General features: G+C 69.9%; 58 protein-coding genes (2 of these 58 only partly in view). 27 read left to right on the top strand and 31 right to left on the bottom strand.

Annotation, left to right across the window (positions count from 1 at the left end; translation table 11 throughout):
- The 4 genes in view from flgJ to flgG are tightly spaced (at most 38 nt apart) and all read right to left on the bottom strand, a layout consistent with a single transcriptional unit that may run on beyond the window.
- Positions 1–161, bottom strand: the beginning of a protein-coding gene (gene flgJ, locus ACWH49_RS17910; protein WP_448172690.1) for a flagellar assembly peptidoglycan hydrolase FlgJ. The gene continues 727 nt to the left of window position 1, outside the view; the window shows 161 of its 888 coding nt (coding positions 1–161); the start codon lies at positions 159–161; its stop codon lies beyond the left edge, outside the window.
- A gap of 2 nt (positions 162–163) precedes the next feature.
- On the bottom strand, positions 164–1294 hold the full coding sequence (locus ACWH49_RS17905; RefSeq protein ID WP_448172689.1) for a flagellar basal body P-ring protein FlgI: 1131 nt from the start codon (positions 1292–1294) through the stop codon (positions 164–166).
- 38 nt (positions 1295–1332) lie between these two features.
- On the bottom strand, positions 1333–2028 hold the full coding sequence (locus ACWH49_RS17900; protein ID WP_448172688.1) for a flagellar basal body L-ring protein FlgH: 696 nt from the start codon (positions 2026–2028) through the stop codon (positions 1333–1335).
- An 8-nt stretch (positions 2029–2036) separates the two neighbouring features.
- Positions 2037–2819, bottom strand: coding sequence for a flagellar basal-body rod protein FlgG (gene flgG / locus ACWH49_RS17895; protein WP_056462633.1), 783 nt, complete (start codon positions 2817–2819; stop codon positions 2037–2039).
- Positions 2820–3001: 182 nt separating this feature from the next.
- Between flgG and ACWH49_RS17890 the strand changes: the two genes are divergently transcribed.
- Entirely contained in the window at positions 3002–4210 is a 1209-nt protein-coding gene (locus tag ACWH49_RS17890; RefSeq protein ID WP_448172687.1) for an MFS transporter, read from the top strand.
- 6 nt (positions 4211–4216) lie between these two features.
- Here the strand turns inward: ACWH49_RS17890 and ACWH49_RS17885 are convergent, their stop codons facing one another.
- From ACWH49_RS17885 to flgB, 7 genes are all read right to left on the bottom strand, one after another.
- Positions 4217–5467, bottom strand: a complete 1251-nt coding sequence (locus ACWH49_RS17885; protein WP_448172686.1) for an MFS transporter — start codon at positions 5465–5467, stop codon at positions 4217–4219.
- A gap of 4 nt (positions 5468–5471) precedes the next feature.
- Positions 5472–6068 (bottom strand): ATP-dependent Clp protease proteolytic subunit, encoded by a 597-nt coding sequence (locus ACWH49_RS17880; RefSeq protein WP_448172685.1) that lies wholly within the window; start codon positions 6066–6068, stop codon positions 5472–5474.
- 73 nt (positions 6069–6141) lie between these two features.
- A complete protein-coding gene (gene flgF / locus ACWH49_RS17875; RefSeq protein WP_056462624.1) occupies positions 6142–6870 on the bottom strand; it encodes a flagellar basal-body rod protein FlgF in 729 nt (242 codons plus the stop codon).
- A gap of 25 nt (positions 6871–6895) precedes the next feature.
- Positions 6896–8149 (bottom strand): flagellar hook protein FlgE, encoded by a 1254-nt coding sequence (flgE, locus tag ACWH49_RS17870; RefSeq protein ID WP_448172684.1) that lies wholly within the window; start codon positions 8147–8149, stop codon positions 6896–6898.
- Between the two features lie 46 nt (positions 8150–8195).
- Positions 8196–8846, bottom strand: coding sequence for a flagellar hook assembly protein FlgD (locus ACWH49_RS17865; protein WP_448172683.1), 651 nt, complete (start codon positions 8844–8846; stop codon positions 8196–8198).
- A 23-nt stretch (positions 8847–8869) separates the two neighbouring features.
- Positions 8870–9286, bottom strand: a complete 417-nt coding sequence (flgC, locus tag ACWH49_RS17860) for a flagellar basal body rod protein FlgC (RefSeq protein ID WP_448172682.1) — start codon at positions 9284–9286, stop codon at positions 8870–8872.
- Between the two features lie 11 nt (positions 9287–9297).
- Complete coding sequence (flgB, locus tag ACWH49_RS17855; RefSeq protein ID WP_448172681.1) at positions 9298–9702, bottom strand: flagellar basal body rod protein FlgB; 405 nt, start codon at positions 9700–9702, stop codon at positions 9298–9300.
- Between the two features lie 153 nt (positions 9703–9855).
- Between flgB and flgA the strand changes: the two genes are divergently transcribed.
- The 3 genes from flgA (at position 9856) to ACWH49_RS17840 (ending at position 11563) form a co-directional block, all read left to right on the top strand.
- Entirely contained in the window at positions 9856–10620 is a 765-nt protein-coding gene (gene flgA / locus ACWH49_RS17850) for a flagellar basal body P-ring formation chaperone FlgA (RefSeq protein ID WP_448172680.1), read from the top strand.
- Between the two features lie 108 nt (positions 10621–10728).
- Entirely contained in the window at positions 10729–11112 is a 384-nt protein-coding gene (flgM, locus tag ACWH49_RS17845; protein WP_448172679.1) for a flagellar biosynthesis anti-sigma factor FlgM, read from the top strand.
- A gap of 61 nt (positions 11113–11173) precedes the next feature.
- On the top strand, positions 11174–11563 hold the full coding sequence (locus ACWH49_RS17840; RefSeq protein WP_056462612.1) for a hypothetical protein: 390 nt from the start codon (positions 11174–11176) through the stop codon (positions 11561–11563).
- A 16-nt stretch (positions 11564–11579) separates the two neighbouring features.
- On the opposite strand, the gene ACWH49_RS17835 is transcribed toward ACWH49_RS17840, so the two are convergent.
- Genes ACWH49_RS17835 through ACWH49_RS17825 form a run of 3 tightly spaced genes read right to left on the bottom strand, consistent with a single transcriptional unit; the run spans position 11580 to position 13168 of the window.
- The gene (locus ACWH49_RS17835) at positions 11580–12050 is read right to left on the bottom strand and encodes a GNAT family N-acetyltransferase (protein ID WP_448172678.1); all 471 of its coding nucleotides are present in this window, start codon (positions 12048–12050) and stop codon (positions 11580–11582) included.
- An 8-nt stretch (positions 12051–12058) separates the two neighbouring features.
- Positions 12059–12520 carry a protease inhibitor I42 family protein gene (locus ACWH49_RS17830; RefSeq protein WP_448172677.1) on the bottom strand — a complete coding sequence of 154 codons (462 nt, stop codon included), beginning with the start codon at positions 12518–12520 and terminating at the stop codon, positions 12059–12061.
- 18 nt (positions 12521–12538) lie between these two features.
- Entirely contained in the window at positions 12539–13168 is a 630-nt protein-coding gene (locus tag ACWH49_RS17825; protein ID WP_448172676.1) for a pyridoxamine 5'-phosphate oxidase family protein, read from the bottom strand.
- A 62-nt stretch (positions 13169–13230) separates the two neighbouring features.
- On the opposite strand from ACWH49_RS17825, the gene ACWH49_RS17820 reads away from it, so the two are divergent.
- A complete protein-coding gene (locus ACWH49_RS17820; RefSeq protein WP_448172675.1) occupies positions 13231–13689 on the top strand; it encodes a DUF3717 domain-containing protein in 459 nt (152 codons plus the stop codon).
- Here ACWH49_RS17820 and ACWH49_RS17815 read toward each other — a convergent pair.
- From ACWH49_RS17815 to ACWH49_RS17800, 4 genes are all read right to left on the bottom strand, one after another.
- On the bottom strand, positions 13673–14989 hold the full coding sequence (locus ACWH49_RS17815; protein WP_448172674.1) for a saccharopine dehydrogenase family protein: 1317 nt from the start codon (positions 14987–14989) through the stop codon (positions 13673–13675). The two genes, ACWH49_RS17820 and ACWH49_RS17815, sit on opposite strands and share 17 nt — an antisense overlap.
- Before the next feature lie 46 nt (positions 14990–15035).
- On the bottom strand, positions 15036–16406 hold the full coding sequence (locus ACWH49_RS17810) for a HAMP domain-containing sensor histidine kinase (protein WP_448172673.1): 1371 nt from the start codon (positions 16404–16406) through the stop codon (positions 15036–15038).
- A gap of 49 nt (positions 16407–16455) precedes the next feature.
- A complete protein-coding gene (locus tag ACWH49_RS17805; protein WP_056463194.1) occupies positions 16456–17175 on the bottom strand; it encodes a response regulator in 720 nt (239 codons plus the stop codon).
- 101 nt (positions 17176–17276) lie between these two features.
- Entirely contained in the window at positions 17277–17876 is a 600-nt protein-coding gene (locus tag ACWH49_RS17800; RefSeq protein ID WP_448172672.1) for a Spy/CpxP family protein refolding chaperone, read from the bottom strand.
- 181 nt (positions 17877–18057) lie between these two features.
- On the opposite strand from ACWH49_RS17800, the gene ACWH49_RS17795 reads away from it, so the two are divergent.
- Genes ACWH49_RS17795 through ACWH49_RS17785 form a run of 3 tightly spaced genes read left to right on the top strand, consistent with a single transcriptional unit; the run spans position 18058 to position 21406 of the window.
- Positions 18058–18426 (top strand): hypothetical protein, encoded by a 369-nt coding sequence (locus ACWH49_RS17795; RefSeq protein WP_056462576.1) that lies wholly within the window; start codon positions 18058–18060, stop codon positions 18424–18426.
- A 40-nt stretch (positions 18427–18466) separates the two neighbouring features.
- Entirely contained in the window at positions 18467–20167 is a 1701-nt protein-coding gene (locus ACWH49_RS17790; RefSeq protein WP_448172671.1) for a DUF418 domain-containing protein, read from the top strand.
- Positions 20168–20194: 27 nt separating this feature from the next.
- Positions 20195–21406 (top strand): MFS transporter, encoded by a 1212-nt coding sequence (locus ACWH49_RS17785; RefSeq protein WP_448172670.1) that lies wholly within the window; start codon positions 20195–20197, stop codon positions 21404–21406.
- Positions 21407–21425: 19 nt separating this feature from the next.
- On the opposite strand, the gene ACWH49_RS17780 is transcribed toward ACWH49_RS17785, so the two are convergent.
- Positions 21426–22052, bottom strand: a complete 627-nt coding sequence (locus ACWH49_RS17780) for a hypothetical protein (protein WP_448172669.1) — start codon at positions 22050–22052, stop codon at positions 21426–21428.
- A 268-nt stretch (positions 22053–22320) separates the two neighbouring features.
- Here ACWH49_RS17780 and ACWH49_RS17775 point away from each other — a divergent pair, with 268 nt between their 5' ends.
- From ACWH49_RS17775 to ACWH49_RS17760, 4 genes are all read left to right on the top strand, one after another.
- Complete coding sequence (locus tag ACWH49_RS17775) at positions 22321–22689, top strand: PRC-barrel domain-containing protein (RefSeq protein ID WP_448172668.1); 369 nt, start codon at positions 22321–22323, stop codon at positions 22687–22689.
- 105 nt (positions 22690–22794) lie between these two features.
- Positions 22795–23556: an endonuclease/exonuclease/phosphatase family protein gene (locus ACWH49_RS17770; protein WP_448172667.1), complete on the top strand. Its 762-nt coding sequence runs from the start codon at positions 22795–22797 to the stop codon at positions 23554–23556.
- Positions 23553–24755 (top strand): cardiolipin synthase ClsB, encoded by a 1203-nt coding sequence (gene clsB / locus ACWH49_RS17765; RefSeq protein WP_448172666.1) that lies wholly within the window; start codon positions 23553–23555, stop codon positions 24753–24755. The genes ACWH49_RS17770 and clsB overlap by 4 nt, the downstream gene beginning before the upstream one ends.
- Before the next feature lie 85 nt (positions 24756–24840).
- Positions 24841–25749, top strand: a complete 909-nt coding sequence (locus ACWH49_RS17760; RefSeq protein ID WP_448172665.1) for a lysylphosphatidylglycerol synthase domain-containing protein — start codon at positions 24841–24843, stop codon at positions 25747–25749.
- A 13-nt stretch (positions 25750–25762) separates the two neighbouring features.
- On the opposite strand, the gene ACWH49_RS17755 is transcribed toward ACWH49_RS17760, so the two are convergent.
- The 5 genes from ACWH49_RS17755 to pedF all read right to left on the bottom strand — a co-directional run bounded on the left by ACWH49_RS17755 (position 25763) and on the right by pedF (position 30844).
- On the bottom strand, positions 25763–26719 hold the full coding sequence (locus ACWH49_RS17755; protein WP_448172664.1) for a beta-propeller fold lactonase family protein: 957 nt from the start codon (positions 26717–26719) through the stop codon (positions 25763–25765).
- Positions 26716–27309, bottom strand: a complete 594-nt coding sequence (locus tag ACWH49_RS17750) for a cytochrome b (RefSeq protein WP_448172663.1) — start codon at positions 27307–27309, stop codon at positions 26716–26718. Before ACWH49_RS17750 ends, ACWH49_RS17755 begins: the two co-directional genes overlap by 4 nt.
- A gap of 13 nt (positions 27310–27322) precedes the next feature.
- A complete protein-coding gene (locus tag ACWH49_RS17745) occupies positions 27323–29470 on the bottom strand; it encodes a TonB-dependent receptor family protein (RefSeq protein WP_448172662.1) in 2148 nt (715 codons plus the stop codon).
- A gap of 76 nt (positions 29471–29546) precedes the next feature.
- Positions 29547–30407: a substrate-binding periplasmic protein gene (locus ACWH49_RS17740; protein WP_448172661.1), complete on the bottom strand. Its 861-nt coding sequence runs from the start codon at positions 30405–30407 to the stop codon at positions 29547–29549.
- On the bottom strand, positions 30404–30844 hold the full coding sequence (gene pedF / locus ACWH49_RS17735) for a cytochrome c-550 PedF (protein ID WP_448174363.1): 441 nt from the start codon (positions 30842–30844) through the stop codon (positions 30404–30406). Before pedF ends, ACWH49_RS17740 begins: the two co-directional genes overlap by 4 nt.
- Positions 30845–31165: 321 nt before the next feature.
- Between pedF and ACWH49_RS17730 the strand changes: the two genes are divergently transcribed.
- On the top strand, positions 31166–33304 hold the full coding sequence (locus ACWH49_RS17730) for a sigma-54-dependent Fis family transcriptional regulator (protein WP_448172660.1): 2139 nt from the start codon (positions 31166–31168) through the stop codon (positions 33302–33304).
- 12 nt (positions 33305–33316) lie between these two features.
- Here ACWH49_RS17730 and ACWH49_RS17725 read toward each other — a convergent pair whose 3' ends face one another.
- A complete protein-coding gene (locus tag ACWH49_RS17725; RefSeq protein WP_448172659.1) occupies positions 33317–34267 on the bottom strand; it encodes a hypothetical protein in 951 nt (316 codons plus the stop codon).
- 261 nt (positions 34268–34528) lie between these two features.
- Here ACWH49_RS17725 and pqqB point away from each other — a divergent pair, with 261 nt between their 5' ends.
- The 5 genes from pqqB to ACWH49_RS17700 are packed head-to-tail and all read left to right on the top strand — an operon-like array spanning position 34529 to position 37986.
- Entirely contained in the window at positions 34529–35464 is a 936-nt protein-coding gene (gene pqqB, locus ACWH49_RS17720; RefSeq protein WP_448172658.1) for a pyrroloquinoline quinone biosynthesis protein PqqB, read from the top strand.
- Positions 35461–36159 carry a hypothetical protein gene (locus ACWH49_RS17715; RefSeq protein ID WP_448172657.1) on the top strand — a complete coding sequence of 233 codons (699 nt, stop codon included), beginning with the start codon at positions 35461–35463 and terminating at the stop codon, positions 36157–36159. Before pqqB ends, ACWH49_RS17715 begins: the two co-directional genes overlap by 4 nt.
- Positions 36156–36767 carry a hypothetical protein gene (locus ACWH49_RS17710; RefSeq protein ID WP_448172656.1) on the top strand — a complete coding sequence of 204 codons (612 nt, stop codon included), beginning with the start codon at positions 36156–36158 and terminating at the stop codon, positions 36765–36767. Before ACWH49_RS17715 ends, ACWH49_RS17710 begins: the two co-directional genes overlap by 4 nt.
- Positions 36764–37258, top strand: coding sequence for a hypothetical protein (locus ACWH49_RS17705; protein WP_448172655.1), 495 nt, complete (start codon positions 36764–36766; stop codon positions 37256–37258). Before ACWH49_RS17710 ends, ACWH49_RS17705 begins: the two co-directional genes overlap by 4 nt.
- Positions 37258–37986: a hypothetical protein gene (locus tag ACWH49_RS17700; protein WP_448172654.1), complete on the top strand. Its 729-nt coding sequence runs from the start codon at positions 37258–37260 to the stop codon at positions 37984–37986. Before ACWH49_RS17705 ends, ACWH49_RS17700 begins: the two co-directional genes overlap by 1 nt.
- Before the next feature lie 864 nt (positions 37987–38850).
- Here the strand turns inward: ACWH49_RS17700 and ACWH49_RS17695 are convergent.
- The 5 genes from ACWH49_RS17695 to ACWH49_RS17675 form a co-directional block, all read right to left on the bottom strand.
- Positions 38851–39549, bottom strand: coding sequence for a hypothetical protein (locus ACWH49_RS17695; protein ID WP_448172653.1), 699 nt, complete (start codon positions 39547–39549; stop codon positions 38851–38853).
- Positions 39550–39966: 417 nt separating this feature from the next.
- Positions 39967–40281, bottom strand: coding sequence for a high-potential iron-sulfur protein (locus ACWH49_RS17690; protein ID WP_448172652.1), 315 nt, complete (start codon positions 40279–40281; stop codon positions 39967–39969).
- Positions 40282–40371: 90 nt separating this feature from the next.
- Positions 40372–42180, bottom strand: a complete 1809-nt coding sequence (locus ACWH49_RS17685) for a PQQ-dependent methanol/ethanol family dehydrogenase (protein ID WP_448172651.1) — start codon at positions 42178–42180, stop codon at positions 40372–40374.
- 217 nt (positions 42181–42397) lie between these two features.
- Positions 42398–43387 carry a quinoprotein relay system zinc metallohydrolase 1 gene (locus ACWH49_RS17680; protein WP_448172650.1) on the bottom strand — a complete coding sequence of 330 codons (990 nt, stop codon included), beginning with the start codon at positions 43385–43387 and terminating at the stop codon, positions 42398–42400.
- Complete coding sequence (locus ACWH49_RS17675; RefSeq protein WP_448172649.1) at positions 43384–44172, bottom strand: quinoprotein dehydrogenase-associated SoxYZ-like carrier; 789 nt, start codon at positions 44170–44172, stop codon at positions 43384–43386. The genes ACWH49_RS17680 and ACWH49_RS17675 overlap by 4 nt, the downstream gene beginning before the upstream one ends.
- Positions 44173–44426: 254 nt before the next feature.
- Between ACWH49_RS17675 and adh the strand changes: the two genes are divergently transcribed.
- Together adh and ACWH49_RS17665 are read left to right on the top strand one after the other, a co-directional pair.
- Positions 44427–45947, top strand: a complete 1521-nt coding sequence (adh, locus tag ACWH49_RS17670) for an aldehyde dehydrogenase (protein ID WP_448172648.1) — start codon at positions 44427–44429, stop codon at positions 45945–45947.
- Positions 45947–46315 (top strand): DUF779 domain-containing protein, encoded by a 369-nt coding sequence (locus ACWH49_RS17665; RefSeq protein ID WP_448172647.1) that lies wholly within the window; start codon positions 45947–45949, stop codon positions 46313–46315. Before adh ends, ACWH49_RS17665 begins: the two co-directional genes overlap by 1 nt.
- Before the next feature lies 1 nt (position 46316).
- Here the strand turns inward: ACWH49_RS17665 and pepA are convergent, their stop codons facing one another.
- Positions 46317–47129, bottom strand: a complete 813-nt coding sequence (pepA, locus tag ACWH49_RS17660) for a flocculation-associated PEP-CTERM protein PepA (RefSeq protein WP_448172646.1) — start codon at positions 47127–47129, stop codon at positions 46317–46319.
- 139 nt (positions 47130–47268) lie between these two features.
- On the opposite strand from pepA, the gene ACWH49_RS17655 reads away from it, so the two are divergent.
- The 7 genes from ACWH49_RS17655 to ACWH49_RS17625 form a co-directional block, all read left to right on the top strand.
- The gene (locus ACWH49_RS17655; protein WP_448172645.1) at positions 47269–47502 is read left to right on the top strand and encodes a hypothetical protein; all 234 of its coding nucleotides are present in this window, start codon (positions 47269–47271) and stop codon (positions 47500–47502) included.
- A gap of 298 nt (positions 47503–47800) precedes the next feature.
- A complete protein-coding gene (ku, locus tag ACWH49_RS17650; protein ID WP_448172644.1) occupies positions 47801–48730 on the top strand; it encodes a non-homologous end joining protein Ku in 930 nt (309 codons plus the stop codon).
- Positions 48727–49590, top strand: a complete 864-nt coding sequence (locus tag ACWH49_RS17645) for a tetratricopeptide repeat protein (protein ID WP_448172643.1) — start codon at positions 48727–48729, stop codon at positions 49588–49590. Before ku ends, ACWH49_RS17645 begins: the two co-directional genes overlap by 4 nt.
- A gap of 3 nt (positions 49591–49593) precedes the next feature.
- Positions 49594–52164, top strand: coding sequence for a DNA ligase D (gene ligD, locus ACWH49_RS17640; RefSeq protein ID WP_448172642.1), 2571 nt, complete (start codon positions 49594–49596; stop codon positions 52162–52164).
- A 14-nt stretch (positions 52165–52178) separates the two neighbouring features.
- On the top strand, positions 52179–52598 hold the full coding sequence (locus ACWH49_RS17635; RefSeq protein WP_448172641.1) for a VOC family protein: 420 nt from the start codon (positions 52179–52181) through the stop codon (positions 52596–52598).
- A complete protein-coding gene (locus tag ACWH49_RS17630) occupies positions 52589–52972 on the top strand; it encodes a cupin (protein WP_448172640.1) in 384 nt (127 codons plus the stop codon). Before ACWH49_RS17635 ends, ACWH49_RS17630 begins: the two co-directional genes overlap by 10 nt.
- Before the next feature lie 123 nt (positions 52973–53095).
- Positions 53096–54275, top strand: partial view of an alkaline phosphatase D family protein gene (locus ACWH49_RS17625; protein WP_448172639.1) — the 5' portion only. Its footprint extends 506 nt past the window's final position; only the first 1180 of its 1686 coding nucleotides appear in the window; its start codon is at positions 53096–53098; its stop codon lies beyond the right edge, outside the window.

The raw sequence follows: 54275 nt of genomic DNA, 5'->3' as shown, positions 1-54275 counted from the left end.
ATGCTCTTCATCAGCTGCTGCATGAACATCGCCTCGAACTGCTTGGCGGCCATGCGGATGGCGGCCTTGGGGTCGCTCGCCGCCCGCGCCCGCAAGGCGCTGCCGGTCGGATCCAGTGCGCCGGCGTCGCCGGTCGTCGCGGAAAGGCCGGAGATCGCCATGGTCAGATCACCTCGATTTCCGCGTTCAGTGCCCCGGCGGTCTTCATCGCCTGCAGGATCGCGAGCAGATCCTGCGGCGTCGCGCCGAGCGAGTTCAGCGCCTTGACGACGTCGGCCAGCTTGGTGCCCGCCGGCAGCTGGATCAGCGAGCCGGGCTCCTGCTTGATCGTGATGTCGGCCTTGTCGCGCGAAACCGTCGTGCCGTTCGACAGCGGGCCGGGCTGGCTCACCATCGGCGTCGAGTTGATCGTGACCGACAGGCTGCCGTGCGCGACCGCACAGGCGTTCAGCGTGACGGTCTGGTTGACGACGACCGAGCCGGTGCGCGCGTTGATCACCACCTTGGCGGCCGGTGCGGCCAGCTCGAGCGGCAGGTTCTCGATGTCGGCCATGAAGGCGACGCGCGCATCGGTGCTGACCGGCATGCGCACGCGCACGACGCGGCCGTCCAGTGCCTGCGCGACGCCGGCACCCATCTTGGCGTTGACGGCACGGGCCACTTCGCGGGCGGTGTTGTAGTCGTTGGCGTTCAGGTCGAGCTGCAGGTACTCGCCCTGGTTCAGCGGCGTCGGCACAGCGCGCTCGACGGTCGCGCCTTCGGGCACGCGGCCGGCGCTCAGGTGGTTGATCTGGACCTTGGAGCCGGCCGCCGAGGCGCCGGCGCCGCCGACCACCAGGTTGCCCTGGGCCAGCGCGTAGATCTGGCCGTCGGCGCCCTTCAGCGGCGTGGCGATCAGCGTGCCGCCGCGCAGCGACTTGGCGTTGCCGAGCGACGAGACCGTCACGTCGACCTGCTGGCCCGGCTGCGCGAACGGCGGCAGTTGCGCCGTCACCATCACCGCGGCGACGTTCTTCAGCTGCATGCTGGTGCCGGCCGGCACCGTGACGCCCATCTGCTGCAGCAGCGCGTTGATGCTCTGCGTGGTGAACGGGGTGGAGGTGGTCTGGTCACCGGTGCCGTCGAGGCCGACGACCAGGCCGTAGCCGACCAGCTGGTTGGTGCGGACCCCCTGCACCGAGGCGACTTCCTTCAGGCGCATCGCCTGGGCCGGGGCGGGCCACCAGACGGCGGCCGAGGCCAGCACCGCGGTCAGGGCGATCAGTCGGCGAACGATTTTGTCGGTGTTGATCATGGCGGGCCATCGGTTGATGAACCCGATTCTGAAGAACGCTAGATCGGGAGAACGTTCAAAAAGAAGCGTCCCAACCAGCCTATTCCCTGCGCATCGGCCTGCTGGCCCTTGCCGCGCTGCTCGATGCGCACGTTGGCGATCTGCGCCGAGGCCACGCTGTTGCCGGCCTGGATCGCGCGCGGGTCGACCTGGCCGGAGAAGCGCAGCACGTCGACGTTGTGGTTGACACCGATCTGCTTCTCGCCCGAGATCAAGAGGTGGCCGTTGGGCAGCACCTCGAGCACGGTCGCGGTGATGGTGCCGGAGAAATCGTTGCTGTTCTCGGTGCTGCCCTTGCCGGCGAAGGTGTTGCTCGACGTGGCGCCGAGCGTCGCGCGCGCCGGCGTGAACGAATTGGCGGCGAAGCCCGGGATCGCGGTCACGCCGGCCGCGAGGCCACCGGACTTGTCGATCGAGCTGGTGCTCTTCTGCGTGGCGCTGACCTTCTCGACGATCTGCACCGTCAAGGTGTCGCCGACCAGCCGCGCGCGGTGGTCCTCGAACAGCGGCCGGTACTGGCCGGCCTGGAAGATCGAGCCGTTGCTGATCGGCGTGACGACGACAGGCTCGGGACGAACCGCCTCGGTCTTCAGCACGTCGACCGGCGGGCGCTTGTTCAGACGCTCGCTGGCGGTCTCGCAGCCGGCAAAGGCGAGCGTGGCGACGGCCAGCGCGACCAGCGAAAGACGGATCATGGGCGCGCTCACAGCTGCGTCAGTCGGGCGAGCATCTCGTCCGAGGTCTTGATCGCCTTCGAGTTCAGCTCGTAGGCGCGCTGGGTCTGGATCATGCCGACCAATTCCTCGACGACGTTCACGTTCGAGGTCTCGACGAATCCCTGCTGCAGGATGCCCAGGCCGTTCTGCCCCGGCGTGCCGGGGTTCGGCGTGCCCGAGGCCGCGGTCTCGGCGTAGATGTTCTGGCCCAGCGGGTCGAGACCGGCCGGGTTGATGAAGGTCGCCGTCTGGATCTTGCCGACCGCCTGCGGCGTGGTCTGCGCGGGCAGCACCACGCTGACGGTGCCGTCGTTGCCGATCGTCACGCTGGTCGCGTTGGCCGGGATCGTGATGCCGGGCTGCACGGTATGGCCGTTGTTCGTCACCAGCTGGCCGGTGGCGTTGACCTGGAAAGAGCCGTCGCGGGTGTAGCCGGTGGTGCCGTCGGGCATCTGCACCTGGAAGAAGCCCTGGCCGCTGACGGCGACGTCGAGCGGGTTGCTGCTCTGCTGCAGGTTGCCCTGCGTGAAGCTGCGCGAGGTCGCGACCGCCCGCGTGCCCAGGCCGAGCTGCAGCCCGGTCGGCAGGGTCGACTGGTCGGTGCTGTTGGCCCCGGCCTGGCGCAGGTTCTGGTACATCAGGTCCTCGAACACCGCGTGCGACTTCTTGTAGCCGTTGGTCGAGGCGTTGGCCAGGTTGTGCGAGATGGTGTCCAGCTGGGTCTGCTGGGCCTCCATGCCGGTCTTCGAAATCCACAGGGAACGCATCATGGCGGTGCTCCGGTAATGCTGGCGATCATGGGCCGCCGCCGCAGAGCCGGATGAGCGGATAAGCGGGCGGTTTTCCGGTCACTTCCCGCCCGCCGGCGAATCGCCGCAATGGCCCTGGGACAACGGATCGGCCGGCGCGCATCGACAATCCGGGCGCCATCGCCATGCCTCGCAGTACGCCCATGAACGCCAAGACCTCGACCTCCGCACCCGACGGCCTGTCCGCGGGACTGACCTGGCTCTTCGCCATCGGCTGCGGGCTGTGCGTGGCAAACATCTATTTCGCGCAGCCGCTGATCGAGCCGATCTCGACCGCGCTCGACCTCCACGCCGGGCTCGCCGGCCTGGTGATGACGCTGACCCAGCTGGGCTACGGCGCGGGTCTGATCCTGCTCGTCCCGCTGGCCGATGTGATCGAGAACCGGCGCCTGATCCTGCTCGCAATGGGCGGCGCGGTGGCCGGGCTGGTCGGCGCGGCCGCATCCATGTCGGCCCTGACCTTCCTCGCGGCATCGTTCGTCGTCGGGACCTGCGCCGTCGCCGCGCAGGTGCTGGTGCCGTTCGCGTCGCACCTGGCGCCCGACGCGACGCGCGGCACGGTGGTCGGCAACGTGATGGCCGGGTTGCTCGCCGGCATCATGCTTGCGCGGCCGTTCTCGAGCCTGGTGGCGGCGGCGTTCGGCTGGCGTGCGGTGTTCGCCGTCTCGGCGGCCCTGATGGCCGTGCTGATGGTGGTGATCGCGCGTGCGTTGCCCGAGCGCGTGCCGCACGGGTCGGTCGGCTATGCGCGCACGCTGCAGTCCCTGCCCGGCATCCTGTGGCGCACGCCGCTGCTGCGCCGTCGGGCGCTCTATCAGGGCCTGATGTTCGCGACCTTCCAGGCCTTCTGGACGGCCGTGCCGCTCGTGCTCGCCCACCAGTACGGGCTCGGCCAGGCCGGCATTGCGCTGTTCGCGCTGGCCGGCGCGGCCGGCGCGCTCGCCGCACCCTGGGCGGGACGGCTGGCCGACCGCGGCCTGACGCGGGTGGCAACCGGCGTCGCGATGGCCACCGTGGCCGTGTCGTTCGCGATCGGCGCGGTGGCGGTGCACCTGCATTCGCTCGCCGGTCTGGTGGTCGCGGCGCTGCTGGTCGACGCCGCCGTGCAGGTCTGCCAGGTCCTGAGCATCCGCAGCCTCTACATGCTCGCGCCGGAACTGCGCGGCCGCCTCAACGCGCTGTTCATGACCTTCGTGTTCCTGTGCGCGGCGATCGCGTCGGGCTCCGCCGCGGCGATCTATGCATTCCACGGCTGGGACGGTCTGAGCCTGCTCGGCGGCGTGCTGGCGCTGCTCGCGCTCGCCGCCTACGCGACCGAGTTTCGGCGGCCCCGGGCGCTCGCGCCGACCTGACCGGCACTACGCCGCCGCCGGCGCGCCGCGGCGTGCCAGGGCCCGCACCCGGCTCAGCAGGAACACCGCGATCGTCAGGTTCAGCAGGTTCCAGCCGATGCCGTTCAGGAACGCGGCATGGTACGAACCGGTCAGGTCGAAGACCTTGCCCGACATCCATCCGCCCAGCGCCATGCCGAACAGCGTCGCCATGATCACGGTGCCGACGCGTGCGCCGGCCTCGGCGGCGGGGAAGTGCTCGCGCACGATGATCGCGTAGCTCGGCACGATGCCGCCCTGGAACAGCCCGAACAGCGCCGAGATCACGTAGAGCGACACGAGCCCGTCGAACGGCAGGAACAGCAGCAGCGCCACGCCCTGCAGCACCGAGCCGAGCAGCAGCGTGCGCAGCCCGCCGATGCGGTCGCAGATCAGGCCCGAGACGAGCCGGCTGACGATGCCGGCAGCGAGCATCAGCGACAGCATCTGCGCGCCGCGCGCGGCGCCGAAGCCGAGGTCGCTGCAGTACGCGACGATGTGGACCTGCGGCATTGCCATCGCGACGCAGCAGGCGACACCGGCGATGCACAGCAGCGTCTGGGCGTGGCCCATCGACAGGCCGAACGGGCGCGTCGACGGCACGACGCCGGTCTGGCGGGCCGCGGCGGTGGCCACCGCGATCGGCGGGCGGGGCCGCATCAGCACGGCCAGCGCCGCCATCGTGACGCCGCTGAAGATCCCGAGGCCGATGTAGGTGGCGCGCCAGCCGCTCGTCTCGACGAAATGCTGCACGATCGGCGGCCAGAGCGCGCCGCCGAGGTAATTGCCGCTGGCACAGATCGCCACCGCGATGCCGCGCCGGCGCACGAACCAGAGCGAGGTGTCCGCCACCAGCGGCGCAAAGGTCGTCGAGCTGCCGACCGCGCCGAGCAGCACGCCGTGCGCCAGCGCGAAGCCCGTCAGGCTGCCCGACAGCCCGGCGGCGACGAAGCCGGAGCCGATGCCGAACGCGCCGATCAGCACCACCCACATCACGCCGAACCGATCGGCCAGCTTGCCCATCGCCACGCCGCCGAGCCCGAAGCCGACCATCATCAAGGTGTAGGGCAGTGACGCGTCGGCGCGCGCGACACCGAACTCGGCCTGCACCGCCGGCAACACGACCGCGACGACGTACATCGCGCCGCTGCCCAGAGTCATCAGCGCCAGCGTGACCGCCAGGCGCGTCCAGGCGTAGCGCGAATCTGCCGCGTGAGTGGCGGTGCCCTCCCCCGTCACAGGATCAGGCCAGGTCTTTTTGCCGCTCGATCGTGCGCGCGACGATGCCGTAGGCGATCGCCTCGTCCGCACTCATCCAGTAGTCGCGCTCCATGTCCGCGGCGACCTTCTCGTAGGACTGACCGGTCTGCTTGGAGACCACGCGCGCCAGGCGCTCGCGGGCCTTGATGATTTCCTTGGCCTGGATGGCGATGTCGGTGGCCTGGCCACCGGCGCCGCCGGCCGGCTGGTGGATCATGAAGCGCGTGTTGGGCAGGCACAGGCGACGCTCTTTCGGCGGCGCCAGGAAGATGTGCGCGCCGGCGCTGGCGACCCAGCCGCTGCCGACGGTGGTGACCGGCGCGCGCACGAAGCGGATCAGGTCGAAGATCGCGTCGCCCGACTCGACATGCCCGCCCGGCGACGAGATCAGCATCGTGATCGGCGCTTCCGATTCCTCGGACAGGGCCAGCAGCCGGCGGCAGGTGGCGTACGCGACCTTGTCGTCGATCTCGCCGAACACGAGCACGAAGCGGGACTTGAACGCGAGCTGGTCTTCCAGCTTGTCGACCTTGGCGTCGGCCTTGGGCTGCTTGTCGTCGGCAGCGTTGATGAACGTCATGACTGGCTCCTGGAGAGGTCTGTGAAGACGAGTTTAAGCCGCCTCGAGAGGCGGCTCTTCCAGGAGGGTGGCGTCAGGTCGTGGACAGGAGCTGGGCCGCGGCCTTCTCGTCGGCCTCGGCCGTCTGGATCATCTTCATCTGGGCCTCGAACTGGCGCGCCGCCGCGATCATCGAGACCATCGACTCGACCGCGCTGACGTTCGAGCCTTCGAGCGCGCCATCCTGCACGCGCGCGGTGTCGTCGGCGGCGAGCGAGCCGCCGTCCGCGCCGCGGAACAGGCCGTCGTCACCGCGCTTCAGCGCGGTCTCGGGCGTGACCAGCTTCAGTTTGCCGATCGCCGTGTTCTTGCCGTCCGTGCCCTTGGCGCTGACGGTGCCGTCGGCGCCGATGCTGACCGCGGCGTTCGGCGGCACCTGCAGCGGGCCGCCGTCGCCGAGCACGGGCAGGCCGCTGCGCGTCGTCAGCGTGCCGTCGTTCGAGACTTCGAGCGAGCCGCCGCGGGTGTAGGCCTCGGTGCCGTCGAGCGCCTGCACCGTGAGCCAGCTGTTGCCCTTGACGGCGACGTCGAGGTTGCGTCCGGTCGCAGTGACCGGGCCGGCGCTGGCGTCGTAGCCGGTGGTCGTCTCGAGCGCGTAGACCCGGGTGCTCGCACCGCTGCCCTCCACCGGCACCGCGCGGAAGGCCTGCAGCTCGGCGCGGAAGCCTGGCGTCGAGACGTTCGCGATGTTGTTGGCGAGCGTGTCCTGGCGCTGCATCGTCGCCTTCGCGCCCGACATCGACAGATAGATCATGCGGTCCATCGCGAGCCCTCAGTCGATTGATCGATCAGCGCAGGTTGACCAGCGTCTGCAGCACCTGGTCCTGGGTCTTGATCGTCTGTGCATTCGCCTGGTAGACGCGCTGCGCGGTGATCATGTCGACGAGCTCGCCGGTCAGGTCGGTGTTCGATTCCTCGAGCGCGCCGGCCTGCAGCGCGCCGATGTTGCCGGTGCTCGGCGCGCCGACCGTCGGGTCGCCGGAGGCGTAGCTGCGCGCCCACATGTTGCCGCCGAGCGGGGTCAGGCCCTGCGGGTTGCGAAAGGTCGCGAGCTCGAGCTGGCCCGCGGCCTTGGCCTGGCCGTTCGAGTAAGTAGCCATCACGATGCCGCTCTTCTCCACGGTCACGCCCGTCAGCAGGCCGGCGGCGTAGCCGTCCTGGGTCATGTTGGTGACGCCGAAGCCGGAACCGAACTGGGTCGCGCCGGTCAGGTTCAGCGCGATGCCGGTGATCGGGAGCGTCGCGGCGCCGGCGGCATTGGTGGTCGACGGCACGTCGAACGCGACGGTGCCCACCGGCGAGGTCGGCGTGCCGCCGTCCGGCGGGAAGCTGATGGTCGTGATCGGCAGCGGGTTGCCCGCGCCGTCGACGTTGACCGACGCACCGTTCGCGGTCGCGTAGACGTTCCAGGTGTCGGTGGCGGACTTCTGGAAATAGTAGGTCAGCGCCACGTCCTGGCCCTTGGCGTCGAACACGGTGACCGAGGTCGCGTCGTTGTAGGTCTTGGCGTTCGTGAAGTCGATCTGCGGCGCGGTCGCGGGCAGCGTGGTCGCCTTGCGCGAATCGAGGTTCATCTCGACCGTGATGCCGCTGGTGGGGTTCGGATCGACGCCGCCGGTGGGCAGCTGCAGCGGCACGGCCGCGCCGGGCTGGATCGTGCCGTCCTTCGAGGCCGGGTAGCCGACCAGCTTCAGGCCGGTGTTGGTGGTCAGGTAGCCGTCCTTGTCGGCCTGGAACTGGCCGTTGCGGGTGTAGAGCGTCTGCGAGCCGTTGCTGACCTCGAAGAAGCCGTTGCCGTTGATCGCCAGGTCGAGCGGGCTGTCGGTCGTGGTGATGTTGCCCTGCGTGAACTGCTGCGTCACCGCCTGCAGGTTCACGCCGATGCCGATGCTGGTGCCGTTGATCGCACTGGCGTACATGTCGCCGAACTCGGCCCGCGACGACTTGGCGCCGATCGTGTTGGCGTTGGCGACGTTGTTGCCGATCACCTCGAGGTTCTTGCTCGATGCGTTCAGACCGGAAAGACCTTGCTGGAAGCTCATGGGATGTTCCTCGGGACAGGATGTGAAACGGTGGCGCGGCGCGCGCTCAGTTGATCGCCTTGACGGTGCTGTAGTCGATCGTGCCGTTGCGCGCCAGCTCGAGCTGCAGGCTGCTGCCCGAGGCACTGACGGCATTGACGGTGTCGCGCATCAGCGGCGTCGCGGTCAGCGACGTCGCGCCGCTGGTCGCGGTGACGCGGAAGCTCAGGTTGCTGCTGTTGTCGTAGGTGCCGGGCGCCCAGGCGAAGCCGTGCACGCCGCTGCTCTGCGCGCCGATGTTCATGGTGTCGATCACCTTGCCGGCCGGGCTCAGCACCTCGACCTTGACCGCGTCGGCCGGCGTCGTCAGCTCGAAGCCGCCCTGTGCGACGCCGTCGGCGATGTCGAGCTTGTTGCCGGGAACGATCACGTTCTTGCCGACCAGCGAGGCGCCCTGCAGCGTCTGCATCTGCAGGAACTGGCTGGACAGGCCCTGCACGCTGGTGTTGAGCGTCGCGATGCCGGTGACGGTGTTGATCTGCGCGATCTGGCTCGTCAGCTGCGCGTTGTCCATCGGGCTGAGCGGGTCCTGGTTCTGCAGCTGCGTGACCAGCAGCTTCAGGAAGCGGTCCTGGCTGCCGGGATCGTCGACGCCGCCGGCCTTGGCCGTGGTGTCGGTGCCGTTGATGTTGCTCAGGGTCGCGGAGGAGATGGCCATGGGGGCTACCGGTTGTCAGCGGCTCACTGGCCGATCTGCAAGGTCTTGAGCAGCAGGCTCTTCGCCGTGTTCATGACCTCGATGTTGTTCTGGTAGGAACGCGACGCGGAGATCATGTTGACCATCTCCTCGACCGCGTTGACGTTGCTGTAGGTCACGTAGCCGTCGGCATCGGCACTCGGGTGCTTCGGGTCGTGGACGCGGCGGCCGAGCGTCTGGTCCTCGCTGATCGTGCTGACCTTCACGCCGGCGGCCGTCGGGTCGTTCGCGTTCGCGCCCATCAACTGGGTCTGAAACATGACCTGCCGCGCCTTGTAGGCCTGGCCGTCGGGGCCGGCGACCGTGTCGGCGTTCGCAAGGTTGCTCGCGACGACGTTCAGGCGCTGGCTCTGGGCGCTCGCCGCCGAACCGGACACATTGAAGATGTTCATCATCGACATGACGTGCTCCCTTACTGGCCGGTGATCGCCGACAGCGTGGTCTTCACCTGGCCGCTGATGAAGCGCAGCGTGGCTTCGTACTTCACCGTGTTGTCGGCGAAGCTGGCGCGCTCGCGGTCCATGTCGACGGTGTTGCGGTCGAGGTTGGTCTGGCTCGGCGCCGCGTAGGCCAGCGTGCTGTAGGTGCCGCCGCTCGCGCCGGCCGCGATGTGGCCGGGTTGGCTCGCGGCCAGTCGGGCGGCGGGCTGGCCGGCGCCGGTGGCTTCTTTCAGCGCCTGCGCGAAGTTCATCTCGCGGGCCACGTAGCCGGGCGTGTCGGCGTTCGCGATGTTGCTGGCGATCAGGCGCTGGCGCTCCGAGCGCAGGCTGAGGGCCTGGGCCTGGAAGTCGAGCGAGTCGGTGAGTCGGTTCAGCATGGCGGCCTCTCGGCGGTGGTCTGCGGTGGTCGCACGGCGGCGATGTGAGCGGATTGTCAGAGCCGGTCCGCCACGACATAAGCGCGAATAAGCGCCGGTTGACCCTTCATTTCGCGGCCCTGTCGCCGACCGTGCGCCCCTAGAGTTCAGCCCATGCAATTCCGGCCCACCCTCGCCTTCGCCCTGCGCCACGCCCTGCGGCGCGTCGCCGCGCTGCTGGCCATGGGCGCCTGCGCCACGCTCGCGCTGGCCCAACCCCCTGCGCCGGTCGAGCCGAACGCCAGCGGGCTCGCCGGCGGCCTCGAACAGCAGGTGCGCCAGCTCGCGCTCGCCGGCAGCCAGACGGCCCAGCCCGGCGCCCCGCGCATCGAGGTGCAGGTCGGCCAGCTCGACCCGCGACTGCGCCTGGCGCCCTGTCAGCAGGTGCAACCTTATGTACCCGAAGGCACGCGCCTGTGGGGCAAGAGCCGGATCGGCCTGCGCTGCCTGCAGGGAACGACCAAGTGGAACGTCTATCTGCCGATCACCGTGAAGGTGTTCGGCACCGCGTTGACCGCGACCAGCGGCGTCGCGGCCGGCAGCGTGCTGACCGCTGCGGACCTGGTGACCGCGGAAATCGACCTGGCCGAGGACAACGCCGCGCCGATCACCCGCACCGAACTCGCCGTGGGCCGCACGCTGGCCCGCTCGCTCCAGCCCGGCCAGGGCCTGCGCCAGTCCCATCTGAAGGCGCGCCAGTGGTTCGCCGCCGGGGAGACGGTCACGGTGCTGGCGCAGGGCGACGGCTTCAGCGTCGCCGGGGAGGCGCAGGCGCTGAACCCCGGCATCGAAGGCCAGCCGGTCCGGGTACGCACCGAAAGTGGGCGCGTTCTGACGGGTCAGCCGGTGGGCGAGCGCCGGGTGGAACTCGGTCTGTGAACTCACTTTTCCGCGGATTCTCAGAAAACTCTAAAGTCGCCCTCGACCCGGGCCGATACAAGGTGCACATTGAACGGCCCGGCATCCACCCGGCCCCTGGAGAGCACCATGAAGATCGGCAATCCCGCAGACAAGCCCGCCCAGACGAATGCCACCCACGGCGTTCCGAACAGCCACGCGTCGGCAAACGGCATCGCCCATGCCCGCGGGACCCGGGGCACGGCAGCACCGGTGGCGACCGAGCCTTCGGCCACGACGCCCGTGACGACGCCGGTGACGGCGCCGGTGGCACCCGAGCCGAGCACGACGCTGGCCCTGTCGAACACCGCATCGACGCTGCTCACCACCGGTTCGACCCCCGAGTTCGACGCCGAGAAGGTCGCCCGCATCTCCAAGGCGATCGAGGACGGCACGTTCCAGATCAACCCCGAGGCCATCGCCGACAAGTTGATCGCGAACGCGCAGGAAGTGCTGACCCAGGTCCAGGCCTGACGCCCGGACCGCAAACGCCCTTTTCCGATCTGGATCCATCTCACCACGGACCCACACCCTCATGACCTCACTGGTCCCCGATCGACCTGCTTCCGAACTCGAAACCGCCCTCGCCGCCGTCGAACACCGGCTCAGCGCGCTGGGCATGGCCCTGTGCGTGCGCGACACCGTCGGCATCGACCTGCACGCCACCGAACTGCACCGCGCGCTCGCGGTGGCGGTCGATCAATTCGCCATCGCGGCGCGCCGCGGCTCGGTGCCCCCGGACTTGCGCCTGCGCCTGGTCAGCACCAGCGGGCAGGTCGCCGCGCAGCGCGAATCGCTCGCCCGCGCGACCGCCGCGCTGGACCGTGCGATCGACGTGCTGATGCCGCGCGAAAACTCGACGTCGCTGTACTCGACGCAAGGCAGCGCCGATCGCGCCGCGCGCGGCGGTTCGGTCCTCGCCTGACGGCCCGCGCGCCGGCTCAATCCGGCGCCACCCACAAGTCCTTCGCGAGCCGCACGCAGGCTTCGACGCCGCGGTAGTAGCCCGGCAGGGTCTGGATCTCGCGGTAGCCGAGCCGCGCGTAGAACGCGCGCGCGCCCTGGTTCGTGAGCCGCGCCTCGAGGTAGACCTGGCCGATCCCGGCCACCCGCGCCGACGCCTCCAGCCACGCCACCAGCGCCGCGCCGATGCCGCGGCGGCCGGCGTGCGCGCGCACCGCGAGCAGCAGCAGGTGGGCCTCGTCGTCGTGGTATTTCATGATGCCGAAGCCGGCGAGGTGACCGGCTTCGGGCGCGACGACGACATTCGTCGCCGCGTCCGCGATGCAGCGCAACACGCGCGGCGCGATCCAGCTCCAGCCCAGCCCCTGCTCGATCCGATCGCGCGACAACGCGGCGATCGCAGGCGCGTCGGCCCGCTCGGCCGGGCGCAGGACGAGCGCGGCCGTCATGCCGCGCCCTACTTCACCGTGACGTCGAAACTCACCGCCTGCAACGGCGCGTCGAGGCGATGCGGTCGGCGCAGCGCGAACTTCAACGTCAGCGCGCCCGGCGCTTGCGGCCGGAAGCGGAAGACCGTCGTGCCGTCGGACTCGAGCGGGTTCACGTCGCGCGCGGTGCGCTCGAAGCGCGAGCCGATCGGCACCAGCACGCCGGGCCCGAGGTCGACCACCGACCATTCGAAGTTCTGCGCGATCGACCAGGCCGAGTTCGGCAACTCGACGCGCAGCTCCTGGGCCTGCGCGACGACGACGCGGGCACCGTCGCTCGCGCTCGTCACCGTGACGGCGCTCCTGCCGGGCGCCTCGACGGTCGCCGGGGGGACCGGCAGCTTCGGCTTGTCGCCACTGGCGCAGGCGGCCAGCAGCACGAACGGCACGCACAGCGCGAGGGGGCGCCAGGCGCGCGGAATGATCGTCATTCGGACTTCTCCATCGAATCAATAAAGGCTGGTCTTCAGGCGCGCCGGCAATGCGCTGTCGTAGGCCGCGCCGTCGATCTCGCCATGCGTCAGCGCGGCCAGCATCTGCCCGGGCGTCGGCAGGCTCTCGCGTGCCACGTGACGCGACGGATCCCACAACGCGGAGCGCACCAGCGCACGCGCACACTGGAAGTAGACCGTCTCGACCTGCACCACCATCACCGAGCGCGGCCGCTGGCCGTCCACCTCGAAGCGCGCCAGCAGTTCGGGCGCGATGCTGAGGTGCGCGCGGCCGTTCACGCGCAGCGTCTCGCCGACGCCCGGCACCAGGAACAGCAGCGCGACCCGCGGATCGCGCAGCACGTTGCGCAGCGTGTCGGTGCGGTTGTTGCCGCGCCGATCGGGAAGCCACAGCGTGTGCGCGTCGGGCGCCACGACGAAGCCCGGCGCGTCGCCGCGCGGCGAGACATCGAGCCCTTCCGGCCCGGCGCTGGCCACCACGACGAACGGCGAGGCCTCGATCAGCGCGCGGTAGTGCGGGTGCAGGTGATCGGTCTCCTTGCGGATCGACGCCTCGCCCGGGCTGCCATAAAGGGCGGCGAGCGTGTCCAGGTCGTCGATGCGGTGTTCGGCGGGCGTCGGGGTCATGGTCAAAGGGTATCAAACAATGCCGGCAGTGCGCGCTATCCTTGGCGCCCCGCTGGAACCCCATGGCCGCCATCCACATCACCGACATCGAGTCCGCCATCAACTGGTGGCGCGAGCGCTCGCCCTCGCCCGACGGGGTCACCGCCTGTGCGGAGGTGCGCGCCCTCGCGACGGTGTACGGCCTGATGGTCTACTACCACGAGACCGAGTGCGACGAGGCGACGATGCCCGCCAAGGCGCGCGACGCCTGGCTGGGCTGGTACGCGACGACGCCCGACGCACCGTGCATCGCGATCTGCTCCACCAGCCAGGGCGACGACATCTGCAAAGGCTGCGGCCGGCGCTTCGACGAGGTGCAGCACTGGCCGGTGATGACGCCCGCCGAGAAGCGCGCAACCTGGCGCCGCATCACGATGGAAGGCAGCGCTTGGCGCTTCAACCGCTATGCCGAGCGCGCTGCCGAAGGTGCGGCCGAACGCCCCGCCGAGCCGGCCGCCGCGCCGCTCACGCCACCACGCTGAACGTGACGCCGGCGCTGCGCAGCGCCGCGACCGCCTCGATCCCCAGCCCGGTGGCGGGCGTGACGATGCCGAAGTGCGGCGTGCGCCCGAGCTCGCCGCGCGCCAGGCCGACGCCTGCGCTGACCATCATCTCCGGCGTCGAGCGGTAGCCGGGGTGGCCCTGCGCCTCGACGCGGCCGCGCAGGCGCTGGCCGCTGGTCGAGGTGGCGAACAGGTCGAACGCGTATCCGCTGCCGGCCAGCATCGCCTCGCTGGGGCCGACGCCGGGCTTGGGCGCGAACGCGTCGATCAGCTTGCGCAGCACGCCGCGCTGGAAGCTCAGCGGCCCCGAGACCGAGGCACTGAGGCTGGCCAGCGGCGCCGCGATCGACGCCGCCGCGGCCCACTGCATCGGCAGCGTCGCGGCCCGCGGCACCAGCGCGAGCTTCGGCACCAGACTCGCCATGTCGGTCGCCTCGATGTAGCGGAAATCCGGCGCGAACAGCGCCGGGTCGTTGGCGAGCGCGACCGAGCGCAGCACGACCGGCGGGTTGATGAACGGCGCCGGGATCGTCGGCGCGACGACGGCCTGCACGTCGCTGTCGTACTGCGGCACGAAGCGGTAGGCGTTGCGCTCGGCGACGGCCGGCGCATCGGGGGCGTCACGGGGCAGCAGGCAGGCCGGATTGCGCACGCTGTCGGTCGTGTCGAGCTCGAGCAGCATCCGCATCGAGCCGACGGTGCCGCCGCTGACCGCATCGCGCGCGCTGGTGATGCGCTTGCCGGTGAAGCTGACCACCAGCTTCAGCTCGCGGCACGCTTCGCCGGTGCGCTGCTGCAGCTCCTGCGCGCCCCACAGCACGGCCAGGTCGAACGGCAGCGCCTCGTAGCCGCAGCACGCGATGATCTTGACCTTGGCGCGCTGGGCGGCGCGATGGTGGCGCTCGATCAGCTGCCGCACCCAGAAGGTCTCGCCGGTCAGGTCGAGGTGATGCGTGCCGTGTGCGATGCAGGCCTGCACGACCGATTCGCCGGTCAGCGCGTACGGACCGGCGAGGTTGAGCAGCACCTTCGTCTGCGCCGCCAGCGCCTGCAGCGAATCCGCCTGTTCGGCATCGGCGACCACGATGCCCGGCTGCGGCGCGGCCGGCGGCACCAGCTCCCGCACGACCGCCTTCAATCGCTCGACATTGCGGCCGGCCACCGCCCAGCGCAGCGGCCTCTCGGCCGCGCGGCGCGCCAGCGCGAGCACGGCCTGGCGGCCGGTGAAGCCGGTCGCGCCGAACACGATCACGTCATAGGGTTTCGCAGCTGCTGCCATGGTGTCGCTCGGCGGGGGTCGGGCGACGAGCTTAGCGCAGCGCGAATCAGCCGGGTGCCGCAGTCGCCGCGAGCGGCATCGTCAGCACGAAGCAGCTGCCGCCGCCGTCGCGCCCTTCACAGCGCACGCTGCCGCCATGGCGCTCGGCGATCTGCTTGACCAGGCTCAGGCCGAGGCCCACGCCGCCGGCCTGCTCGGCATGCCCGGGCATCCGGAAGAACGGCTCGAAGATGCGCTCGCGCATCGCCTCGGGCACGCCCGGCCCGCGGTCGCAGACCCGCACTTCGGCGCGCGCGGCCGGGCCGTCCCTGCGCGACTCGACCCGCACCTCGACCTCGCGCCCGCCGTAGCGGCGCGCGTTCTCCAACAGGTTGCGCAGCGCGCGGCGCAGCAGCCGGTCGTCGCCGTCGACACTGGTCGGCTCGCCGTCGACCGCGGCGTCGACGCGCGCGGCCTCCTCGGCGGCCATGCCGAGCAGCTCGACCCGTTCGTCCTGACCCGGCGTGGGCGATGCATCCAGGCGGCTGGCCAGCAGTACTTCCTCGACCAGCGCATCGAGCTCGGCCACGTTGGTGTCGATCTCCTGCTTCAGCAGCGCGCGCTGCGCCGGTCCGGCGCTTTCGAGCATCGACACCGCCATCTTCATGCGCGCCAGCGGCGACCGCAGCTCGTGGCTCGCATTGGCGAGCAAAGACTGGTGCGAGCGCACCAGCGCCTCGACCCGCGCGGCGGCGACGTTGAAACTCGACGCGACCGCGGCGACCTCGTCATGCCCGGTCACCTGCACGCGGTGATGCAACTGGCCGGCGCCGAACTGCTCGACACCCTGCTTCAACGCCTCGAGCCGGCGGGTCAGGCGGCGCACCACCGGGTAAGCACCCGCGGCGACCGCGACGAACAGCATCACCAGCACGGCAACGAGACCCACGCCCTGCCAGGCCGGCGGGATGAACGGCAGGAACGGCGGGCGCCCCGACAGCTCCTCGCCCGGCGGCCCGGGTGGTCCGCCGTGGCCCATCGCGCCGCGCGGCCGCGCAAATCCCGGGCGCATGATCCACAACGTGCGCCCGTCCTCCAGCCGCACCGCGAGACCGCGCTGCACGCCTTCGGCCAGGCGCCGCCCGAACGATTCGGACTGGGCAATGCGTTCGCCGCTGGCGCTGTCCAGCGCGAGCGGCAGGCGCAGGCGCTGCGACCATTCGCGCAACGCCGCGGCCTGGTCCTCGGCCGGCATGTCGTGACCCGGCAGCGAGCGCTGGATCAGTTCGCCCCAGGCGCCCATGCGCTCGGTGAGCACGCCCTCGGCACGCACCCGCTCCTGCTCCATGTGACGCTGGAATACCCAGCCCGAGGCCGCCGCGAACAGCAGCAGCACGACCACCACGGTAGCGTAGATGCGCAGGTAGAGGTTGTTCACCGACGCCCCGGCGCGGCGGACCGAACGACGCTCGCCGCCGCACTGGCCATCAGGACTCGCGGGCTTCGTCGGCGTCCTGCTTGCGCGCGAACACGTAGCCGGCGCCGCGCACCGTGAGCACGCGCCGCGGCAGCTTCGGGTCGTCCTCGATCACGGCGCGGATGCGGGAGATGTGCACGTCGATCGACCGGTCGAAGGCTTCCAGCGGGTGGCCCTTCAGCGAGTCCATGATCTGGTCGCGCGAGAGCACCCGGCCGGGGCTTTGCGCCAGCACGACGAGCAGGTCGAACTGGTGACCGGTCAGGTCGCAGATCGTGCCGTCCAGCCGCGCGACGCGCGCGCCGAGGTCGACCTCGAGCCGGCCGAAGCGCAGCACGTCGTCACCCGCGGGCTGCGGCGAGGCGCGACGCAGCAACGCCTTCACGCGCGCCAGCAGCTCGCGCGGTTCGAACGGCTTGGGCAGGTAGTCGTCCGCGCCCAGCTCGAGACCGACGATGCGGTCCATCGGCTCGCCACGCGCGGTCAGCATCAGCAGCGGCAGGTGGCGATGGCGACTGTCGCCGCGCAGTTCGCGGCACAGATCGAGGCCGTCGCCGTCGGGCAACATCAGGTCGAGCACCAGCGCATCGTAGGGCTCCGCCGCCAGGCGCTCGCGTCCCGCGGCGAGCGAGCCGGCGGTCTCGACCTCGAAGCCGGAGCCGCGCAGGTAGTCGCCGACCATCGAGGACAGCCGGGCATCGTCGTCGATCAGCAGCAGGCGGGCGGTCATGGCGTGGGCGACGTGGGTCGGTTGGAGCGTGGACATCACCGCGCTCTGCAACGCGAGCGCGGCCAGGCCACTGGCGGGGGCGAGCATAGCCTTGGGCGAATTCATTTCGGCGCCGGGGGTTGTTGCTGGCCACGCGGCGAGTGCTCGCGCTGCATGCGCTGCATGCGGTCCTTCATCATCGCGTGCCGCTCCTTCATGCGCTCGCCGAGCTTGGCACGCTGCTCCGGCGTCAGCACGCGGGCGACGTCGAGCATCGCCTGCAGCATGCGCTTGCTGGCCTGGTCGTGTTGGGCGGTCATCTGCTGGCGCAGCGCTTCGGCGGCGTTCGCATCGACCACCGGCGCGGTGACGATCTGCAGCCCGCGCTCGTGCAAGCCGCGACCGGCGTCGTGCTGCGCCTTCATGTCCGCCGCGGCGGCCGTGGCGATCTGCTTGATCTGGACGCGCTGGGCGTCGGTGGCATCGAGGCCGTCCAGCATGCGGTCGACGGCGCGCGCGACATGCTCGGGGGAACCGCCGAACATCATCATCCCGCCGCCAGGCCCGGCGCCCATGCCCGGACCATGGTGGCCGGGGTGGCCCTGCGCCAGCGCCGGCAGCGTCAGGCTGGCCGCGGCCGCCGCGAGCACGCCGAACGCCAGCAGACGCCACAGCTTCATCGAACCCTGGTGTGGCCACGCGGCCACCTTGATGTCACGCATCGAAATTTCTCCCGTGGATTGCAGGCAGATGGCCCGTGCACGAATGCTCGGCCGGACCGGTGAAGACGGCTTGGCTACGACGTAAAGAACTGTGAACAACGTCAGAATCCGTGGCGACCCCGGGCCGTGGCAAGATCGCGCCACACGACGGCCACGCGCCACGACATCGCAGGAACCCAAGATGACGAAGACCGCCGCAGCACTTCTGGCCGCCACCCTCCTGGTGGGCGGCTGCGCCTGGAACGACCCCGCCCCGCGCGAGACGATCGTCCGGGCGATCCCGCCGCGCAACCACGAGTCGTCGATCACCAACTACTTCGACGCGACCGCCAAGGGCATCGACCCGAACCGCGAGCTGATCATCGGCACGCCCCAGCGCGGCGCCTGCCCGATGGGCGGCAACAGCGGCGGTTATGTCGGCTGGGTCGTCCCGGTCGAGTACAAGACCCGCACCAAGGACAGCGCGACCGTGACCGTCACGCGCTACTTCTTCTGGTTCAGCGACGAGGTGATCCGCGGCGTGACGCGGCGGATGGAAGTCTGCCCGTGACCTGACGCCGGCCGGCGTCACGGCGCCACAATCGCGCACGATGGATGCCCCCCTGACCGATCCGGCGCCCGCGGGCGCGCCAGCGAAGGCATTCGCGCCCGTCGACGCGGGCCAGCGCATCGAAGCGCTCGACGCGATCCGCGGATTTGCCCTGCTCGGCATCTTCCTGATGAACGTCGAGTTCTTCAACCGCACGATCGGCACCATCGGCCAGGGCATGCCGCGCAACCTGAGCGGCCCGGATTGGTGGGCCGGCTGGTTCGTCGCGTACTTCGTGCAAGGCAAGTTCTGGACGATCTTCTCGCTGCTGTTCGGCATGGGCTTCGCGGTGATGCTGGTGCGGGCCGAGCGCGCGGGGCGCGCGTTCATCCGCTTGTACTTGCGACGCATCCTCGCGCTGGCGGTCATCGGCGCGGTGCACTTCATCTTCATCTGGGAAGGCGACATCCTGTTCAGCTACGCGGTCGGCGCGCTGTCGCTGCTGATCGTGCTGTACGGCAGGCCGCGTCCGATCCTGATCGGCTGTGCCGCGCTCGCCGGCCTGGGGTTCATACCGGGCCTCGACGGCTGCTTCGCGATCGCGGGCGGCGTGGCCGTCGCGGGCGCCGTCGCGCTGTACCTGCGCGGCACGTGGCGCGTGCGATGGCGTGGGCGGTCCTGGCCGTTGTTCTCGTTCATCCTGATGGCCGCCGGCCCGGTGGTTTCGCTCGCGGCGCTGGTGGTGTGGGTCGTCCCCAACGGGCCGATCGGACCGCGCCTGCCGCTGACGATCATGGGGCCGCTGCTGTTCCTGGCGGGCTGGCTGTCGTGGAAATACCGCCGGCCCGCGCGACTTCGCGTGCTGCGCACGGCAGTCGGCATCTACCTGTTCATCTCGACCGCCATGATCTCCGGCGGCGTGCTCCAGCGCTTCGGCCCCGATCCGCTCCAGTGGCCCGTTCCCACATCCGCGGCAACCGCTCCTGCACCGGCGGCGGCCGCCGCTTCCGTGCCGGCCCGCGTGGCCGAGGCGCGCGCCAAGCGCGAGGAGCAGCTGGAGCGCAACCGACGTCGCAACGCCGAGGAGCTTGCCCTGTTCACGCACGGCAGCTACGCCGAGACGGTGTACTGGCGCGCCGACCGCTTCATCGACAAGGCCGCGGGGGATGCCGGCTTCGCGGTGCTGCTGACCGCGATGTTCCTGCTCGGCACCTGGTTCGTCCGCTCCGGGTTGATGGAGAACACCGCGGCGCACCTGCCGCTGTTCCGCCGCCTCGCGCTCTACGGATTGCCGGTCGGCATCGGCATCGGCCTGCTGGGCAGTGCCATCGCGATGTCGCACACGCCTGGCGACCGCCTGGATGGCTGGGGCATCGCCAGCGGATTGCTGTTCCTGGGCAACCTGCCGGCGTGCCTGGGGTATGTCGGCCTGATCGTCGTGATGCTGCACAGCCGGGGCCCGTGGTCGCACGTGCGACTGCTTGCACCGATGGGGCGCATGGCGCTGACGAACTACCTGATGCAATCGCTGATCTGCATGACCTGGTTCTACGGCTTCGCCGTGGGCCACTGGGGCATGCCGCGCGCGCAGCAGCTGGTGTTCGTCGTGCTGGTCTATGCGCTGCAGGTGGCCTTCAGCCACTGGTGGCTCGCGCGCTTCCGCTACGGGCCGATGGAGTGGTTCTGGCGCGGCTTCACGTACCGCCAGGTGCCTCCGTTCCGGATCGGTGCGAGGACGCCGCAGCCGCCGCACCCGGCTTGACGGTCGCCCCGCCGCCCCCCGCACTGCATGACGCCCGCCGATTTCTCGTTCCGCCGCATCGCCGTCTCCGCGTTCGCGCCGTCGCTGCTTTTCGGACTGGGCGAAGGAGCGATCCTGCCGGTCATCCCGCTGCGCGCCCGCGATCTCGGCGGCTCGGTGGCCGAGGCCGCGCTGGTGGTGACGCTGATCGGCGTGGGCTCGCTGCTCAGCAACATCCCGGCGTCGCTGCTGACGATGCACCGCGGCGAGCGTTGGGCGATCGTCGCCGCGGCGGTGTGGTGCGCGCTGGCGATCGGGCTGTCGGCGTGGACCAGTCAGCTCGCCGTGTTCGCGCTCGGCTGCTTCATGGTGGGAACCTCGCAGGCCGTGTTCGGTCTCGCACGCCAGAGCTACCTGACCGAGGCGGTGCCGCCGCAGTTCCGCGCGCGGGCGATGTCGATGCTGGGCGGCTCGATGCGCGTTGGCCTGTTCATCGGCCCGTTCGTCGCGGCCCTGGCGATCCACGGTTACGGGTTGCTGGGCGCATTCGCGGTGGGCGTCGTCGCGCTGCTCGTGGCTGCCGTCGTCGCGGCGCGCATCCCCGATCTCGTCGCCCCGCCGGACGAGCCGGCGACCGAGGTGGCGACTGCGCCGGGCGCGGCGCCCTCCCTGCGCTCGATCCTGCGCGACCACCATCGCCTGTTCGTGACGCTCGGCATCGGCGTGCTGCTCGTCAGCGCGGTGCGCGCCACGCGCCAGGTGGTGATCCCGCTGTGGGCGGACCACCTGCTGCTCGCGCCGTCGCTTGCGGCGCTGATCTACGGCGTCGCCGGCGGCGTCGAGCTGCTGGTGTTCTACCCCGCCGGCAAGGTGATGGACGTGAGGGGCCGGCGCTGGGTCGCGGTGCCGTCGATGCTCGTGATGGGCCTGCCCTTGCTGCTGATGCCGCTCACGACCGGCGCCGCCAGCCTGCTGCTCGCCGCCTGCGTGATCGGCTTCGGCAACGGCATCGGCTCGGGCATGGTGATGACGCTCGGTGCCGACCATTCGCCGCGCATCGGCCGCGCCCACTTCCTCGGCGTGTGGCGGCTGATGTCGGACATCGGCGCCTCCTGCGGCCCCGCACTGCTGTCGTTCGTGGCGGCGACGCTGTCGCTCGGCGCCGGCGTGGCCATCACCGGCGTGATCGCACTCGCCGCCGCCGCGCAACTCGCGTACTGGATTCCGCGCGCGGAGGCGGCGCGGCGGCCGTTGCGCTGACCGCCCCCCTGTCGCTCCCTCAGCGGGCGACGTGGTCCACGTACTCGGCGTGCGGATCGGCCGCCTGCGCGCACTGCGCGCGACACTTCGCGGCCGTGAGTTCGCCGATGCCGGAGACGGTCAGCAATTCGTGATCGGAGGCGGCCAGGATCTGCGCTGCGGTGAGCAAGCCGCGGCGCCGGAAACCCGCCTGCGTGGCATTGCGGATGTCCAGCGTGCTGATGAACGACGGGAAGAACCGATCCAGGATGTCGGCCACGCCGCCCAGCTTGGTGACGAAGCCGCGCCAGTCCTCATTGCCGAGCTCCTTCGCCAGCGCCTGACGTCGATCGCCGACGGCGCCCGCGGACTCGACCACCGCACGCACCGCCAACAGGAACGGCAGGTAGTTGTAGGGCTCGACCCGGCCCGCGTCCGTGGCGACGCGCTCGTACAGATGGGGCGGAAAGCTGCCATCACCGGGGCGCTGGTCGCCGGCGCGGCGGCGGACCCACCGGCCCTGCCAGACCTCGGTGGCGATCACCGGTGGCGGACTCTGCGGATCGGCATGGACTTCCCCGTGGCGCAACAGCACGCGCCGCGGTGTGCGCAGCTGAAGCGAAGCCCGGAACTCGTGCGCGTCGATCGAAGGGGGTGCGAGCAGCATGCATGCGTCGGCGAGTGTTCACAGGCCAGGAACGAGGGTGGCCCTACTTTCCCTCGCGGCCTGCTGCCGGCTTGTAGGAGACCGCGATACGCGGAGATCGGAAGGGCGCGCAGCCGACTGACTGCCACGCTTCGCGATGCGGACGGACGGACTGGTCCTACAAGCCGAGGGCCGTTGGGCCGATCGCTGAAGTGCGAACCGTCGCCAAACATTGGACCTGTGCGGCGCACTTCCGCACCGCACCTCGTATCGACAGCGAAGGAGAATCATGGACACCACCACCACCGCGACCGAGCAGAGCACCCACGACGTGATCTCGTCCGAGCGGGTCGAGGGCACCGCCGTGTACAACGAAGACGGCGATCGGCTCGGATCGATCGACGACCTGATGATCGACAAGCGTTCGGGCCAGGTGCGCTACGCCGTGCTGGAGTTCGGCGGTTTTCTCGGCATCGGCACCGACCGCTACCCGCTGCCCTGGGACATCTTGAAGTACGACACCGACCGCGGCGGCTATGTCGTCCCGCTCGACAAGGAGCGCCTGTCGGACGCGCCGCGCTACCCGGATACCGAGGTGCCGACCTACACGCCGGAATACAGCCGCCGTGTCAACGACTACTACGGCGGATATCTGTAGCCGCAGGGCCGCGTCGCCAGTGCTGCGGGCCTCGCGCTTGGCCTGCAGCGCGCGCATCCCTTCTCCTACAGATGCGGGATGGCGGGACCGGTACGGTACGGTCCCATGCAACCGACCGCCGACATCTCGTTCCGCGTGCTGACCGTCAACACGCACAAGGGTTTCGCCTTCCTCAACCGCAAATTCGTGCTGCACGAGTTGCGCGACGCGGTGCGCGTCGTCGGTGCCGACATCGTCTTCCTGCAGGAGGTGCAGGGCGAGCACCACCTGCACTCGACCCGCATCGGCCGCTGGCCCGAGGTACCGCACTACGAATTCCTCGCCGACGAGATCTGGCCCGACTTCGCGTACGGGCGCAACGCGGTCTATCCGCACGGCGACCACGGCAATGCCTTGTTGTCCAAGTTCCCGATCGTCGCGCATGAGAACCGCGATGTCTCGATCGACGGCCACGAGACGCGCGGCCTGCTGCACTGCACGCTGCGCATTCCCGGCCGCGAAATCCCGCTCCACGCGATCTGCGTGCACCTCGGCCTCAAGGAGTCGCACCGCCTGCGTCAGCTGGAACTGCTGGGCGAGGTGATCCGCACCCACGTGCCGGTTGACGCGCCCCTGCTCGTCGCCGGCGACTTCAACGACTGGCGCTGCCGCGCCCACGCCACGCTCGAACGCAGCACCGGCTTGCGCGAGGTGTTTGTGCACGCCAACGGGCGCGCGGCCAAGACGTTCCCGGCCCACCTGCCGATGCTCGAACTCGACCGGATCTACGTGCGCAACACCAAGGGCAACACGCCGGTGCCGCTGCCGCGCGAACCGTGGTCGCGCCTGTCGGACCACGCCCCGCTCGCCGCGGAGATCCGCGTATGAGCCCGCGCTGGACCGGTGGCAACGACGCGCGCCTGCTCGAGAACGGCGAGGAGTTCTTCCCCGCCGTGTTCGAGGCGATCCGCAGCGCGCGACGCGAGGTGATCCTCGAGACCTTCATCGTGTTCGAGGACAAGGTCGGCAAGGAACTGCACGCCGCGCTGCTCGATGCCGCGGCGCGCGGCGTGCAGATCGACGTCATGGTCGACGGCTTCGGCTCGTCCGACCTGAGCGGCGAGTACCTGGGCGCGCTGACCGGTGCCGGGGTGCGCGTGCGCACGTTCGACCCCACCTCGCGCCTGTTCGGCGTGCGGGTCAACGTGCTGCGACGGATGCACCGCAAGATCGTCGTCGTCGACGGCGAGCGCGCCTTCGTCGGCGGCATCAACTACTCCGCCGACCACCTCGCCGACTTCGGGCCGCAAGCCAAGCAGGACTACGCCGTCGAGCTGCGCGGGCCGATCGTCGACGAGATCCGCCAGTTCGCGCGCACCGCGATCGGCGCCCCCGCTGCGCGCCGCCAGCCGGCCCGCAGCGCGCCGGCGGGCGATGTCGATGCGCTGCTCGTCACGCGCGACAACATCGACCACCCGAACGACATCGAGCGACACTACCGCGCCGCGATCCGCAGCGCGCGCAAGAGCGTGCTGATCGCGAACGCGTACTTCTTCCCCGGCTACCGCCTGCTGCGCGAAATGCGCCGCGCCGCACGCCGCGGCGTGGACGTGCAGCTGATCCTGCAGGGCGAGCCCGACATGCCGATCGTCAAGACCGCAGCGGCGCTGCTTTACGAGCACCTGCAGCGCGCCGGCGTGCAGATCCACGAGTACTGCAAGCGGCCGCTGCACGGCAAGGTGGCGGTGGTGGACGAGCACTGGGCGACCGTCGGCTCGAGCAACCTCGACCCGCTCAGCCTCTCGCTGAACCTGGAAGCGAACGTCGTGCTGCGCGACCGCGCGTTCGCGCAGCACCTGCGGGGGCGGCTCGAGCACCTGATCGCACACGAGTGCACGCAGGTGAAGCATCTGGAGCACTCTGGCTGGCGCTGGTGGGTCAACCTGCGCTCGGCGGTGGTCTTCCACGTGCTGCGCCGCTTCCCCGGCTGGGCCAGCCGACTCCCCCGCCACCGGCCGACCCTGGCCGCGTGCGAACCGGGCCCGAACGAGATGGCGCCCGCGCCGGAGGGCCGGCGTGGCGGCTGACGCGGGAGCCCGCGCATCCGGCGGCCCATCGGGCGGCGCGCGGCACGGCATCCGATCGCACCGATGGTGGGCACCGGCCAGGCGCGTGCTCACCATCACGTTCTTCGTGCTGGTGCTCGGGCTGGTCGCGCACCAGGCACGCAGCGTCGACTGGACCGCGGTGCGCACCGCGTTGCTGGCCTACCCGCTGTCGACCCTCCTGGCCGCCGCGGCGCTCGCACTCGCGAGCTTCACGGTGTACTGCAGCTACGACCTGATCGGCCGTCACCAGACGAAGCATGACTTGCCACGCTGGCAGGTCGCCGCGATCGGCTTCACGTCGTACGCGTTCAACCTCAATCTCGGCTCCCTGGTCGGCGGCATCGCCTTCCGCTACCGCCTCTATTCGCGACACGGCCTGGCGACCGGCGTGATCACGCAGATCCTGGCGCTGAGCATGCTGACCAACTGGCTCGGCTACCTGGTTGTCGGTGGCCTGGTATTCGCGCTCGCGCCGCTGCCATTGCCACCGGACTGGCGGATGGGCAGCGAGGGCTTGCGCGTGCTCGGCGCCGCGATGCTGGCCGCTGCCGGCGCGTACCTGGCAACCTGCACGTTCGCGACGCGCCGCGAGTGGCGGGTGCGCGGACGCGACCTGCGCCTGCCCTCGGCGCGGATCGCCGTGCTGCAACTCGCCGTCTCGTCGATCAACTGGCTGCTGATCGCCGCGGTCGTGTGGACGTTGCTGCAGCACAAGATCGAGTACCCGACCGTGCTCGCGGTCCTGCTCGTCGCCGCGGTCGCCGGCGTCATCACGCACGTGCCGGCGGGCCTCGGCGTGCTCGAAGCGGTGTTCGTCGCGCTGTTGGCGCACCGCGTGCCGCAGGGGGAGCTGCTGGCGGCGCTGGTCGCGTATCGCGCGGTCTACTACCTCGGGCCGCTGGCGCTGGCGTGTGGCGTGTTCCTGGTGATCGATCGACCCGCCGTGGCAGGGCAAAGAACCAAGAGTGCCTGATCGGTCCCGGGCGTCAACGGATCGCCACGCCCCACGGCAGCTTGCCGACGCCGATGTCGGCGATCTTGACCTGCCGCTCCGTGTCGATCACCGACACCGAGCCCGACCGCCCGCACGCCACATACAGCTTCCTGCCGTCCGGGGTCAGCGCCATGTTCCAGGGCCGCTGGCCGACGCCGATGGTCGCGACGATCGTGTTGGTGGCGGTGTCGAGCACGGACACGGTGGCGTCGCCGCCGTTGGAGATGTAGACGCGCTTGCCGTCCGGATGCACCGCGATGCCGTTGCTGCGCACGCCGCCCTTGAGCTTGGTGACGACCTGGAACGCGACGGCGTCGAGCACGTAGACCTCGCTCGAGTTCTCGGCGCCGACGTAGGCACGCTGACCGTCCGGCGAGAAGCCGATGCCGCGCGGCCGGTCGCCGACCGGGATCTGCGCGATCTGCGCGCGCTTGTCCACGTCAATCACATCGATCGCGCCGCCCTCCTCGGCGCTGACGAAGACGAGCCGGCCGTTCGGGCTGAACACCGCGTGCTCGGGGTTCTTGCCGCGCACCTTGACGGCGAAGACCTTGGCGTTGGTCCGCGTGTCGACGAACATGATCTCGTTCGTCTCCTCGATCGCCGCGACGATCCAGCGGCCGTCCGGCGACAGGCCCAGGCCTTCCGGCGATTCGCCGAGCGCGATGCTGCCGGACTCGCGTCGCTTGTCGGTGTCGATGATCGTCAGCCGGTTCGCCGGCTGGTCGCTCACGTACACGAACGCACCGCTGGCGCCGACCACGATCCCACGCGGCTTCTTGCCGGCCGCGATCTCGGCGACGACCTTGTCGGTCTGGGTGTCGATCACGCTCAGCGTGCCCGAGCCCTCGTTGGGCACATAGGCGAACGGCGCGGCGCCAGCCACCATCGGCATCGAACAGGCCGCGGCGACGGCAGCGACGGCGAGGCAGTGGGAGAAACGTGTCATCGGGGACCTCCGGAATCTGTCACAGGGTGGGGGCTGCCGCGTCGTGCCGACCACGGCCACATGCGCGCGAGGATGCCGTCGCGGTCGACCAGGCCGTGCTTCAGCGCGATCAGCACGTGACCGACGATCAACGCGGTGAAGAGCCAGCCGGTCGCCACGTGCAGCAGGTTGAAGGCCGAATACACGGCCGGGATGTCGGGCCCCCAGGGCTTGAGCGCGAGGCCGAAGAACTTGATGCCGTGCTTGCTGAAGTTGGAGGCGATGTAGCCCGAGAGCGGCATCGTCAGCATGCACGCGTACATCGCGTGGTGGCCCAGGCGCGCCGCGCGTTGCTGCCACAGCGGCAGGCTCGCCGGCCAGCGCGGTGGCCGGTGCCGCAGGCGCCACAGCAGCCGCAGCACGATCAGCGCGCCCAGCACCAGACCGACCGACTTGTGCAGGTTGATCGTCGCCGCGCGTGCCGGCGTGCCGCGCGGCGCCAGGTCGTCGAGCAGGAAGCCGAACGTGATCTGCCCGAGCAGCGCGATGCCGATCAGCCAATGCAATAGGCTGGCGACGCGGTCGTAGCGGGTGGGGTCGTTCGGGCTCATGGCGGCGGCAGCGTCAGAACTTCACCGTCGCCGACAGGCCGGCCAGCCAGGTGCGGCCCGGCGCGGGCTCGAAGTAGCGCGCGTTGCCCTCGTTGACGATCACCGAGCCGGCATAGCGCCGATCGAACAGGTTGTCGCCGCGCACGAAGCCGTTCAGTTCCCAGCGGCCGAGCGGCAGCACATAGCCCACGGAAGCGGAAGCGATCGCATAGCGCGGCGCGATGTCGCTGTTGGCGTCGTTGACGAACACGCCCGTCACGTAGCGTGCCTCGATGCCGGCGCGCCATCCTGCCGGCGGTGCCCAGTTCAGCGCCGCGAACAGCGACCCGCGCGCGATGCCGGGGATGCGGTTGCCGCCCGGAATCTGCACGTTGGCGGCGGCGCACGGAACGGCCGTGCAGGTCAGGAACCCGTCCCGGTAGGTGGCGTTCAGCAGCGTGGCCGCGACCTGCGCGCGCAGGTTCTCGAACCAGGTGCCGGTCCAGCTCGCCTCGACACCCGTGCGCCGTGTCGCGCCCGCGTTCTGATAGGTCGTGCGGCCGCCGAGATTGGTCTGCGTGACGATCTCGTGCGCGGTGTCGGTGCGGAAGGCCGCGAGCGTGGCCTCGCCCCACCCGTCCAGCTTGGCCTTCACGCCGACCTCGACGCTGGTGCTGGTCGACGACTCGAGCCCGAAGTTCAGTCCGGTCTGGCCGCCGCTGCGGTAGGCCAGCTCGTTCAGCGTCGGCGTCTCGAAGCCGCGGCCCGCGGTCGCATACAGGTGCAGGTTGTCGTTGACCGCGAACATCAGCCCGGCCACCGGCAGCGTCGCGCTGTACGCGGCGCGACCGCTGTCGTCGGGGTTGGTGCCGACGATGTACGCGTCGGTCGACGTGAAGCTGACGCGGCTGTGGCGCACCCCGAGGTTCAGCGACCACTGCGGCGCGAACTGCCACGCCGCCTGCAGGTACTGGTCGAAGCTGGACACGTCGTTGCCCTCGTCGCGGCGCAGCGCGCCGCGCACGCCGAGCGTGCCGCCGATGAAGTTCTGGTAGCCCTGGCGGTGCTCGGCGAGCACGTCGTACGCGACCCCGCCGACCAGCGTGAGCGGTGTCGCCCCGAGCTGGAGCTTGCTGGTCCAGCGCAGATCGGTGCCCTCGTAGTCGCGGCCGAGCAGGATCACGCCGCCGGGCTGGCGCGGCGAACTCTGCTGCGTGGCCACCGGGATCGACTGGTACTGCTCGGTGCCGCGGTGGCCACCGTAGACCATCGCCTGCAACGAGTTGGCGGCATCGACACGGCGCTCGTAGATCACGCCGAGCTGCGTCTGGTTGACGGTCTTGCGAGTATCAAAGTCGAGCGCCGATCGGTCGACGCCACGCGGGTTGGCTTCGAATTGGTCACGTCGGAGGCCCAACGGGTCCTGCGCCTTGGGCAGCGCCACGCTGTTCGCGATCAGCGTCCACTTGTTGTCGGCATCCGGCCGGAACGTGAGCTTGGCGTTGCCCAGCGTGCGCTCGGTCTCGCTGTGGTCGCGGTAGCCGTCGGTCTGGAAGCGGCTGGCGCTGAGGTTGTAGCCGAAGCCGCCGTCGGTCCCGCCGCTCGCCTGCACGCCGTAGCGCAGCGCGCCGTCGCTGCCGCCCGAGACGCCGAAGCCGAGCGTCGGCGCGCCCCGGCCCTCGGCGGTGAACACCTGGATCACGCCGCCCGACGAGTTGCCGTACAGCGCCGAGAACGGCCCGCGCAGCACCTCGATCCGCTCGACCGAGCCGAGCTCGACGTTGGTGATCTGGCCCTGGCCGTCCGGCAGCGTCGCCGGGATGCCGTCGACATACAGCCGCACGCCGCGGATGCCGAAAGTCGAGCGTGCGCCGAAGCCGCGCACCGAGATCTGCACGTCCTGCGCGTAGTTCTGGCGGTCGCGCGCGAGCAGGCCCGGCACGGCGCCCAGGCTTTCCGAGATGTTGACCAGCGCGTGGGCGTTACGCACGTCGTCGCCATCGATGCGCGTGATCGACGCCGGCACGTCGGCGGCGAGCGCCTCGATCCGCGTCGCCGTCACCACCACCGGCGCCAGCTGCGCCGCGGCCGGAGATCGAGGGGCGTCGCCCTCGGCGGCCCACGCCAGCGACGTGGTCGTGCAGAAGGCCGCGACTAGGCGCGCCGGGAAGGTCGGGTTCATCGTGTCTCCGTCTGTCGTTGTGCGTCGCCCGGCCCGCCGGTGGCGAGCCGGCGTCCGGGCCGGGGCGAGCGGCGGGTCAGGCCGTGCGCCAGCCCACGTTGTAACGCACGAACAGATCCTTCAGGCGACCGGACTCCGCAAGACCGTTCATCACGGTCTGAAGTGCCTGCGCCAGATCGACGGCATCACGCTTCACCGCCAGGCCGGTGGCCCAGCCGCTGCGCGGTGCGCGCGGCGACGGCATCGGCTCGATCGCGTACCGCGTGTCGCCGCGCAGCACCGATTCGATCTCGGAGCTGTTGCCCGCCGCGACGCTGACCTCGCCGCGCTGCAGCGCCCGGGCGCATTCGGTGCCGTCCTTCCACTGGGTGCTGAGCTGGCTGCGGTAGGCGCCGCCGTCGGCGCCCAGCAGCAGCCAGCCGGCGAGCGTCTGCCCCGGCACCGCGATCTTCTGGCCGGCGAGTTGCTGCATCGTGTCGAGTGCCGGCACCTTCGCCAGTTCGCGGGCCATCACGATGCGCTCGCGGTAGTAGGGCGCGAAGATCGTCGCCTGCGGCGTCGCGTCCATCAGCGGGCGGTCGACCGGCACGTGCATCAGCACGTCGGCCGGGCCGTAGCCGAGGTAGTGACCGCGCCAGACCATGTTGCGCAGGTCGTCGTTCATGTTCTCGTCGGCGTTGAACGGCAGCAGCGAGAGCTTGACGCCCAGCCCGTCGGCCAGGGCCTGCGCCAGCTCGACGTCGATCCCCTTGCCGGCGACATGGAACGGCGGCATGTCGTTGTAGACGCCGACGATCAGGCTGCCGCGCTCGCGCACCTTGACCAGCGTCGCCGCGCCCGCGCGCATCGCCGCGCCGCCCAGGCCGAGCAGCGCCGTGGCCGCGGCGATCCGGCCGAGCGTCGCGCGTCGGTCCGGCCGCACGCCGGCGCGCGTCACAGCGCCTTCTCGCGGCGGGTTTCCAGGTAAGCCTTGATCGCCCAGATCGCCTCCTGGTCGAAGGTGCCCTCGAACGGCGGCATGTAGACGGCGCCGTTGCGGGTGCGGCCGTGGCGCACCGTCGTCAGGAAATACTCGTCGTTGTCCTTCACGCAGGCGGCCTTGCGCGCCGCGTCCTTGGTCGTCGCGCAGTCGTTGTCGAGCTTGCGCAGGTCGGGCGCGATGCCGCCCGAGACCGCATCGATGCCGTGGCAGCGCGCGCAGTTCTGGCTGTACGCCGAGCTGCCGACCTGCACCGCCGCGGGGTTGGCGCGGTACGGGTTCTCGGCGCGCCACGCGGCACCGACCTTCGGCAGGCTGGAGGTGTCGACGGCCTGCGGCGTCACGTCGCCGTGGGCCCACGTCAAGGCGCTGGCCATGACGGCAGCGCCGGCCATCAGGGTTTGCACGCCACCCGGGCGCGCGGCGCGGGCGAGCCGCTGTCGGATCGAGATTTTCATGGGGTTGTCTCCGGTGTCGAATCGAGAAAGCGTTCGTTGCCGGCATTTGTGCAAACGCTGTGCCACGGCCGAGTGTTCCAGCCTTGAACACTCTGCCTGTCACAGGCCCGCAGTTCCTATGGACAATAGAACCCTTTTGGCACAGCATCGCGCCGCGGCGGGCTGTACCAGCGCCTTTCACGAGCGGTGACAGTCCCTGGAGAGGGCACACACCTGCGACGACGACAGAGACAACCTGCACGGCAGGTGGAGACGACCATGACCACATCCGGTCGAGATTCGAACGGTCCGTTGAGCCTGCCCACCAAGCGCGGCGACGACCGCGCCAGCGCCGGCACCGTGAGCCCGCCGCGCGTCGAGTTCATCGAACGCTCCCACCAGCGCAGCGCTGCGCTGGGCCTGTCGCGCGGCGAGAAGCGCGAGTTCGATCCGATGATCCGCAGCGACCTGAACGTCGCCCGCGAACGCAACCACCGCCTCTACGTGCACGCCGCGCCGGTGATGCAGATGCTGTTCGAGCAGATCGTCAACACCGAAAGCATGATCGTGCTGACGGACGCGCAGGGCACGATCCTGCATTCCGTGGGCGACGACGACTTCCTCGAACGCGCCGACAAGGTCGCGCTCGCGCCCGGCGAGAACTGGGCCGAGCACTCGAAGGGCACGAACGCGATCGGCACCGCGCTGTTCGAGGCCGCGCCGACGCTCGTGCACGCCCACGAGCACTTCATCCACGCCAACCACTTCCTGACCTGCTCGGCCGCGCCGATCTTCGACCCGCGCGGCAACATGCTCGGCGTGCTGGACGTGACCGGCGACCACCGCAGCTACCACCAGCACACGATGGGGCTGGTGCGCATGTCGGCGCGGATGATCGAGAACCACTGGCTCTCGGACGACTTCAACAACCGGCTGCGCCTGCACTTCCACAGCCGCGCCGAGTTCATCGGCACGCTGCTGGAAGGCATCGTCGTCGTCGGGCCGGACGGCAAGATCCTCGGCGCCAACCGCAGCGCGCTCGACCAGCTCGGCATCAGCGGCGCCGCGCTGCGCATGCAGAGCGTGACCACGCTGTTCGGCACCACGCCGTCGGCGATCTACGACCACTTCCGGATGCCGATGTCGGCGCCGATGCACCTGAGCCTGCCCAGCGGCCAGCTGTTCCACGCGACCGCGCGCTTCGACTGGCCGTCGCGCCCGGTGATCGCCGGCCGCCACGGCGACGATGCCGCGCCCGACCACGTGCTCGCGCCCGCGGCCAGCCCGCGCCTGGCCGGGCCCTCCTCGACCGACCGCCGGCCGGAGGGCAGCCCGTTCTCCGGCCTGCAGTACCTGCGCACCGGCGACCCGCAGGTCGACGTGCTGGTGCAGAAGATCCGGCGCATCCTGGACCGCGACATCCCGCTGCTGATCCTCGGCGAGACCGGCACCGGCAAGGAACTGCTGGCGCGCGCGGTGCACCACGACTCCAACCGCGCGCGGCAGCCGTTCGTCGCGGTGAACTGCGCGTCGATCCCCGAGTCGCTGATCGAGGCCGAGCTGTTCGGCTACGAAGACGGCGCGTTCACCGGCGCCCGCCGCAAGGGCGCGCCGGGGCGCATCGTCCAGGCCAACGGCGGCACGCTGTTCCTCGACGAGATCGGCGACATGCCGCAGCCGCTGCAGGCCCGCCTGCTGCGCGTGCTGCAGGAGCGCTGCGTGACACCACTGGGCAGCACCAAGGCGATCCCCGTCGACATCGCGGTGATCGGCGCCACCCACCGCAACCTGCGCGAGATGATCGACCGCCAGGAGTTCCGCGAAGACCTCTACTACCGCCTCAACGGCCTCGCGCTGCGGCTGCCGGCGCTGCGCGAACGCGCCGACCTCGAAGCGGTCGCGCGGCGCATCCTGCAGGCCGAGCGCCCGCAGGACACGCCGGCGCTGAGCCCGCGCGTGCTGGACCTGTTCAGGCGCTACCGCTGGCCCGGCAACATCCGCCAGCTGGCCAACGTGCTGCGCACCGCGGCGGTGATGTCCGCCGGCGAGCACGAGATCACCAGTGCCCACCTGTCGGACGATTTCCTCGAGGACGCGCAGCGCGCCGTGACCACCGCCGCGCCGCCGGGGGTGCAGGGGCCGGCCCACCAGCCGCCACCGTTCACGGTCGAGACGACCCCCGGCTCGGCCTGCGCGATCGCCACGCCGCTGGCCGACGCCGCGGTGCGCACCCACCGCGGCGTGGCGCCGACCGAGCCCGCGCCCACGCACACGCTGGAGCAGGTCGAGATCGAGATGATCCGCAACGTCCTCGAGGCCGTGAACGGCAACATCTCTGCCGCGTCCAAGCAGCTCGGCATCAGCCGCAACACGATCTACCGCAAGCTGCGCTGGAACGTCACCGACAGCGCCACCTGACGGTCGCCGCCGTCAGCGCATCAGCTCCGCCTCGCGCTCGCGCCAGACCCGCTGCAGGTTGAGCGGGTGGCGCCGCGCGTAGCCGGGCAGCGCCGCGAACCCCGGCAGGTCGACCCCGATACCGGCCGCGCCGTCGACATCGCCGCGCTCCAAGTGCGAGCGCACCGCGCCGCGCAGCGCATCGACGTAGGCGACCTGCCGCGCGACGGCGTGCGCGTCGGCCACGTCGCCCTGCTCGCCGAGCAGGCGAGCACCCACCGCGAAGCGCTGCAGCGCGCGCAGGCTGGCGAGCAGCAAGGCGCTGTCCGTCTCGCGCAGGTCGGGCACGTCGTCGGTCCACAGCAGGCCCTGCGCGACGACGATCGACGTGGCCCGGTGGCGCAGCACCAGCGTGCGTTCGCCGCGCGCCCGCGGCAGCGCCCGCCACGCGAACGGCCCGAGCGCGCCGCGACTGGCGCCGGCGCCGCCGACCGGCTGCGTCGGCACGCGGATGCGGTCGTGACGCAGGCTTTCGCCGGCCGCGCCGATGCGCGCCTTCAGGCGATCGAGGCACGTGCCGCAGCGCGCGCGCATCGTCGCGATCACGTCGGGCAGCGCCCACGCCCGCGCCGCCGGGAAGGCGGCATTGCCCAGCGCCAGCTCGGGCGCGGCCCGGGTGTTGACCAGGTCGCTCACCGGCCGGCCGACGCGGCGCTGGATCGCGCAGCCGAGGGCCGCGCCGAAGGCCGGTGTCGGGCCGCTGCCGACCAGCCAGACGCGCGCACCGTCCTGCACGACGACCAGCTGCGCGACCACACCGCCGTTGGCGGCGTCGCTCTCGCCGCGCGCGGCCGGCACGCGCCAGACCTGCGCCGCCACCGGCACCAGCGGCACCTCGGCCAGCCCGTCGCAGGCCGCCTCGGCGGCCACGCCCGGCGCCGCGGAAACCGCCAGCAGCGCGGCGACCCAACCCCTCGCAGCCACCGATCGAGCGCGAAATTGGACAGAGGGCTTTCCCTGTACCACTGCTCCACCGCACTGCTCCGCGATGGAGCAAATCAGGGTGTTCCATGACCTACCGGCGGCCCGCGAAGCGCGCCACGGACCTGCGTCGCACCGGCATGCGTATTGCTGAAGGGGTTCGATTCGCACGGCTTGCTACCAAGCAAGCTCTCTGCCGCAGTCCGATCACAACAAGAACGAGGAGACCATGAACCGCACACCGCAGCGCGCCGGCTAGGCCGCATGAAGATCCTCGTGCTCGGCTCCGGCGCGGGCGGCGGCTTCCCGCAATGGAACTGCCGGTGCGGGCAGTGCGCGTCGTTCCGCCGCGGCGAGCTCGATGGCGCGGCGCGCACCCAAAGCTCGGTCGCGGTCTCGCAGGACGGCGCGGACTGGGTGCTCCTGAATGCCTCGCCCGACATCGCGCAGCAGATCCGCGCCAACACCCTCCTGCACCCGACGCAACATGCCGGCCCGCGCGACTCGCCGATCAAGGCGGTCGTGCTGACGGACTCCCAGCTCCACAACGTCGCCGGCCTGCTGAGCCTGCGCGAGAGCCAGCGGCTCGAGGTGTTCGCCACCCCGCTGGTGTTCGAGGACCTGACCGCGGGCCTGCCGCTGCTCAGCGCGCTCGCCCACTACACCGCGGTGCACTGGCACATGCTGCCGGTCGTGGGCAACGCGGCGTTCGCGCCGTTCCGCATCGACGGCTTCCCCGACCTCGCGTTCTGCGCCGTCGACGTGCCCGGCAAGGCGCCGCGCCATGCACGCCAGCGCGGCGAGACGGTCGGCGAATGCATCGCGCTGCACATCCAGGACACGCGCACCGGGCAGCGCTTCTTCTTCTCGCCGGCGCTCGCCGAGGTCGGCAGCGCCGAGCTCGACTGGATGCGCGCGGCAGACTGCCTGATGGTCGACGGCACCTTCTGGGATGAGCACGAGCTGCGTGATGCGGGCCTGGGCGGACCCAGCGCCTCCGAGCTCGGCCACCTGCCGCAGATGGCGTTCGAGGGCCGCGCCGGCATGATCGACGCGCTGAACGCAACCGACGCGCCGCGCAAGATCCTGACCCACGTCAACAACAGCAACCCGATCCTCGACGCGCACGGCCGGCAGCGTCGCACGCTGGCCGACCACGGCATCGAGGTCGCGCACGACGGCATGGTGATCGAGCTGTGAAGGCGCTGACAGCGTCGATCAACACGGGGCGCGCCACGCGCCGGCGCGACGAGGCCGCGGCGGTGTCCGAGCCGCTCTGGCTCGAATGGCTGGCGCTGGCGGGCGTGCTCGGCTTCGCGACCTGGCTGCTCGGCGCGCGCGGCGTCTGGGCGCTGCTGCTGCGCTCCGACCCGACCGGCATCACGCTCGTCATCATCGTGGTGTTCGCGACCGCGACGCTGTGGTGCGGCACGCGCAGCCGCCAGCTGCAGCGCGAACGCCGGGCGCTCGCGCATGCCGACGGCGCGCCCGCGGCCGGCTGGGCCGCCGACTACCTGGCCGCGCTCGCCGGCCCTGCGCCCGACCACGACACCGCGCTCGACCTGCTGCTGGAGCGCACCCACGGCCCGCACGGCACCGCGTGGTGGGTCAACGGCATCCAGCTCAAGCTCGGCCTGCTCGGCAAGGTGATCGGCTTCTCGATCCTCGCGCTGACGATCGGCAGCGCGCCGAGCTTCGACGCGTCGCAATCGCAGGAGCTGCTGCGCAGCCTCACGACGGGCCTGGGCGTGGCGCTGCTGACGACGATGGTCGGACTCGTCGGCAACATCCTGCTCGGCCTGCAGCTGACGCGGCTCGACCGCTATGCCGACCTGCTGGTCGCCGATGTGCAGCGGCTCGGCCTCGCGGCGCGTGGCGCGGAGCCGACGCGATGATCGGGCGGCGCGGTCGCGGCGCGCGCGAGGCGGAGGTCGATCCGTTCTACGACATGTTGTTCAACATGCTGATCGCCTTCGTGTTCTGCTTCATCGTCGCGCTGCTGGCGATGAACCCGAAGGCGCTGAAGGCCGGCGACATCCCGTCGAAGGCCGAGTACATCGTCAACGTCGGCTGGCCCGACCGCAACCCGAACGACATCGACACCTGGGTCCAGGACCCGGGCGGCAACGTGGTGTGGTTCCGCGCCCGCGAGGCGGGCCTGATGTACCTGGACCGCGACGACCGCGGCGACGCCAACGATGCGATCGTCATCAACGGCCAGCGCATCCAGAGCCCGTTCCGCCAGGAGGTGGTGACGGTGCGCGGCATCCTGCCGGGCGAGTTCACCGTCAACGTGCAGTACTACCAGTCGCGCGACGGCCAGCCGGTGGACGTGACCGTCTCGGTCATCAAGGTCAACCCGCGCGCCGAGGTCGTCTTCTACGGCCAGCTGCGCCTCGCCCGACAGGGCGACGAGGCCACCGCCGCGCGCTTCACGGTGCTGCCCGACGGCCAGGTCGTCAACGTCAACACCCTGCCCAAATCACTGGTGCAACGCCTATGACCCTGCCTGTCGTGCTGAGCCTGGCCGCCCTCGCCTTCCTGACCCTGCTCGCGCTGCTCTGGTCGCGCTGGCCGGGCTGGCTGAAGGGCGTGCTGGTGGCCGGCGTCACCGTCTTCTACTTCTTCGCCAACGAGGTCGTGCACGGCATGTGGGGCTGGCCGAGCAGCGATGCGCTGCCCGAGCGCTTCGTGCTCCTCGCCGCGGTGATCGAGGAGCCGAACACCAAGCGCCCGGGCGCGCTGTACGTGTGGGTCAACGCGCTCGAGGACGGCAAGCCGGGCGCGCAGCCGCGCGCCTTCCAGCTGCCCTACGCGAAGGACCTGCACGCGCTGCTCAACGAGGGCATGAAGAAGATCCGCGAAGGGGTCAGCCAGGTCGGCACCAGCGAGCCGAAGGCCGGCCGCAACGGGCTGTCGTGGCTGCGGCCGGGCAACGACGAGCGCTCGGTCAAGCTGCGCGACATGCCCGTGCCACAGCTGCCGGAGAAGTGATGACGTCGCGCACTGCGCTCGCGAACACCGTGATCGCGGCCGCGGTCGTGACCGTGCTCGCCGGCTGCGAGCGCGCGCCGTCGGCCGATGCGCTGTTCCCGCTCGACGCCGGCCACCGCTGGACCTACCGCGTGACGACCCGCCTCGGCGACGACGCCAGCGAACGCGAGACGCTGACGCTGCGCACGCTCGGCCGCGAAGCGGTGCCCGCCCTCGGCGACGTGGCCGCGTCCCGGCGCCGCAGCGACAGCGGCCTCGACTACTGGCTGCAAGCGGACGCGAGCGGCATCTACCGCGTCGCGAGCAAGAGCGACCTCGACCCCGAGCCGGTGCCCGACAAGCCGCTGCGCTTCGTGCTGAAGGCGCCGTTCGTCGTCGGCACGCAGTGGCAGGCGACGACGACGGCCCACCTGCTGATGCGCCGCAGCGAGTTCCCGCGCGAGATCCGGCACACCCACCCGAAAGTGCCGATGACCTACCAGATCGAAGCACTCGCCGAATCGCTCGACGTGCCCGCCGGCCACTTCGACCGCTGCCTGCGCGTGCGCGGCAGCGCCAGCGTGCGCATCTACGCCGACCCGGCCAGCGGCTGGCGCGACATGCCGCTCACGACGCTCGAGTGGTACTGCCCCGGCATCGGGCTCGTGCGCATGGAACGCAGCGAGCCGGCCGGCTCGGCATTCCTGACCGGCGGCACGCGCACGCTGGAGCTCGAGTCGTGGCAGTGAACTTGAGTACGAAGCTCATGATGGGTACGCGGGGCTGCATCAGCGGATCGCTTTCGATGATCGCCCCAGTTCAGCTGGCCGACCGATGCACCCATCCGATATCGCAAGAAAGCCAACAGGTCGCCCCGCATTGACACGTCGGAGCCATCATCTTCTCGTGCACGACGGCGGCTCCGTGCAAAGAAGAGAATCGGCAGGCCAATCAAGGCCTTGCAAGTGCCAGTGATGCAATCGTTCTGAGCTTTGGCTCCCATTGCGGCGCAGCCAGCATTGAAGTCAGAGATCTTTCTATCGATTTCCGAACTTGCCGCGCCGTAGGCTGCCGCTCCCCAGATGGGCGCAGTGTCGACATCACCACCTATCTTCTTGCGTAGCCAACGGCTGACGACGCCGGCACTGATAGCCGAGACGGCGGGCATGTTCGACAACTTGGTTCGGAGTTGCGCCGCTTGAATCGTGCAGTTGTTGTCGTGAATGGTGCGCTGAATGGCACAGTTTGCTACGCAATCCATTTTCGCCTTGACGGGGTCCGAGTCGGGGACGCCGTTCCCGTCGGCGGACGGTGAGGCGATTGGCCCTGGCGATACGATACGAACGACCTGCGTCGCGTTGATGTAGCTGACACCACCGAGTCCCTGACAAACTGCTTTGCATTCGACGATGACGTCGGGGAGATTTGTGTCCCAACTTCCGGACGTTCCGCCGTAACCGAAGCCGCCTTCATAGTATGAGTACTCGCCGTCTATTACGTAAATTATCTTGGCTTCAGCTGGTGGGCCCACTGAGAAGCAAGCAGACAATCCAACCAGCAGCGCGACTAGTAGTTTCTTTACTTTCATGACAGCTCTCCCCCCTGCTACAGCATCAAGACCTCTTCCAAATCTTCGCGAGTCGAACCCCTTGTTCGACCGCCGCCTTGCGATCCTGAGCGCTCAGGCGCTCCTGGTACTGACCGAGCGCGAATTCGACGTTGGGGTCGCGGCTCGCGTCGAGCGGCACTCCGTTTTGCTTCGCGAGTCCAAGCGAGCTTGCGACGCTGTAAGCAAGACCCTTGAGATATCGGTCGCGCGCTGATTCAAGGTCGCCACCGGCCTTCAGTTTGTCGCCCTCCGCTTCGAGGTCGCCAGCCTTCGTGGCGAGAGCGGTGGGTTCGCCCTTGGAGACGCCAATCTCATAGGCTTGGACAACTAACGACGCGTGGCCGATCGGATCAGATGCAAAGGCTCCAAAGCGACCTTTTGGCCCCTCTTCGAGAAGACTCTCGACTGCACCAAAGGCGCCGTTCATCACGAGATCGACTACGAGCTTTTTGCGCAGCTCCAGGTTGTCGATGTTGCCGTCCGACAGGCCGCACAGCCTTGGGTACTGCACGTTCATCACGGCAAATGCGCGCTCGTTTAAACACTCGCGAATCCAGCCATGTGCTTTGTAGCGATCCGACAGCTCGGCACTGGCAGCCAAGCGCTTGAACTCCAGGTCTTGGAAGTGGAGCGGCGCACGTTCCGCTAATACAGGGGCAACTGCTCGAACGGATGAGACCTCAGGCGCCGAGCGCTCGACCACGACACGCCTCGGCGCCACGGTTTCTCGTTGGACCTCCGTGCGAGGCCGCTCCGTCGACCAATCACCCCATACTGTCGCGCCGGCAGCGACTAGGCCAGCAGTAAGCGCGACGACAGCGACAGTTCGGTGGTTCACGAGCGACGATGAGTTTACTTAAACGCTTCGCGAGCTAAATCGCAGCACGCGAATTCATCATCACATGACAACGCGTTTAGCAATAGAAGCCAACCTTGCCATTTGAGACAAAAGCGGACAAAGAGTCCTGTCTCGTCGATTTACTTATTGGCTTCAAGTATCGATACCGGCATTCGGCACCGTGTGGGAAGGGACATGCGTCGGAGCACTCATCCAAATGAAGTCGGCATCGGCCGAGTGACATTTTTGTCAAGCTTAGTCCTCGCATATCGACCAGTCGGGTCACGGCGCCTTGGCCCAGACCTCGCACCACCCGGCGTTCGCCACCTGCTTGCGGCCGAACATCGCGCAACCGGCCCAGGCATCGTTCGGCTTTCCCTGCCAGAACGAGCAGCTGGCGCAGTGCTGCGCCGCCGCGTGCTTGGGGTATTTCTTGGCGTCGACCTTGGTCGTGTCGTGCCGGTAGCCGAGCGTGACGGCCTGTTCGTCGGCCTCGTCGACATGGGCGCCGGCCTGCGCGAACGAACGCGTCGCGACGACCGCGCTGCCGGCGACGACGAGCTGGCCTACGAAGCGGCGGCGTGAGGATGGATTCATTCGAGTCTCCAGGATTGAATGGGCATCGGACATTTAAGACGGCCACATGCCGCACCGCACGGTGCGCCACGTGGCCGCAGTGCCGGCCGCTCAGTTGACGGCAGCGAACTGGGTGGTCTTCAGCGGCGCGTCGGCGGCCGCGGTCTGCGTCACGCCCTTCGGGATCTTGAAGACCCACACCATGCCGCCCTGCTCGAGGAAGTTGACCTTCTTCGCGACGTCACCGCCCCACAGCGGCACCGCACCGCCCCAGCCGGAGACGACGCTGACGTACTGCTCGCCGTTCTGCATCCAGGTCACCGGCGGCGCGACGACGCCGGAGCCGGTCTGGAACTCCCACATCACCTTGCCGGTCTTCGCGTCGGCAGCCTTCAGCAGGCCTTCCGGCGTGCCCCAGAACACCAGGTTGCCGGCGGTGGTCAGCACGCCACCCCAGAGCGGCGCGCCGTTCTTCACCTCCCAGACGATCTTGCCGGTCTTCGGGTCGATCGCGCGCATCGCGCCGATGTAGTCGTCGTTGAGCGTCTTGATCGTGAAGCCGGCGCCGAGGTAGGCCGCGCCCTTCTTGTAGGTCACCGGCTCGTTCCAGATCTCCATGCCCCATTCGTTGGACGGCACGTAGAACAGCTTGGTGTCGGGGCTGTAGGCCATCGGCATCTGGTTCTTGCCGCCGAGGAAGCTCGGCGCCGCGAACACCGAGTTGCCCTTCTTGCCGTCGGCGCCGGTCGTCGGGTCGGTCGGACGGTTCTCGGGGACGAAGTTCGGACGTCCGGTCTTCAGGTCGATGCCGGTGGCCCAGGTGACCTTCTTGACGAACGGGAACGCGTTCTCGAGCTTGCCGTTGGTCGCATCGAGCACGTAGAAGAAGCCGTTGCGGTCGGCCTTGCCGCCCAGGCGCTTGCCGTCCTGGTCGAAGGTGATGAATTCGTTCACGCCGTCGAAGTCCCAGCTGTCGTTCGGCGTGCTCTGGTAGCTCCACTTGATCTGGCCGGTCTTGACCTCGATCGCGACGGTGGAGCACGAGAACAGGTTGTCGCCCTGTCGCAGGTGGCTGTTCCACGGGGCCGGCTGGCCGGTGCCGAAGTAGGCCATGCCGGTCTTCGCGTCGTAGGTGCCGCCGAGCCAGGTGGCGGCGCCGCCGGTCTTCCACAAGTCGCCCGGCCAGCTCTTGTTGGTGGTGCCGGAGACGCCGTTCTCCTTCTTGTTGCCGTCCTTGTCGTAGGTGTAGCCCATGTGGCCCTCGACAGTCGGGCGCGACCAGACCAGCTTGCCGGTCTTCGGGTCGCGCGCCTCGACGCGGCCGACCACGCCGAACTCGCCGCCGGACACGCCGGTCAGCAGCAGCCCCTGCGCGATCAGCGGCGCCGCGGTGGCGGAGTAGCCGGCCGCATAGTCGTCGATCTTCTCCTTCCACACGACGTCGCCGGTGGCCTGGTCGAGTGCGACCAGTTGGGCGTCGAGGGTCGCGAAGATCACGAGGTTGTCGAACAGCGCGGCGCCGCGGTTGACCACGTCGCAGCACGGCATGATGCCTTCGGGCAGGCGGTGCTCGTACTTCCAGAGCTTCTTGCCGGTCGCGGCATCGAGCGCGAAGATGCGCGAGTACGACGCGGTCACGAACATCTTGCCGTTGTGGATCAGCGGCTGCGATTCCTGGCCGCGCTGCTTCTCCCCGCCGAACGAGAAGGCCCAGGCCGGCACGAGCTTGTTGACGTTGGCGGTCGAGACCTGCTTCAGCGCCGAGTAGCGCTGGCCCTGCGTGCCCAGGCCCCAGGACAGGACCTGGTTGCCGGTCTTGGCGGCGTCTTCGATCATCTTGTCGGTCACGGCGGTCTGGGCCGAGGCGGCGAACGAGCCGAGGCCCAGGATGATCGACAGGGGCAATAGCTTCAGGCGCATGGGAGGTCTCCTCGATGGTGGATGTCGGACAGCGTGTCGCGCTGTCTCAAGGAGACCTCAGAGGGCAACAAGCATGCCATACGCGCAGCCGTGTGTTGGAGCACTCGCGCGGGCGACGCGACGCGGTTTCGGCAGACCGGCGCGCGGGTTTCCCCTCGCACTGCTGCATCGTCGAACAGCCGCCGCGCCAGCATGGGACACGCCCACGCGCGGCGTGTCACGGCCGCTTCGAGAAGGCCTGCTGTTCGTAGCGCGGGTAGAGGTTCGCCACGTTGCGCACGTACTCGGTGTCGAGCGCCGCCCAGCCGCGGAATTCGGCCGGCAGCGGCAGGCGCAGCACCTCGTTCATGTCAAGGCCGCGTTCGGCCGCGTCGCGGAACGCGCTGTCGATCCAGGCGAGATAGCGGTCGGTCGCCGAGACAGCCGTTCGCTCGCCGTCCACCGGGCCGTGGCTCGGCACCCAGGTCGCGAACGGCCAGCCGGCGAGCCGCTGCAGGCTCGCGCGCCACGCCGGCAGCTGCGCATGCGGCGTGGTCGGCACGCGCTGAGCGAACACCAGACCGCCGGCGAACACCACGCCGCGCGTGCGGTCGACCAGCACCAGGTCGCTGTCGGTGTGCCCGCGCAGTTCGACGAGCTCGATCTCGTGACTGCCCAGGCGCTCGCGGCCGGGCACGGCGTCGGCCGACGGCAGCAGCGCCTCGGTGCCCTTCATCCACTCGCCGCACAGCCGGTAGAGGTTGCCCTCGTAGCCCCGGGCCTCGCGCTGCATGCCGGCGCGCGTGGTCGCCGTGGCCACGCGCGGCACGTCGGCGAAGGCCTGGTTGCCGAGGAAGTAGTCGGGGTGCAGGTTGAGGTGGACGACGCGCAAGACCGGCTCGCGCGTCGTGCGCGCGATCAGCGCCCGCAGCTGCTCGCCGTAGCGGCGCGACGGCCCGGTGTTGATGACCACGACGCCGGCGCCGGTGACGATGAAGCCGGTGTTGATGATGTTGCAGCCGTTGGTCACGCTGAAGTCGGCGTTCGCGCCCTCGACCACGTAGACGCCTGCGGCGAGCTCGCGCGCGTGCAGCCGGTAGTCCAGCGTCTTCGGGTCGGCCGGCTGCGCCAGCCGCGGGTCGGCCGGCTGCGCCAGCACCAGCGCCGGCAGCGCGCACAGCGTGACCAGCAGCAGCGCCCAGCCGAACATCCGCCCGAGCGCGCTCATTCGATCGACCCGGCGATGCGGTTGCCGTTGTTGTCGGTGCCCACGAGATGCAGCCGGCCGTGCGGCACGCCGGCGAAGTCGAAGCTGAACACCGGGTTCTCGCTCAGCGGCTCGAATGCATTCAGCCGCAGCAGCTCGCGCTCGCCGTCGCGCAGCGCCAGGCGGTTGACATAGAAGGCGGGGATGCCGCCGACCAGGCCGGTGTCCATCGGGTGCATCACCCGCAGCCGCAACCGTGCGCCGGCGGTGCTGCCGGCAGGCGCGGCGCTGTGCGGGAACACGCGGCCGTTGACCTCGCCGAGCGTGCGCGCCCAGCTGCCGTCGCGCCGGGTCTCGCCGGCCGCCGTGCAGCCGCCGCCGGCCGAATCGACCCACACGCCGCCGACATGCCACACCCCGTCGCGGGTGCGCACGGCCGCGCGCACCGGGCTCGCCTGCTCGAGCTTGAAGCGGAAGCTCACGCGCGCCAGCGTGGCCAGCGGAAAGTATTCGAGCACCTTGCGGATCGGGTTGCGGTCGACGATCACGGTGATGCGCTCGACCTCCGCGAGGCCGTCGGCCGCGACGCTGATCGGCACGTTCATCGGGTCCTCCGCGAACGCGGGTCCCTGCACCCGCACGCGCGGATCGAACACGACGCGGTCGGTGCCGAGGAACTCGCGCTGCAGCGCCGGCCACTGCATCGAGCCGAAGGGATCGGTGTCGGCCTGCGCTCGCGCCAGGCGCGGCGCGAGGCTTGTAGACGCTGCACCGCACAGCGTGCCGAGTACCGTTCGACGGTCCATGTGATCTGTCTCCTTGCATCGCCTTCAAGCAAGTTCCGTGCATCGAACAACCGCCCGTCGCGCGCAGCACGGATCGATTCGAATCGGGACGGCACTGTCACGGCGCGGGACACCCTTGTCGGTACTTTCCCGTGCTTTTGCACCGCGCGCAGTGCTGTCGGTGTGCTCCAACGCGCTGGCACGTGGCATGCGCAGAAGCGGGAGTCGTCGGCCACCGACGCCACCACCAACCCCGCACACTGGAGAGACAAGACATGGACATGCTCGAACCCGGCAAATTCGGCACCGCGGTGCAATTCAAGAAGCGCTACGGCAACTACATCGGCGGCGAGTGGGTCGCGCCGGTCGATAACCAGTACTTCGAGAACGTCACGCCGGTCACCGGCAAGGTGTTCTGCGAGATCCCGCGCTCGACCGCGGCCGACGTGGAGCGCGCGCTCGACGCCGCGCACGCGGCCAAGGCCGCCTGGGGCAAGACCTCGACGACCGAGCGCGCGAACATCCTGAACAAGATCGCCGACCGCATGGAGCAGAACCTCGCGATGCTCGCCGCCGCCGAGACCTGGGACAACGGCAAGCCGATCCGCGAGACGACCTTCGCCGACATGCCGCTGGCGATCGACCACTTCCGGTATTTCGCGGCCTGCGTGCGCGCACAGGAAGGCGGCATCAGCCAGATCGACAACGAGACCTACGCGTACCACTTCCACGAGCCGATCGGCGTGGTCGGCCAAATCATCCCGTGGAACTTCCCGATCCTGATGGCGGTGTGGAAGCTGGCACCCGCGCTGGCCGCCGGCAACTGCGTCGTGCTCAAGCCGGCCGAGCAGACGCCGGTGTCCATCCTGGTGCTGATGGAGCTGATCGGCGACCTGCTGCCGCCGGGCGTGCTGAACGTCGTCAACGGCTTCGGTCTCGAATGCGGCAAGCCGCTCGCGTCGAGCAACCGCATCGGCAAGATCGCCTTCACCGGCGAGACGACGACGGGCCGGCTGATCTCGCAGTACGCGAGCCAGAACCTGATCCCGGTCACGCTCGAGCTCGGCGGCAAGTCGCCGAACATCTTCTTCGCCGACGTGATGGAGAAGGACGACGGCTTCTTCGACAAGGCGCTCGAAGGCTTCGCGATGTTCGCGCTGAACCAGGGCGAGGTCTGCACCTGCCCGTCGCGCGTGCTGGTGCAGGAGTCGATCTACGACAAGTTCATCGAACGCGCCGTCGCGCGGGTCGCCGCGATCAAGCAGGGCAGCCCGCTGGACATGGAGACGATGATCGGCGCGCAGGCCTCGAGCGAGCAGCTCGAGAAGATCCTGAGCTACCTCGACATCGGCCGCCAGGAAGGCGCGAAGGTGCTGATCGGCGGCGAGCGCAACACGCTGCAGGGCGACCTCGAAGGCGGCTACTACGTGAAGCCGACCGTGTTCCGCGGCCACAACAAGATGCGCATCTTCCAGGAGGAGATCTTCGGGCCGGTGGTCTCGGTCACGACCTTCAAGGACGAGGAGGACGCGCTGGCGATCGCCAACGACACGCTGTACGGCCTGGGCGCCGGCGTCTGGAGCCGCGACATGAACACGGCCTTCCGCATGGGCAAGGGCATCCAGGCCGGCCGCGTCTGGACCAACTGCTACCACCAGTACCCGGCGCACGCGGCGTTCGGCGGCTACAAGCAGTCGGGCATCGGCCGCGAGAACCACAAGATGATGCTCGACCACTACCAGCAGACCAAGAACCTGCTGGTCAGCTACAGCGAGAACAAGCTCGGGTTCTTCTGATGACGGAGCCCGTGCTCCGGGTCACGGCGACCGCTGCGGCGGTCGCCCTGATCGAGCGGCTGCGCGCGAAGCACGGCCCGCTGATGTTCCATCAGTCGGGCGGGTGCTGCGACGGCAGCGCGCCGATGTGCTACCCCGCGGGCGAGTTCATCGTCGGCGACTACGACAGGCTGCTCGGCCACATCGGCGGCGCGCCGTTCTACATCAGCGGCTCGCAGTTCGAGTACTGGCAGCACACGCACCTGATCATCGACGTGGTGCCCGGCCGCGGCGGGATGTTCTCGCTGGAGGGGCCGGAAGGCCTGCGCTTCCTGACCCGCTCGCGGCTCTACACCGACGCCGAGTGGCAGGTGCTGTCGACGCAGTAGGTCAGGCCGGGGAACGGCGACGGCGGGTCACGTAGCCGACGACGGCCAGTCCGGTGAACATGAGGGCGTAGGTGCCCGGCTCCGGGACGGGGGCCTGGAAGCTGATCTTGCCGCCGCCCTGGGTGATGAAGAACCCGCCGCCCTCGGCGAACGGCGTGATCGTGTCCGGCGTGTTCGCGAAGGTGGTCAGCGCGACATCGTAGAACGGGTTGGGCGCCGCGAAGAACGCGGCGTTGGTCGGGTCGACGACGAAGCCCAGCGAGGCCCCCGCGAAGGCGTAGAACTTGCCGGTCAGCGCATCAGGCAGCGTCGAGCCGCCGCCGGACAGCAGCGAGCCGGTGGCCAGCACGATCTCGTTCGCCGCGGTTTCCACCGCATTGCCGCCGGCGTCGAACCCGAAGGTCGCGGTGCCGACGTCGTTGTAGCCGTACATCGTGTAGCTCAGCTGGCTGAAGGTGGCCACGGTGGGCGATGCGGCCGGGTCGGTGCCAACCGTCGTGCCGCTGGCGGTAAAGGACACGTACATGCCCAGGCCGGGCACCGTGATCTTCGGATCGCTCGCCGACTGGAAGCCGGTCATCACGAGGTAGCCGGTCTCGGTGAACTCGGTGGCGCTGGTGAACGTGACCTTCGAGTAATCCGAGATCAGGATGTTGTTCGCGGTGACGCTCGTGCCGGTCAGGCCGACCGCGCCCGGGTCGAACGTGAACGATGGCGGGTCCGCCGCCAGCGCCGTCGAACCGGTCGCAGCGATCGCCAGGGCTGCGGCAGCGCGGAGCATGCGGGTCGCGGCGATGATGGGCTTGCTCGTCATGGGATCCTCCCGGCGCGGATTGCGCAACCCGCAAAGCATCCCCCTCCTGCGCCGGCTTGCGTTAGGGCAAAGCCCGGTGCAACATCGCGCCGATTGTTTCCATTCGTAAGCGCGAGGCGACATGACCCTCTTTCGCCGGATGAAGGCCACCCTCTACCGCTGGCGCATCGCCCGCATCGACCGACGGCTCGACGCGTTGCAGCTGCGCCGCCGTGGGCAGACCGATCGAGGCGACTTGCGCGAGCTCGGCCGCACCTTCGACGCCCTGGCGATCAACCGCGCGGTGATGATCCGGCGCCTGGGCAGGCTGACGGGCGAGTTGTCGCGCGCGCAGGGAGAGATCGAGCGCGGGCGCGTTTCGCGCGCGCCCTGAGCGCGCGTCGCGACGGTCAATCCTCGAGGTCGAGCGTCGAGTCCCGCGGGCAGAGCGCCAGGCCCAGCGAAAGCAGCGCCCAGAGGGCCATCGTCGTGATCACCATGTTGTGCGGCCGGTTTGATTGTGGAAACAAATGGTAACGATTCTCTTGGCCGCGCGACACCCCGGGTTCGGGCGGTCGGGCGAGTCGGGCGCAGCCTGAAAGCGACACGCGCCGCCGTCCTACGCCCGCCACAGTGACGCAGCGGCCCGGCCCACGTACCATCCACGACTCCCCGAGCACTGGAGACCGCCCATGGCAGCACGTTCCATCGCGTCCCTGAACCTGAGCTTCGGCCTGGTGTCGATCCCGGTCAAGCTGTACTCGGCGACCGAAAGCTCGGCCACCGTCAAGTTCAACCTGCTCGCCAAGGACGGCTCGCGCGTGAAGCAGCAATATGTCTCGGAGCGGGACCAGTCGGTGGTCCCGCGCGCCGAGATGGTCAAGGGCTACGAGGTCGAGAAGGACAAGTTCGTGCTGTTCACCGCCGAGGAGCTGAAGCAGCTCGAGGAAGGCGGCAGCCACGTGATCGAGATCGTCGCGTTCGTCCCCGAGAAGTCGGTCGACCCGCGCTACTACGACAAGGCCTACCTGCTCGCTCCGGACAAGCGCGGCGGCAAACCGTACGCGCTGCTGCTGGAGGCGATGCGCTCGAGCGGCAAGTCGGCGCTGGCGCGCTGGTCGTGGAAGGCCAAGCAGTACGTCGTCCAGGTCCGCGCGACCGACGAGGGCCTGGTGCTGCAGCAGCTGCTGTATGCCGAAGAGGTCCGTTCGTTCAAGGAGCTGAACATCGAGCCGGTGACGATCTCGCCGCCGGAACTGCAGCTCGCGCTGCAGCTGATCGACCAGATCTCCGAGCCCGCCTACGACCCGGCGCAGTTCAAGGACGAGGAGCGCCAGCGCGTGCTCGCCGCGATCGACGCGAAGATCGCCGGCCAGCAGGTGATCGCGTCCACGCACGCCGAGGAGGCCCCGGTCGGCGCCCAGGTCATCGACCTGATGGCCGCGCTGCAGGCCAGCCTCGGCAAGAAGCAGCCGGCCGCAGCCAAGGGCGCGGCGCCGCAGAAGGCCGGCGCGACGCTCGCGGCCGTCGGCGAGACCAAGGTCCGCAAGGGCGTCAAGCGCGCCCCGGCGGCCGAGCCCGAAGTCGTCGCCGCACCTGCCAGGTCACGCGCGAAGAAGTGAACGCGACGGCGATCGACGCACCGTTCACCCTGAAGCGCGTGCAGGAGATGCTCGGCCTGTCGGGCGCGACGGTCACCAAGCTGATCTCCGCCGGTTTCGTCACGCCGGTGCGCGGCCAGCGCAACGAGCATCGCTTCTCGTTCCAGGACCTGATGCTGCTGCGCACCGCGCACGCGCTGCAGCAGGCCCGCATCCCGCCGCGCAAGATCCTGCGCTCGCTGACCAAGCTCAAGGCCGAGCTGCCGGCCGAGCTGCCGCTGACCGGGCTGCGCATCACCGCGGTGGGCGCCGACGTGGTCGTGCGCGACCGCTCGGGCCAGTGGACGGCCGAATCGGGCCAGCTGGTGCTCGACTTCGAAGTCGCCGAGGTCGGCGGCACGGTGTCGTTCATGTCGGCCGCCGCAGCGACCGCGACGCCGGGCGCCGCCGCGCCCGCGGCGTCGACGGCGGCCGACTGGTTCCGCCAGGGCGAGGCGCTCGAAGCGCGTGATCGCGGCGGCGCGGAAGCGGCCTATCGCCGCGCGGTCGAGCTCGACCCGAACGCCACCGCCGCCTACCTGAACCTGGGCGCGCTGCTGTGCGAGGACGGCCGTGCCGACGAGGCGCTGGCCCTGTACGACCAGGCCTTGCGCGCGCTCGCGCACGAACCGCTGATCCACTTCAACCACGCCATCGCGCTGGAGGACCGCGGCCGGCAGCGCGAGGCGCTCGCCGCGTACGAACGCGCGCTCGCGCTGCAACCGACGCTGGCCGATGCGCACTACAACGCCGGCATGCTGCTCGAGGCGCTCGGCGACGAGAAGGCGGCGATCCGCCATTTCAGCGCCTACCGGCGCCTGCACCGGACCGAAGGACGCTGACGCATGGCGGCGCGGAAGGCGGCCGAGGCCGCCCGACCCACCGGGCCCCTGGCGACCTATTGGGCCAAGCGCAATTTCGCGGTCACGCAGGAGCCACGCGGCGAGCACGCCGAAGCAGCCGAAGGCCGCTCGTTCGTCGTCCAGAAGCACGCGGCGAGTCGCCTGCACTACGACTTCCGGCTCGAGCTCGGCGGCGTGCTGGTCTCGTGGGCGGTGCCCAAGGGGCCGAGCTTCGACCCGGCCGACAAGCGCATCGCCGTGCATGTGGAAGATCACCCGCTGAGCTACGGCGGCTTCGAGGGCACGATCCCGCCGAAGCAGTACGGTGCCGGCACCGTGATCGTGTGGGACAACGGACGCTGGGAGCCGGTGGGCGACCCGGTCGAGGGCCTGGCGAAGGGCAAGCTGCTGTTCAAGCTGCATGGCCAGAAGCTGATGGGGCTGTGGGAGCTGGTGCGCATCGCGAAACCCGGCGACAAGCAGGACCTGTGGATCCTGTTCAAGAAGCGCGGCGATGCCTATGCGCGGCCGAAGGCGGAGTACGACGTGCTCACCGCGCTGCCCGACAGCGTGATCGCCAGACCGGTGAAGCATCCCGTCGGCAGCCCCGACACCGTCACGCGTCGGCGCGGCAGGGACGAAGCCATCGCGGGCGCGGTCGAGGCCAAGCTGCCCGAGAAGATGACACCGCAGCTGGCGACACTGGCCGCCGCGATCCCGCGCAGCGGCGAGTGGCTGTGCGAGATCAAGTTCGACGGCTACCGCATCATGGCCCGCATCGACGACGGCAAGGCCCGGCTGATCACGCGCGGCGGCCACGACTGGTCGGGCAAGATGCCCGAGCTCGTCGCCGAACTCGAATCGATGAAGATCCGCTCGGCCTGGCTCGACGGCGAGATCGTCGTGCTCGACGAGGCCGGCCTGCCGAGCTTCAACCGGCTGCAGAAGGCATTCGACCGCCAGGGCAGCGGCACCGGCATCGACTACTTCCTGTTCGACCTGCCGTTCTTCGAAGGCTACGACCTGCGCGAGCTGCCGCTGGTCGAACGGCGCCGCCTGCTCAAGGCGCTGCTGGACGACAAGGGCACGACGCATGTGCGCTACAGCGCGGACTTCGCCGGCGACCCGGCCTCGGTACTGCAGTCGGCCTGCCGCATGAAGCTCGAAGGCATCATCGCGAAGCGCGCCGACGCGCCCTACGTCTCGCGCCGCACCGAGACCTGGCTGAAGCTCAAGTGCAAGCTGCGCCAGGAGTTCGTCGTCGCCGGCTACACCGACCGCAGCGACGGTGCGGCGCAGATCGGCAGCCTGCTGCTCGGCGTGTACGACGACGCCGGCCAGCTGGTCTCGGTCGGCAGCGTCGGCACGGGCTGGGACGCGGCCGAGGCGGCGGCACTGAAGAAGCAGCTCGCGAAGCTCGAGGTCCCGCGTGCGCCGTTCGCGGCCGGTGCGAGCGCGCCCGGTCGCTGGTCGCGCCGGGCGGCCGGCAGCGAGCGCTGGGTGCAGCCGAAGCTGGTCGCCGAAGTCGAGTACGCCGAGATGACGCCGGACGGGCAGATCCGCCACGCGACCTACGTCGCGCTGCGCTCGGACAAGCCCGCCACCGAGATCCGCCGCGAGCAGGCGCGCAGCGCCGAGATCGCGCCGCCCGCGCCCGCGCCGCGCCGGGCGAACGCGGTGCAGGTCACCCACCCCGAGCGCGTGATCGATGCGTCGACCGGCCTGACCAAGCTCGACCTGGTGCGCTACTACGAGTCGGTCGCCGAGTACATGCTGCCGCACCTGAAGGGGCGGCCGTGCTCGCTGGTGCGCGGCCCCACCGGCGTCGGCGGACAGCTGTTCTTCCAGAAGCACGCCGAGCGCACCGCGATCCCCGGCATCAAGATCATGGACCCGGCGCTGTGGCCCGAGCACGACGCGCTGCTCGAGATCCCGAGCGCGCTCGCGCTGGCCGGCGCGGCGCAGATGAACGTGATCGAGTTCCACACCTGGAACTCGACCGCGCGCCGCATCGACCAGCCGGACCGCATGATCTACGACCTCGATCCCGGCGAAGGCACGGCGTGGCCCCAGGTGCAGGAGGCGGCGCTGCTGGTGCGCGGCTTCCTCCAGGAGCTCGGGCTGACGAGCTGGCTCAAGACCAGCGGCGGCAAGGGGCTGCACGTGGTCGTGCCGCTCGCACCGGTGGCCGACTACGACACCGTCAAGGGATTTTCGAAGGCCGTGGTCGAGCACCTCGCGCGGGTCGTGCCGTCGCGCTTCGTCGCGAAGAGCGGCGGGTCGAACCGGGTCGGCAAGCTGTTCGTCGACTACCTGCGCAACGGCCACGGTGCGACCACCGCGGCCGCGTTCTCGGCCCGCGCGCGCCCCGGGCTCGGCGTCTCGATGCCGGTGTCGTGGGACGATCTGGCCGGGCTGAAGAGCGGCGCGCAATGGACCATCGCGGACGCGCGCGAACACCTGTCGTTCCAGCGGGTCGATCCGTGGGCGGACTATTGGACGACCCGGCAGAAGCTGCGTGCCGCGATGCAGGCGCTTGGCTACCGGCCCCCCAAGCCCTCGCCGGCGCGGTGACACCCAACCCCGACATGCCCGCCCGACTCGACCACCTGATCGTCCCGTCGCACGACCGCGTCGCGGCCGCGCGCCGTCTTGCGCACCTGCTCGACGTGCCCTGGGCGGCGCAGGGCGCGGCCGGCCCGTTCTCGCCGGTCTACGTGAACGACGACCTCACGCTCGACTTCGACCAGTGGAGCGGCCCGCTGCCGCGGCTGCACTATGCCTTCCAGGTCCAGGCCGACGAGTTCGACGCGATCCTCGCGCGCATCCGCGCGGCCGGCATTCCATTTCGCAGCCTGCCGCACGGCACCGACGACGGCCAGGTGAACCAGGCTTTCGGCGGCCGTCTGGTCTACTGGGGCGAGCCCGACGGCCACGTCTGGGAGATCCTGACCGTCAGCTACGCGCGGCCGCCCGCCCTGACCACGCGAGGAACCCCATGCCCTTGAATCCGCAGCACGATTACGTTCACCTCGCCGCGGACGGCAGCGCCACCGCGCTGCCCGGCGGCGACGCCTTCTGGCACCTGCCGGCGGCCGAGTCGGCGCGCTACGGCGCGGGCTGGCTCGTGTCCGAGTACGAGTTCGTCGCCGACTGGCCGACCTGGGAGATGCACCCGGAGGGCGACGAGTTCGTCTACCTGCTGTCGGGGGAAGTCGACCTCCTGCTCGAAACGCCTGCGGGGCTGCAGTCGGTGACGCTCGCCGGCCGCGGCGCGGTCGTCGTGCCGCGCGGGGTATGGCACACCGCCAAGGTCCGGGTCGCGCCGAGCCGAATGCTGCACGTGACCCGGGGTGGCGGCACGCAGGTGCGGCCGGCGTAGCGCGCCCCCGGGCACGCGCCGGTCGCCATGGGCCGGCGGCAGGCCTCGCGACACGCGGCGGTCACATGGCGCCCGTACCGTCCCGGCGAGTCATTCCACTCGATCGACCAGGACAGAAACACCATGGGCCGTCCCCGCCACATCCCACCCACCCGCGTCGGCGCCAACCGCCGCGACTTCTTCAAGCGCTCCGGCTCGGCCGCGGTCGCGCTCGCGTCGACGCCGCTGCTGACACTCGGGTCGGCGCAGGCGGCGGGACGACCCGGCGCCGTCTTCCAGCACGGCGTCGCGAGCGGCGACCCGCTGTCCGACCGCGTCATCCTGTGGACGCGGGTCTCGCCGACCAGCGCCGCAGCGAGCACGGTCGTGGTGGACTATGTGGTCGCGCTCGATCCGGCGTTCGATCGCGTGGTCGCGCGGGGCCGCACGAAGACGGATGCGAGCGCGGACTTCACGGTGAAGGTGGATCCGTCGGGCCTGCGCCCGAACACGACGCACTACTACCGCTTCTCCGCGCAAGGCGTCGAATCGCCGATCGGCCGCACGCGCACGCTGCCGGTCGGCGGCACGCGCCAGCTGCGCATGGCCGTCGTGAGCTGCTCGAACTTCGCCTACGGGTACTTCAATGTCTACCGGCGCCTGGCCGAGCGGGCGGACCTCGACATGGTCGTGCACCTGGGCGACTACCTCTACGAGTACGGCAGCGGCCAGTACGGCAACGTCCGCCCGTGCGAGCCGGCGCACGAGATCGTCTCGCTGGCCGACTACCGCGCCCGCCATGCGCAGTACAAGCGCGACCCGGATTCGCAGGCCATGCATCGGCAGCATCCGCTGGTCGCGATCTGGGACGACCACGAGACCGCGAACAACGCCTATCGCGACGGCGCCGAGAACCACACGCCGGGCAGCGAAGGCGACTGGAACGCGCGCGTCGCCGCCGCGCTGCAGGCCTATTACGAGTGGATGCCGGTGCGCGAGGTCGACGCCGCCAACCCGCGCCGCAATTACCGCAGCTATGCGTTCGGCAACCTGGTCGACCTGATCATGCTCGAGGAGCGGCTCGGAGCGCGCTCGCTGCAGCTCGGATCGAACATCGGCAACGCCAGCGGCTACTTCGTGCAGAGCGGCGCCTATGCCGACCCGACGCACCAGCTCCTCGGCGCCGCCGAGGAAGCCTGGCTGTTCGACAAGCTGCGCACCAGCACCGCGACATGGAAGTTCCTGGGCCAGGGCGTCATGTTCGCGCAGCTTAAGGCCGTGGGCGCACCGAATTCGGCCGGCGGCGGCGTGTTCATCAACTCGG

It is taken from the genome of Rhizobacter fulvus (genome assembly GCF_964020785.1).
The sequence above is the reverse complement of the archived record's forward strand: the minus strand, read 5'-3'. Positions and strand labels throughout refer to the sequence as shown.

Coding starts and splice junctions, on each gene's coding strand:
- ACWH49_RS17905 (WP_448172689.1), bottom strand. CDS start 1,294: ATGATCAACACCGACAAAATCGTTCGCCGACTGATCGCCCTGACCGCG.
- ACWH49_RS17900 (WP_448172688.1), bottom strand. CDS start 2,028: ATGATCCGTCTTTCGCTGGTCGCGCTGGCCGTCGCCACGCTCGCCTTT.
- flgG (WP_056462633.1), bottom strand. CDS start 2,819: ATGATGCGTTCCCTGTGGATTTCGAAGACCGGCATGGAGGCCCAGCAG.
- ACWH49_RS17890 (WP_448172687.1), top strand. CDS start 3,002: ATGAACGCCAAGACCTCGACCTCCGCACCCGACGGCCTGTCCGCGGGA.
- ACWH49_RS17880 (WP_448172685.1), bottom strand. CDS start 6,068: ATGACGTTCATCAACGCTGCCGACGACAAGCAGCCCAAGGCCGACGCC.
- flgF (WP_056462624.1), bottom strand. CDS start 6,870: ATGGACCGCATGATCTATCTGTCGATGTCGGGCGCGAAGGCGACGATG.
- flgE (WP_448172684.1), bottom strand. CDS start 8,149: ATGAGCTTCCAGCAAGGTCTTTCCGGTCTGAACGCATCGAGCAAGAAC.
- ACWH49_RS17865 (WP_448172683.1), bottom strand. CDS start 8,846: ATGGCCATCTCCTCCGCGACCCTGAGCAACATCAACGGCACCGACACC.
- flgC (WP_448172682.1), bottom strand. CDS start 9,286: ATGTCGATGATGAACATCTTCAATGTGTCCGGTTCGGCGGCGAGCGCC.
- flgB (WP_448172681.1), bottom strand. CDS start 9,702: ATGCTGAACCGACTCACCGACTCGCTCGACTTCCAGGCCCAGGCCCTC.
- flgA (WP_448172680.1), top strand. CDS start 9,856: ATGCAATTCCGGCCCACCCTCGCCTTCGCCCTGCGCCACGCCCTGCGG.
- flgM (WP_448172679.1), top strand. CDS start 10,729: ATGAAGATCGGCAATCCCGCAGACAAGCCCGCCCAGACGAATGCCACC.
- ACWH49_RS17840 (WP_056462612.1), top strand. CDS start 11,174: ATGACCTCACTGGTCCCCGATCGACCTGCTTCCGAACTCGAAACCGCC.
- ACWH49_RS17835 (WP_448172678.1), bottom strand. CDS start 12,050: ATGACGGCCGCGCTCGTCCTGCGCCCGGCCGAGCGGGCCGACGCGCCT.
- ACWH49_RS17830 (WP_448172677.1), bottom strand. CDS start 12,520: ATGACGATCATTCCGCGCGCCTGGCGCCCCCTCGCGCTGTGCGTGCCG.
- ACWH49_RS17825 (WP_448172676.1), bottom strand. CDS start 13,168: ATGACCCCGACGCCCGCCGAACACCGCATCGACGACCTGGACACGCTC.
- ACWH49_RS17820 (WP_448172675.1), top strand. CDS start 13,231: ATGGCCGCCATCCACATCACCGACATCGAGTCCGCCATCAACTGGTGG.
- ACWH49_RS17815 (WP_448172674.1), bottom strand. CDS start 14,989: ATGGCAGCAGCTGCGAAACCCTATGACGTGATCGTGTTCGGCGCGACC.
- ACWH49_RS17805 (WP_056463194.1), bottom strand. CDS start 17,175: ATGACCGCCCGCCTGCTGCTGATCGACGACGATGCCCGGCTGTCCTCG.
- ACWH49_RS17800 (WP_448172672.1), bottom strand. CDS start 17,876: ATGCGTGACATCAAGGTGGCCGCGTGGCCACACCAGGGTTCGATGAAG.
- ACWH49_RS17795 (WP_056462576.1), top strand. CDS start 18,058: ATGACGAAGACCGCCGCAGCACTTCTGGCCGCCACCCTCCTGGTGGGC.
- ACWH49_RS17790 (WP_448172671.1), top strand. CDS start 18,467: ATGGATGCCCCCCTGACCGATCCGGCGCCCGCGGGCGCGCCAGCGAAG.
- ACWH49_RS17785 (WP_448172670.1), top strand. CDS start 20,195: ATGACGCCCGCCGATTTCTCGTTCCGCCGCATCGCCGTCTCCGCGTTC.
- ACWH49_RS17780 (WP_448172669.1), bottom strand. CDS start 22,052: ATGCTGCTCGCACCCCCTTCGATCGACGCGCACGAGTTCCGGGCTTCG.
- ACWH49_RS17775 (WP_448172668.1), top strand. CDS start 22,321: ATGGACACCACCACCACCGCGACCGAGCAGAGCACCCACGACGTGATC.
- ACWH49_RS17770 (WP_448172667.1), top strand. CDS start 22,795: ATGCAACCGACCGCCGACATCTCGTTCCGCGTGCTGACCGTCAACACG.
- clsB (WP_448172666.1), top strand. CDS start 23,553: ATGAGCCCGCGCTGGACCGGTGGCAACGACGCGCGCCTGCTCGAGAAC.
- ACWH49_RS17755 (WP_448172664.1), bottom strand. CDS start 26,719: ATGACACGTTTCTCCCACTGCCTCGCCGTCGCTGCCGTCGCCGCGGCC.
- ACWH49_RS17750 (WP_448172663.1), bottom strand. CDS start 27,309: ATGAGCCCGAACGACCCCACCCGCTACGACCGCGTCGCCAGCCTATTG.
- ACWH49_RS17745 (WP_448172662.1), bottom strand. CDS start 29,470: ATGAACCCGACCTTCCCGGCGCGCCTAGTCGCGGCCTTCTGCACGACC.
- pedF (WP_448174363.1), bottom strand. CDS start 30,844: ATGGCCGGCGCTGCCGTCATGGCCAGCGCCTTGACGTGGGCCCACGGC.
- ACWH49_RS17730 (WP_448172660.1), top strand. CDS start 31,166: ATGACCACATCCGGTCGAGATTCGAACGGTCCGTTGAGCCTGCCCACC.
- pqqB (WP_448172658.1), top strand. CDS start 34,529: ATGAAGATCCTCGTGCTCGGCTCCGGCGCGGGCGGCGGCTTCCCGCAA.
- ACWH49_RS17710 (WP_448172656.1), top strand. CDS start 36,156: ATGATCGGGCGGCGCGGTCGCGGCGCGCGCGAGGCGGAGGTCGATCCG.
- ACWH49_RS17705 (WP_448172655.1), top strand. CDS start 36,764: ATGACCCTGCCTGTCGTGCTGAGCCTGGCCGCCCTCGCCTTCCTGACC.
- ACWH49_RS17700 (WP_448172654.1), top strand. CDS start 37,258: ATGACGTCGCGCACTGCGCTCGCGAACACCGTGATCGCGGCCGCGGTC.
- ACWH49_RS17690 (WP_448172652.1), bottom strand. CDS start 40,281: ATGAATCCATCCTCACGCCGCCGCTTCGTAGGCCAGCTCGTCGTCGCC.
- ACWH49_RS17685 (WP_448172651.1), bottom strand. CDS start 42,180: ATGCGCCTGAAGCTATTGCCCCTGTCGATCATCCTGGGCCTCGGCTCG.
- ACWH49_RS17680 (WP_448172650.1), bottom strand. CDS start 43,387: ATGAGCGCGCTCGGGCGGATGTTCGGCTGGGCGCTGCTGCTGGTCACG.
- ACWH49_RS17675 (WP_448172649.1), bottom strand. CDS start 44,172: ATGGACCGTCGAACGGTACTCGGCACGCTGTGCGGTGCAGCGTCTACA.
- adh (WP_448172648.1), top strand. CDS start 44,427: ATGGACATGCTCGAACCCGGCAAATTCGGCACCGCGGTGCAATTCAAG.
- ACWH49_RS17665 (WP_448172647.1), top strand. CDS start 45,947: ATGACGGAGCCCGTGCTCCGGGTCACGGCGACCGCTGCGGCGGTCGCC.
- pepA (WP_448172646.1), bottom strand. CDS start 47,129: ATGACGAGCAAGCCCATCATCGCCGCGACCCGCATGCTCCGCGCTGCC.
- ACWH49_RS17655 (WP_448172645.1), top strand. CDS start 47,269: ATGAAGGCCACCCTCTACCGCTGGCGCATCGCCCGCATCGACCGACGG.
- ku (WP_448172644.1), top strand. CDS start 47,801: ATGGCAGCACGTTCCATCGCGTCCCTGAACCTGAGCTTCGGCCTGGTG.
- ligD (WP_448172642.1), top strand. CDS start 49,594: ATGGCGGCGCGGAAGGCGGCCGAGGCCGCCCGACCCACCGGGCCCCTG.
- ACWH49_RS17635 (WP_448172641.1), top strand. CDS start 52,179: ATGCCCGCCCGACTCGACCACCTGATCGTCCCGTCGCACGACCGCGTC.
- ACWH49_RS17630 (WP_448172640.1), top strand. CDS start 52,589: ATGCCCTTGAATCCGCAGCACGATTACGTTCACCTCGCCGCGGACGGC.